Here is a 57,671-nt window from a genome sequence, read left to right as displayed (position 1 = left end):
GAATAAAAAGCAATATGACAATGTCCAAAAACTTCGTCAACGCTTTACAGATGATTGGTATGTGATTGACTGTGAAGATGAAACAGTTCGTGATCAGCAATTTGCACAGTATATTTTACATGCTTTAAAACAATTGCCGAAACACAAAACAACGGTACGTACTAAATGGCGACAAGCACCCGTTCCAGAGCAATTGTTAAATCCATCGACTGAACAAATGAGTAAAGAAGATTACCAAACTGAATTAAAAAAACTGACCAAGAAAGTATCCGATGCATTACGTAATGATTCACGCAATGTGATCATCACTTTCGAAGGTATGGATGCAGCAGGTAAAGGCGGAGCAATTAAGCGGATTGTGAAAAAGCTTGATCCTCGTGAATATGAAATTCACACCATTGCAGCACCTGAAAAGTACGAGTTACGGCGTCCTTATTTATGGCGGTTTTGGACTAAGCTGTCAGATCAAGGGGAAATCACGATTTTTGATCGCACTTGGTATGGGCGAGTTCTAGTGGAGCGGATTGAAGGTTTTGCTAAACCAATTGAATGGCAACGTGCTTATGATGAGATCAATCGTTTTGAAAAAGATTTAACGGATAATCAAACGGTAATTATCAAATTTTGGCTGGCGATTACGAAAGATGAGCAAGAGGCTCGTTTTAAAGCACGTGAAGAAACACCACATAAACGTTTTAAAATCACCCCTGATGATTGGCGAAATCGTGGACATTGGGATGATTATTTGAATGCTGCTGCAGATATGTTTGCACGGACCAATACTGCTTATGCGCCTTGGCATGTTATTGCGACCAATGATAAATATTCGGCACGTATTCAGGTTCTAAAAGCAATTCTAAAACAGTTAAAAGCGGATTAGTTTAGTTAAAACTCCCTCCTTTATCAAAGGAGGGTTGGGGAGTAATACCAGTCAGTTAAGAGTAATTCAGTAGTAACTCATCTAAGAATCTCCCCTAGCCCCTCTTTAAAAAAGAGGGGAACTACTGAGAATTTAAAATAATTTTAGATTCCTTGCGCAGCAGTGCTGCTCATCCCTCCTTTCTCTAGGAGGGTTGGGGAGGATTTGTACTTTATAGTCCTCTTTTTTTCAAAAGAGGGGGTAAAAACCCTCAAATATGTAAATCAAGCAGATTTCACCACACTGGCGTGTTGTTTCTGCTGAATGCTCTTGGCAAGTTTGTAGCAGTCTTCTACATGAGCTTCGGCAACTTTTTTCATCACTATATAGCCTAAGCTGGCAGCAATGATCGAGCCACCTAAAGGAATAAACTTAGTCACTTGTTTGGTGATAACTTTGGCTGCAATATTATTTAAAGATGATTTTACCGCAGTCCGTGCAACCACTAAGCCTGAAAACTCAAAGCCGCGTTTACGCAATTCATTCCAGTGGATTTTTTTGGTTTCAGGGTCATAAACACTGATTTGATCAGGTGCTAAACCAAAACGTGTGTTAATTTCTGGAATCAAAAAAGACAGCATTCCGACATCAATCACGACATCAAAGAAAGGCACAGGAACCACCGCTGCACCTGCTGACACATAAGAACGTTTTTTGACCAGTTCTAAACATTCTTCTCGAATTTTTTCTAGGTTTAAATTTGGGTCGATCGAGTCTGGAATTTTATCAATTTTCATAAAACAATTACCTTTGATTCAAGCTTATTATCATATTTCTAGGGAAGCTACTTTTAAGCTTGAAATTGTGAAGTTATTTCCAAATAATGCTCAAAAATGCCATAGTACAATCTAGATGTATAGTGGCGAATGTTTATGTTTTTGTGCACTTATACAAATCATTGTATATAAACAGTTGAGGGATTATGGCAATTCATGTGATTCAAAGTCAAAGCATTGAGGTATTGGTGCAAGGTCTATTGCAAAATACAGTCAAGCCTTCGAAGAATCCTTTTGCTGTACTCCAAACACAACATTTTATTGTTCCAAGTCCTGCGGTGCAGGAATGGTTAACACAAAAAATTGCAGAACAACAAGGGATTAGCGCCAATAGCTTTTTTCATCAACGTATTCGTGGGTTTCAATGGTTTACTTATCAACAGGTTTTAGAGGATAAGGACAAAGTCCGTAAAGCCAATATTCCACGTTTGATTATGAAATGGCGAATTTATCAAACTTTAAAAAGCTTTATTGAAACAGATGAAAATACAGTTACAGAAGATCACCCGCTTCATTCAATTATCCAGCGTATTTATGATTCTGCTTCACAGCTTGAAAATGGTTTAGATAAGCAACTGAAAAAACAAAACATGCTGTACTGGGTGTCTGAACAAGTCTCGAAATTGTTCAATCATTATATGCAATATCGTGGGGATTGTTTACGGGGTTGTGAACAGAATTATGCTGAAATATGTACATGTCCAAGCAATTGGTTAGGACAATGGGGGCGAGGTCAAGAACTTGATTTAGAAAAACAATTTTTTCAGACCAATCAACAAATTTCAGCTTTTACATTCAATCAGGCGCAGCAATTAGAACGTTGGCAGCGATGGTTGTGGCAACATACTTTTCATGAAGATTTCACCGAAATGCAAAGTATTGACGCCGATTTTTGGCAAGTGATGGATGATCCTGAACGTCGTCACAACGCATTGAAAAAATTACCGAGTCGATTGATTGTTTTTACTTTGTTAGATTTACCCCCTAGCCAATTACAATTTTTAAGACGTTTGGGGCAATATTTAGATGTGGTGATTTTACATTACAACCCATCGCAAGAATATTGGGCGGACAGTGTCGATCCAAACTGGAAAAAGCAATACGATTTAAGGGTCAAAGAGCGCTTTATTTCGAAGCATCCAAAAGCAACCGATGAAGATATTCAAAAATTCTTTGATGAATTTACTTTAAATTTTAATGCTGAAATTCGTGAATCACGTCATCCGCTATTAACACGTTTTGGTAAGCAAGCCCGTGACCATTTCTCTATTTTATCCAATCTTTCATCAGGTGAAGAAGGGCAATGGGTCGATGCTTTTGTTGATGAAGAACCGACGCATTTATTGTCCAAGTTACAGTCCGATATTTTGTACTTGGTTGAACCAGAAGCACATGCATATCGCTTAGCAAAACAGGATGATTCAATCCAAATTCATGTGTGTCATTCCTCACTTCGGCAACTTGAAGTCTTGAAAGATCAATTGATTCACTGGTTAGCGCAAAGCAGTGTCGAACATCCACGTCGGCCAAGTGATGTATTGGTTTTAGTCCCTGATTTAAAACAGATTGAACCACTGGTTCGTAGCGTATTTCCACATGTTCCCAATCAAGAGGGGGTTTATCTACCTGTTAAAATTGCAGGGGTAACGCAACTGGATGCCGTCAATGCATGGCGTGCTGTTTTAGGACGAATTGAGTTGGTAGAAGGTCGTTTTACCATTGAAGATTTTGCAGATTGGTTGAATTTAAATGCAACGCAATTACGTTATGCGCTGAATATTCAAAATACTGAACGTATAATTGCTCTATTGATCAGTGCAGGGTTTAAGCGTGGTTTGGATGATGCACATTTGCAACGTGGTTTAAGTCCAGAAGATGAAGATTACCGTTTTAGTTTTAAGTTTGCTTTAGATCGTTTGGTTTTGGGGGTTGCCATTCCTGAACATGCGATGTTTGAAAATACACTCAGCTATGCTCAAGTTTTACCGAGTGATTTTGAGCTGATCAGTACATTAATTACAATCTATCAAGATTTTGCAGAACGCCGCTATTGGATGACTGCACATGAGCTAGGAACACAATCTGGCTTAAAATCCGATGCAGAAACATGGCTAAAAATGTTGATGCAAGATATTCTCGAATTTGAACAAGCGGGTGTTGAGGCTTTAAAAACCGTTCGTGAAATTGTCAAAAAACAAGAACGTATGCTGACGCTAGCCAGTTTTTATGATGAGCAAGAAAATCCTATTCTTAAAAATATTCATTTACCATTACCGTATTTGCTCGCTGAAATTCAAAATATTTTAGAAGGTCAAATTGATCAGGCTCTACCGACAGGTCAGATTACTTTCAGTCAAATAGGGCTGATTCGTCCATTGCCTTATCAATTGATTGTGATGATGAATTTAGACAGTGGGAAATTTCCAAATCGAAGTATGCATTTACCTTTTGATTTAATGGAAATTCTTAGACCTCAATTGGGTGATCGCTCACGTTTGGAAGATGACCAAGGCGCATTTTTAGATGCGCTGTGCTTAGCGCAGGAAAATTTGTGGTTATTTTATAATGGTTTTGATGTGAGTGATGGTGAAGTTCGTGATCCATCCAGTGTGTTGCAAGAGTTGATTCAGCATATTGCTTTTATTAGTCAATCTGACTCATCGGAGCAAACAAATACGATCATTGAAAAGCATGGTATTGAAATTCCTGAACACATTCAGTCGCTATATCACATTCATAGTTTACAACCCTTTGATCCAAGTGGTTTTGAAACAGCAGAAAATATTCGTTACCAAGATCAATGGTACCAAGTGGCACAACAAATTCGTCAAGCCGACAACTTATCGCATAGAGATGCTTGGGTAAATACGGCATATCCCGTTACTCAAGACAGTCTCACTGTTTTAGATACGGGACAGTGGATTCAGGATGTGATCTTCCCCGCACGCTTATATTTAAAAACCTTAGGGGTTGAAAATTTGAGTGCGGAAGACATTCCTGCACAAACTGAACCTTTGGTTTTAGACGGCTTAGCGCGTTATCAGATTCGAGACTTCTTACAAAAGCAGGAATTAAGCAAAGACGTTCTAGCTGATCAATCGGTCATTCATGGGGGTGAGCAACTACAAAATCAGCTACAAGATCAATTGCCAATCGGTAAAGTTCAGCACAGTGCTTGGCAAATCAGTTTGGCTGAACAAGAAGCTTTGAATGCTCGTTTAAAACGTTATGTCACAGAAGTCACCCGAACCACGCAACGTCAATGGCGCATTGAGGATCAACTGGTCATTAACATGACTGTACCTGTGCAGGCGGTCAAGGATTGGGTCAGTTTAGATGCCTCCAGTGGACGTGCCAAGCGTCGTGCAAAAGTATGGTTAGAGTATTTATTGTGGCTCAGTTATTTAGATTTAGAGGATGCTCAATCCCAAGATCTGCGACGTATTGCTTTGTTTAGTGATATCACCGTGATCAGTACGGGGATCACCTCCAAACAGGCCAAAGCATATCTACTCGCATGGTTTAAAGCCTATGCTTATGCGCAGTCGCAACCTTTGGTTTTACCTGCGGCATTGTTACTTAAACTGGCTGAAAAAAATAAAGCACTAGAATGGTTTGAAAATGAATCAGGACAAATGATCATTGATAATTTGGGCGATCTACTCAAAGAATGGAATGCGGATGGTGCACGGTTTAGTTCTTTTTCTGTTGAAGATAATGAGGCGACCAGATTCCATCGAGATTGGCAATTTATTTTGCAAGAACAGGATGCGGCAGCATTGTTAAAACATGCATGTGAGCAATTTGCATATGATTTGTATCAGCCGATTTATCAGCATCAATGTGTGGAGGAAGAATGATGAGTAATACGATTTCTCCGCAAACAACTGTTGAAACATCAGCCATAGCAAACATGAAAAAAGTGTCTATTCAGCCGATTGCGGATATGCAATTTACAGGTTTGCACTGGATTGAGGCTTCAGCAGGTACAGGAAAAACCTATACTTTATCCAGTTTAATGGTACGGATATTTTTAGAAAAATATTTACCCAAACAAGTGATTGCAACCACCTTTACGCGTAAAGCTGCGGCTGAATTAAAAAGTCGTATTCGATCACGATTGCAAGAAACCTATCATTATTTTGAGTCTTGTCGTGAATTAACTGAACAAGAGGTTTTAGCCAAAGCGCAACAAGAGTCTGATCCATTATTTTCCAAGACATTGGAAATATTTGCCTCACGAATCGCCTACGCTTGTGAGCGTTTAAAATTGGTGATTGATCAATTAGATGAGTTATTTGTTGGAACTTTAGACAGTTTTAGCCAAAAGCTATTACGTGAATTTGCTTTTGAAAGTGGCAAAATTGAACGTGCTGAAATTACCGATGATGCGAAAAGTTATAGCCATCAACTGATCCATGATGTACTTCGTGAATGGATTCAAAAACAACCTCAACCTATCATTGACAGTTTAGTATTTGCAGGTGAATTGCATGGGGTGGATGACTACGTCGCAACCGTTGAACAGAGTTTAAATTTTGCTTCGGCAAACTTTGTTGAACCGCAATTTTCGACTGTTGATTTTGAGAAATTTCAAAGTGCAGTTGAACAACTTAAACACATTCCACTAGATCAATTGCAGTCTTTGGCAGCCTATTACTTATTGGATGGCGAACATTACAAACAGATTAATGGCACCAAGTTTAGAAATGGACGCTTTCATCGTATTTTTGCTAAAAGCTTGCCACAGATTATCCAAACATTGCAGCGCTCTGATGCAAAACATTATTTAAGCCAAACGCTTTCTGATGCTAAATCTGACTTCGCTATCTTGGTTAAAGTATTGCGAGAACAGCAGATTTTTAAAAAAGCGACTATGGAAAATGTGCAGACGGCATTTTATCAGCATCAAATTATTCAACAATTATTGAAAATTTATCAAGAGATTGAAACATTTGAAGCGCAATTGGCTGGAACAGATACATTTTTAAAATATTATCTCGCTCAACAAGTGAAAAAGCGGTTACCCCAAGTTTTACAGCAGAAGGGTGAAACGACATTTTCGCAACAGATTCGAACGCTTGCCGAAGCACTACAAGGTGAGCAAGGGCAACGGTTTGCGACGTTTGTACATGCGGCTTATCCTTTGATTTTGGTCGATGAATTTCAAGATACCAATCAAGATCAAGATGATATGTTAGCGCAAATTTGGCGTCATCCAAGTCGTGTAAAAAACGGATGTATGATTATGGTCGGAGATCGTAAACAAGCGATTTATGGTTTCCGCGGTGGTGACATGCTGACTTTTTTAAAAGCACATCAGGATGTTTTTGGTAAAGAAGGGCATGAGTACAATTTGGTTTATAACCATCGTTCAGTCAAACCCTTGGTTGAGGTGGTTGATGCGTTATTTCAACGACAAATCGATTTTGGTGAGCAGGTTGTTTATACCCCAGTTCAAGCAGGGACAAGACCGCATCTCGATTTAATAGATCACGGTGCGATCAATCCACACCCGTTACGATGGCTACAATTGGAAGATAAAAATAAAGAAGCAGAACAAGTGGCTTGGAAAATTCGTGATTTACTCAACCAAGCTATTCAGGGCAATTTATATTTTGCAGAAAAATCAGGTCATCGAGCACTCGATGAAAATGATATTGCGATTTTGTCGAAAAACCATGATGGTTTAGACAAAGCACAATCGGCGTTAGAATTTTTAGGTATTCGCACCAATCGTCCTTCGAAAAAAAGTGTTTTTGAAAGTCAGATTGCCAAAGATGTGGGTGCTGTACTTGCAGCGATTATGCATCCTTATGATGAAGCCAAAATAAAACGTGCTTTGCTTAGTCGCTTAATGGGCTTTCAACTGACACAATTAATTGAATTAGAACAACATGCAGATGGCTTAAGTCATTATATAGAACAGTTCGATCAGATTCGTGAGATGTGGTTGAATCAAGGATTTTTAACCGCTTGGCAATACGCACTGACGCAATTTCAGGTGTGGACAAAACTGGTTGAGAAACAAAGCCGTGATAATGAACGTGTGGTGGTGAATTTACGCCATTTAACCGAATTATTAAGTCAGCATAGTGAGCAATATCAAGGAGCACAAAATCTTTATCATTGGTATTTAAAACAACTGACTATGCCAATGGAGCGTGAGTGGGAAATGGAGCGCAAATTGTCGAATGAGGCAGGCGTTCAATTGATGACCATTCACCAATCTAAAGGATTGGAATTTAAATTCGTGTTTTTATTGGGTGCAGACAAAGATTTTAAGGAAATGCACAAAACACTGAACTTTTCGACCATGGAACAACTCAATCCTACAACTGGCAAAGTTGAAGTACAACGTGTGGTTGCTGTAAATGACACGAATACACTTAAAGATGAAGATATTGCACAACACGATGAGCGTGCATTGGCCGAGCATCATCGTTTATGGTACGTAGCATTGACCCGTGCCAGTTATCGTGTTTATGCCATGATGCAGGACAATGTTGGAAAATCGACAACAGGATTGGCTTTCTGGCGTGGACATCCTGTCACAGCATTTCAACACGCAGGGAGTATTCAGGAAAATTTACTGATTGAACGGCCTGTGCGTTTGGAAGCGCCAAAAACTGAAATACAAGTTCCTTTTATTGCAGAAAAATTTCCGACGCAACGTTTTTATGCACGAGGCAAAACCAGTTTTAGTGCCTTAGCGCAGCATTTAACACGACAGCAGATTCAAGATACTTTGGCCGTTGCTGAACAAGTTATAGGAAGTGCCGAAGATGAAGTGCAACAAGTCATTGTTGAACCGATAGTTGCTGAAATATCACAACAACCCATCGCTTGGATTAAAGCCAATTTTCCGAAAGGTGCAGTGGCGGGTAATTTCTTACATGAAATCTTTGAACATATTGATTTTAAAGACCGACAGTATTGGCAACTTGAAATTCATCGCCGTTTTAAAAATGATTATTCATTATTATGGGCTGAATTAATTGGGCAATATCAATTGGCTTTTCCGCAGCAGAATTCAGCAGACAATCAAGACGTTGAAGACACTTTATTGCAATGGGTTTCGGATTGGTTAGCGGATGTATTAAACACAGCTATTTTGAATCATTTTCAATTGGGGCAGCTTGAAAGGCATGAGTATTTGTCTGAATTTCCTTTCTATTTAGCATTGTCTGATCGGATATTGGCAACCAAGCGGATTCAGCAACTCTTTGATGAATATGATATTCATATGCCTGAGTTTAAAGAATCGAATGCAGCTCGTTATTTAAATGGTTCAATTGATTTGGTGTTTTTTGATGGTCAGCAATATCACATTGCCGATTATAAAAGTAATTTCTTAGGTTTAGACCAACACAACTATACCACACAAGCCATACAGCAAAGCATGTCACATGCCAGTTATTGGCTACAAGCATCGTTGTATTTGGTGGCTTTGCATCGTTATTTGACCGTACAACTTGAAAATTATCAAATCGAGCGTGATTTAGGTGGTGCAACCTATCTTTATTTACGTGGTATGAATGGGCAAGCTGAGCAAGGCTATCACTATTGGCGACCAAGTTCGGAGTTTATTCTCAGGCTGGATGCTATTTTGGGATATTTTGCTGAGGATAAAATACTGAAAAATGCTGGATAAATAGCTTTATTTCTTTATTAATATATAGTTATCATGTGGATAACTATGTTTAAAACCTTGTAGATAACTCTGAGGATAACTGTGTGGAAAATAAACAAGATTTGGACACTCAAACACCGCAATGGATAGCGGCGTGGAGTCAGTATCTGTTACAGCAGTTTTCCACAGATCAACTACAAATCGATCAAGCAAAGTTACTCATTGAAGAAATTTTAGATGCAAATATGCACGGTGATAGCTGTATTGTTCGGCATGGTCAGAATTTACAATGTTTAGGACATTTAGTTGTGTCGGAACAGGTTGCACAAAATCAGGTTGTACCTTTTGTTTATGATGAGCAATATCTTTATTTGTATCGTTATTGGAAATTAGAACAACGCTTAGCTACGCAAGTTCTTCGTTTACAACAACAGCAGATACAACCTATCGATGTTACCCCTTTTGATGATCTTTTGGTGGATATACATCAAAAGGCTGCTTTAAATAGCGTTGCACATCATGCTTTTAATATAATTACGGGCGGGCCAGGGACAGGTAAAACCTATACTTTGGCACGTATTATTGCGGTATTACATCATGCGATTCCCAATATTCGCATTGCTATGGCAGCACCGACGGGTAAAGCTGCTCAACGGATGGGCGAAGCCTTACAAAAGTCGTTATTAGATCCTAAATTACAAAAGTTTGGACTACGTTTAGAACAATTCAATCCGATTACGATCCATCGTTTATTGGGTTTAGGCAATCAACAGCTGCCACGTTTTAATCAACGACAACCCTTACCTTATGATGTGATTGTGATTGATGAAGCATCGATGTTAGATCTAAATCTAGCGACTTTATTGTTCGAAGCAGTGCCAGAGCATTGCCGGTTGATTTTATTGGGTGATGCCAATCAGCTTGCTTCAGTGGATGTCGGTTCAGTTTTGGCAGATTTGCAACAAGTTCCCACACTACAAGACCATAGAAGCCATTTGCTGACCAGTCAGCGCTTTAAAGGTGATGCTTTGATTGGGAAAATGGCACAATTTATTCAGTCGCAGAAACAAGTCGATCTAGAGCAAAGCACTTTACTGAATGACTTTGAGAATCAAGTGGTACATGCTTCAACACTCAAACCGATTCCTTTGCAAAAAGACATGCAAGATATCATTCAACTGGAATATTTGCCTGAAGAGATTCCTCTAGCTGATTTAGCTTTGTATTATCAAAAACTCAGTTGGGGATTCCAAAGTTATTTTCAAAGTATAAAACAATATTTAAATGCTGAAAATTCAATTGATTATATAGATATAGTCACACAAACATTTGACCAATATCGAATACTAACCGCCGTGCGACACGGTATGTTTGGACTGAACATTTTAAATTTGGAGATGGAAAAAGCGTTATTTGATGTCATTCCAAATTTAAACCGACAAGGTGATTGGTATGTCGGACGCCCTGTGATGATGACCTATAACGATTATCAATTGGGACTTTCCAATGGTGATATCGGTATCTGCTTTAAGCATCGGCAGCAGCAAGGACAATTTGAGGTTTATTTCCCTAGTTTAAATAAATGGATTTCTGCAACCCGACTTCCAAAAGTCATTCAAACTGCTTTTGTTTTGACGATTCATAAATCGCAAGGTTCAGAATTTACCCATACTGCTGTTGTTTTAGATCAGGCCGCGACGAAACTTTTAAGCCAAGAGCTGATTTATACAGCAATAACCCGTGCAAAATCTGTCGTAAGTTTACTGGTTGATAAAAATGCTTTTAGCCAATCATTACGGATTGGTACCCTTAGAAGGAGTGGATTGGTTAATAAAATTAATAAAAATAACCCATTGTTAATGAAATATAATAAATAAGTGTTATGTACGAAATTGCTTACATGAATTCGAGATATTAGCGCATAGAGCTTCATATGGCTTTCTGAGATGATGAAGCCCATAAAGAGCTCAGCAAGGATCGTTGAGTAAAATCGCATAATAAGAACGAGTTAAAGTCGGGAGACTGCGAACTTACATGAAGTAAGTGATAAGAGGAAACTTACAGCCGCTAAGCCTTGTAGTTTTGGGAGAGACTACAAGGCTTTTTTATCATCAAAAATTTTCTTTTAGTGACCCAATATCAATAAATTTTTTGTGTTTACTCAATGTGGGATATTTCGTACATAAGAAAGAGAGAAATGCGACTTTTGTTGGAAAAAATATCTGTCACAATACAATACATAAGGAAATGTAAAAGATTAAGAACATGGACCGTATTCATAAAACGTGAGTAAACACGAAAATAAAAACAATAAATTAAACAACAAGCAGAATAAGAAACTACAGCGCCAAAGGAAAAGCCCTAAGATTCGTCTTAGGGCTTTTTCATTAAAGTCATCTTGATGTCTCAAATAAAGTCATCTTAAAAACGATAATTGAAAATAAACTAGATTTTCAATTGAGCCTTGCTGAAGTGAAACTAGACCAAATCCATTGTGGTACGGTCTGTACTAAACAAAGCACGACGTTGTTGTTTTGGAATTTTTGGGCATTGGGTAGAAATCTGTAACAGCACATTGGCTAAAGCAGGAAGGTGTGTACCGACAACAGATTTTCCTGTATTTAAAATACTCACACTAATATCACGTTCAGGATCTGCCCAACAAAGAATATTAGAAAAACCCAAATGACCAAAAGCTTGTCCTGTATGTGGGCCAAAAATCCCAACAGGATTATTGCCGAGCATAGGGCCTAGTGCATAGCGCATAGGTGCTAAAAGGGTACGGTCTATACTGGTTGCTGATGTTGGTAGAGTGGCCCGAAATACCGTTTGTGGCGTCATAATTTGAGTACCATTATAACTTCCACCATTGAGTAACATTTCAAAGAAACGATTGGCCTGTTCAGCACTGGTATAAATATTACCTGCAGGACAAATGGTATCCATAAAACGATGGTCATTGGTCACATCAACGGCAAGTTCTAGTCCTCCACCCAAAACATGATCTAAATAATAGTCAGTGCCTAATTTGGGATGGATACCTGTTGCCGTACTTTGTGCAACTTGATCACGAAACTCAGGCTTTAAGCCGTAATTGAAATAGTCCATCCCCATTGGTTTTTCAATACGTTCATGTAGGAACTGGCGAATATCTTGACCTGTAACACGCTCAATAAGCTCTCCTAATACGTATCCTGCGGTCACGGCATGATAAGCAAGGTGTGTGCCTGCAGGTAACAGCGGTTTTGCAGCAAAGAGATGGCGTAAAATCTGTTCACGATCAAACAATAATTCGGGAGTGACTTCCATTTCAATACGTGGAATTCCACCACGATGAGACAATAGATGAAAAATCGTTGCACGGTTTTTACCATTTTGCGCATATTCAGGGATGTAATGACTAATCGGATCAAGTAAGTTGATTTCACCTGTTTCATCTAACATATGAATCAGCATTGCTGTGACAATTTTAGAGGCTGAAAATAAACAAACTGGAGAGTCAGGAGTGGCAACTACGGCATTTTTAGCAAGTCCCTTGGCACTGTTGCCTTGAGCATAGCCTATACTGCGATTCAAGACGATTTGCCCTTTACGTCGGATACAAACACTAATCAGTGGGTGATTCCCCGTTTTGTATAAAGACTCAATGCTGTGCCAAATTTTTTGCACTTGTGGATGAGTCATCCCTCCAAGTTCCGCATCAACTTCATTTTTGGACTGTGTAATCGTGCTTAAATCCCTAGGCACATAACAGGTATTGGTTGAAAATATTTTCACATTGTATTCCATCGTTTTTTTTATGAATGTCAGTCTGCCTTTAGAAAATTTTATTGTCAGTGTCCTAACTGCCCAAGCTTAGTTATAAATTTGCAAGTATGATTTTTAGGCGGCCTTGAGCAAATCATTCAATTGCTTTGTATTTTCCGATCTTCTAACAATTCTACACAGCTAAAGTAATCCATTATCACTAAACAATCATGACAAGTATTTAAGATAAGCGACAAATACCACTACGATAATTTTGCAATCTCGAGGTAGTTCCTTTAAAATAGATCACTGCTGTAGTGATGCACGGCAATCAAATTTAATGAATTACATTAAATTGATTTTTATCATATATTTATAAGCATCTCGGAGAAATCGAATGGCTTTAACAAACGCAGATCGCGCAGAGATCATTGCAAAATTCGCTCGTGCTGAAAATGACACGGGTTCACCAGAAGTACAAGTTGCTTTATTGACTGGTCAAATCAATGATTTACAAGGTCACTTTAAAGAACATAAACACGATCATCATAGCCGTCGTGGTTTGATTCGTATGGTTAACCAACGTCGTAAGCTTCTTGACTACCTTAAAGGTAAAGATGCTACGCGTTATAGCGATTTGATTGCTGCTTTAGGTTTACGTCGTTAATTCGATTTAAACTTTTATTTTCGGATTATTGCATGCTGAATGCTGTATTGATGAAAACTAAAGTCGATCTAGCTTTTGACTAGATCTTTGGAAGGGGCGAATGTTTCGCTCCTTCTTTGTGTTTAAAATTAGTGTTTATTCTCTAGTGAAGTCGGCTTCTAAGCTTTGTCATTTATGTCGTTAAAGTGAATGTCAAACCTTAGGGGTCTCCACTAGAATAACTGTTCAAAAGAACTAGGAAATAAAAATACATGTCAATGTTTAATGTTATTCGTAAAGAATTTCAGTATGGTCAACATCAAGTTGTACTAGAAACGGGTCGTGTTGCACGTCAAGCAAATACAGTTTTAGTGACTATGGGTGGCGTAACTGTTTTAGTTGCAGTTGTTGCACAGCCTAAAGCAAAAGCGGGTCAAGACTTCTTCCCATTAACAGTGAACTACCAAGAAAAGCAATATGCTGCAGGTCGTATCCCAGGTGGTTATGGCAAGCGTGAAGGCCGTGCGTCTGAAGCTGAAACTTTGATTTCACGTTTAATTGACCGTCCAATTCGCCCATTGTTCCCAGAAGGTTACTTCAACGAAATCCAAGTAACAGCAACCGTTGTTTCTTCTGATAAAACCATGGAAGCTGATATTGCAGCAATGTTAGGTACATCTGCAGCATTGTCGATTGCTGGTACACCTTTCCGTGGCCCAATTGGTGGTGCACGTGTTGGTTTAATCAACGGTGAATATGTTCTAAACCCGAACAACGAACAGTTGAAAGAAAGTGATCTTGACCTTGTTGTTGCAGGTACAGAATCTGCTGTATTGATGGTTGAATCTGAAGCGAAAGAACTTTCAGAAGATCAAATGTTAGGTGCTGTACTTTTCGGTCATGACGAAATGCAAATCGCGATTCAAGCGATTAAAGAATTTGCAGCAGCTGCGGGTGCAGTTGAGTCGACTTGGGTTGCGCCAAGCAAAAACGAAGCACTTTTAGCGCAATTGAAAGATGCTTTTGAAGCAAAAATTTCTGAAGCTTATACGATTGCTGTAAAGCAAGATCGTTATGCAGCACTTGATGCACTTTATGCAGAAGCAGTTGCACAGTTCGTTCCTGAAAATGACGAAACAGGTATTGCTGACGAAGTAAACGAACTCTTTGAAGATCTGAAATATCGTACTGTACGTGACAATATCTTGTCTGGTAAGCCACGTATCGATGGTCGTGACACGAAAACTGTTCGTGCAATCGACGTACAAGTGGGTGTATTAGATCGTGCACACGGTTCTGCATTGTTTACTCGTGGTGAAACTCAGGCGTTGGTAACAACAACTTTGGGTAATACACGTGATGCATTGATGGTTGATACACTTTCAGGCACAAAAACTGACAACTTCATGCTTCACTACAACTTCCCTGCATATTCAGTCGGTGAAACGGGTCGTGAATCTGGTCCTAAGCGTCGTGAAATCGGTCACGGTCGTTTAGCGCGTCGTGGTGTTCAAGCTGTTCTGCCTGCTGCTGACCGCTTCCCGTACGTGATTCGTATTGTATCTGACATTACTGAATCTAATGGTTCATCTTCTATGGCTTCTGTATGTGGTGCTTCATTATCACTTATGGATGCGGGTGTTCCACTTAAAGCACCAGTTGCAGGTATTGCAATGGGTCTAGTTAAAGAAGGCGAGCGTTTCGCAGTTCTTTCTGACATCTTAGGTGATGAAGATCATCTTGGTGATATGGACTTTAAAGTTGCAGGTTCTGCAAACGGTATTACTGCACTTCAAATGGATATCAAGATTGAAGGTATCACTGAAGAAATTATGGAAGTTGCATTGAATCAAGCTTATGCAGGTCGTATGCATATCTTGAACGAAATGAACCAAGTGATTTCACGTGCACGCCCTGAAATTTCAATGCATGCACCTACATTCCAAGTGATCAATATCAACCCTGATAAGATCCGTGATGTAATTGGTAAAGGTGGTGCGACAATTCGTGCGATCACTGAAGAAACCAAAGCTGCGATTGATATCGAAGACAATGGTACAGTGCGCGTGTTTGGTGAAACGAAAGCGGCTGCTCAAGCTGCAATTGCTAAAATCCAAGCATTAACTGCTGAAGTTGAACCAGGCAAAATCTATATCGGTAAAGTGATTCGTATCGTTGAATTCGGTGCGTTTGTAAACATTATGCCAGGTACAGATGGTCTACTTCATATCTCTCAAATTTCGAATGAGCGTGTTGCAAATGTCTCTGATGTATTGGCTGAAGGTCAAGACGTTAAAGTACAAGTTGCGGATGTAGATAATCGTGGTCGTATTAAATTAACCATGAAAGATGTAGAACAGCATAATCTTTGAAATATTCACATGGGGCCACTCATGTGAATAAGACTGATTAAAAAAGCCCGCCTTGTGCATGGTCAAAGTCATAACTTTGGCTTGCTCAAGGCTTTTTTTATGGCATGATGTGAACAAGTAAACACAACTATAATTGCGATTTATGCAAACATTTTATTTTTTTCAACATCAAGATGAACACCATACCTGCGTGCAGCGAGACAATAATGCACAAGCGGAACAGCAATTCATGTGGATTGATTGTACCCGTGAAGATGTGGTCAATCGTGCAGAACAATGGCAAAAAGAGATTCTAGATGCCACGGGTATTCAGTTGAATGAATACCATGTTCGCGATATTTTAAATATTGATCATCCTTGCGCATTTGATGCGATGGAGGAATATGATTTACTCATTTTTCGTAAGTTAATCACACCTGATGATCAAATTGATAAAGGTGAAATCGCAATGGACAAGTATGAAAGTGTCTATGGATTGGCGACCTCACCGATCAGTTTTATTATTACATCTCAAGTGTTAATAACCATCCATGAAAAAGGTAATCATACATTTGAGAGTTATTTGTCTCGTATTCTCAATATCACCAATAAAAGTTTAGATGAGCAAAATAAGCCACGTAAACTACCGATTACGCCACTCGATTTAGCGCTGCGGCTTTTAAATATCATGATTGATGGTTATTTAGATCTGCGAGGCCCGCTATCAAAACGTGTTGAATTTTGGCAGCAAGAATTATTGCAAGGCAATCGTCGATTTGCCAAGTGGCATCAGCTTTTTCAAGAGAATTTGGGCTTTCAGCAAATTGAAAATTTATGTGAGGAACAAATTGATGCGCTACAAGAATTGAGAGATGAAATTGTAGAAAATTATTCTCATTTAAAAGGAAAGAAAAAAGCAGAAAAACAAGACATTATGCTCGTTCGCGTGGATGATCTTGTCAGCCATGTGGAACGTATTCAAAAATATACAGTGCGTTTAAGTAATGCAATACAATCCGCAATTGATCTACATTTCTCTGCAATCGCCAATCAAACCAATGAGAATATGCGAATACTTGCGATTATTACTGCTGTATTTGCACCATTAACCTTGTTAACGGGTGTTTATGGGATGAATTTTGAATTTATTCCTGGACTCAAAAATCCAATTGGTTTTTGGATGATGTTAATGGTGATGTTGATGTGTACTGTGATCCTCATCGTTTATTTTTATCGCAGACATTTGGTCGGGCGAGGGGAAAGGAGTGTTATTGATATGTTAGCTCAACAACACAAAAATCAACGTGTGGATTTGCTTTGGTTCTTAAACTATGAGCCGATTAAACAGACCATGAAAGAAGTCGAAAAAATCACAAAACTGAAATAATATGCGGTTATTCTGTTTCAGGATTAATTTGAGCTGTCTTTTGTAGAATAAGATAAAGTTGGTCTTTTAATTTTAATTTTTTGCGTTTGAGTAGCTCAATGTCTGTATGAATATGATTGAGAGGATCAAGTTCAAGTTGACTAATTTCACGATCCAATTCATCGTGATCTGTCAAAAGTTTAGCAAAATGCGGGTTTTCTTGTTTTAATGTACACATCAGTTCTCTGTGTTCAGGAAACATGTGTTTAAGTTTTTTATTCATCACCTTTGAATTCATAGTAGCACGTCACCTCTTGTAAAAGATTTTAATCGATTAACAAAACAACTTCGCAAAACATTCAGAATAGGCTACAGATCATGACAGGTTAAATATTAACCTGTCACTAGCTATTAACAATTTGAAATGAATTAGTGTGATTCAAAGTGAAAATGTTTGACTTGTTTGCGTAATTGTTGAACTTCGTCAATTAAATCCATCATCATTGCAACAGCCGAAAGACTGGCTTCAAAGTCACGTTGAAGACGGTAGGCACGTCGAGCACGTGAAATATCCTCACCAAAAAATTGATGGATTCTTTCTTCAGGACGGGCAGGTAATATCTCGTATTCGAGCAGTTGTAAAATCCACTCAGGACTTTGACCACATGCTTGAGCAAAATGTTTCAGATCTAAATTTAAGTTTTCGTCAACGATTTCTGCATCCTGATAACCGTCATAAACAATCTCACGATATTGAATAGTTGTCATGATTGCTCTCCTTTGGCAGCGTTAATGTGCATACAAGCCTATGAACGAGGGTTAAAATGAGAAAAAGCATCCGCAAAGTCTTGATAGGCTTTTTGCTGTGTTTCTGTTTCAGCTTTCGGATACACAATATTAATCACTAAATACAGATGTCCAGGTGTTTTATTGGGGATTCCTTTATCTTTTAAACGTAACTGTTGATTGTTTCTGGCATTTTTAGGAACAGTAACTTTGACTTTTCCTGCTGGTGTATTGACTTCAATACTTTGTCCTAACGCTGCTTCCCAAGGGGTAACATCAACAGTGTAATACACATCAGCGCCTTCAACACGGATGCGGTCTGTATTTTGATATTGGATTTCAATGTATAAATCGCCATTTTCACCGCCATTGATTCCTGCTTGACCTTGTTTGGAAAGACGAATTTGTTGTCCTTCTTTCATTCCTTTTGGAATTTTAACTTGTAAGGTTTTACGTTGAACCTCAGGCTCACCATAAGCGTTATAGGTTGGGATTTGCAGGGTAATACTTTGTGTTACACCCTCGTAAGCAACATCAATCGGAACTTCTATACTGGCGTGTTGGTCTTCACCTTTATAGCTTCTTTGCTGTCTAGAATTGCGTTGACCAAAGTCATGTTGTTGACCGCCACCAAAACCGCCACCAAAGCGGCCAAATAAATCCTCAAAGCCACTAAAATCTTGCGCATTCCCTTGACTACTTTGATGATAATACTGTCCATCTCCAAAACCACCTGTGCCTTGGCCTTGCCCAAATCCAGCAAAACCTTGAGGGTGTTCTAGTTCAAAGTCATATTGTTTTTTCTTTTCTTCATTACTGAGCGTGTCGTAAGCCACATTAATAGCCTGCATTTTTTCTTCAGCATTGGCTTCTTTACTCACGTCAGGGTGGTATTTTCTTGCTAATTTGCGGTAAGCCTTTTTAATTTCGTCAGGTGTTGCTGTTTTAGCGACACCTAGTTCTTCATAGAAGTTTTTTGCCATATTTAAAGTCATTATTTGTTTAGCTTTATTCTATTTTTATGCTTTTTTTAAGGCAGATGGAAGAGGGACTTAGTGTGCTTATTGTTTCAAAAGTTATCTATCAAGAGAAAATACATGAAAGAGTAGAGTCTAGAGATTTTTCGGATCTTTTATACAGCAAAATAGCATAAATATTTTCAATACTTGGCTCTGAAATAAGCTACTTTAAGTTTCACTTATTTCAGGGCCAAACGATTGATTAGCTTAAATGCTCACCAAAAAGATCCAGAGCCTCTTTTGCTGTAAATTGGTATTTCTTATTACAGAATTGGCAATCCATTTCGATTGGGTTCTGGAACTCGAGCGTTTCTTTAACAGCATCTAAACCAATTTGAATTAAAGCATTTTTGCATTTATCACGTGAACATGTGCAATTAAACTGCAACTGCTCAACTTCAGGTAAACGAACTTCTTCTTCGTTATATAAACGGTATAGAATTTCTTGTGCACTTAAATCTGTTAATTCTTCAGTTTTCAGTGTTTCAGTAAGCATGGTTAAACGAGGCCACAAGTCTTCGTCTACACGTTGTTGTTCTTCTTCATTATTACGTGGTAATAATTGAATCAGTAGGCCACCTGAACGCTGTGCAGAACTGGCTAAAACAATGCGTGTCGGAATTTGTGCAGATAAATCATAATATTGCATCAAGCAACCAGCCAAAGTAGGTTGATCTAAAGCAACAATCCCTTGATAACGTTCACCAAACTCAGGTTCGATATTGATAAATAAAATTGGTTTGACCAGAGATGATAAGACCGTTCGACTGTCTTCGCCTTGCATAAAACGAGGATCTTCTTCATAGTCTGCTAAAGCACGAACATCACCTAAGTGGTTACATTCAGCCATTGCCCATTTAAATGTACCTTCAGCTTGAATTTGTAAGCTGATACGTCCCTTAATTTTTAATGTACTGGCTAATAATGCAGTTGCACTGAGCATTTCACCTAAAAGGATTTGTACAGCAGGTGCATAGTTACGTTGTGCCAAAATCGTTTGTAGTGCTTGTTCCAAATGCACAACTTCACCACGCACAGGACTATCTTCAATATAAAAACGTTGACGTAAATCAGACATAAAATTCTCCAAATTCCTGCTTAGATGGTGACGATATTTTAAATCACAAGTTTCATCTCATTTAAAAAATCATTTTATAAGAAACAACTGATTTCTTATCAGGATGAATTGTCGTTATCACGTGTGACATTGATTCGATCCTGATCGTTATGTGACACTTGGACACGTTCAAGTCCAGATTCATCTTGATGAGGATCATCTTTAAATTTGCTTGGATCTTGTGTCGATGCTTGGCTGTCACTTTCAAATAAGTGTTCCAGTTCTGATAAGAAACTCTTATAACTTTCAAACACTTTTTGTTCATCTGCATAAATATGTTGCTGTCGAGATAAAAGCGCCTCATCGTAGTTTCTAAATAACTCAATACTGTCATAAGCATCCGTTTTAGAAACCCCTAATTCACATAGCATTCGATAGCCCATACCGAGAGAGGTTAGATAGGTTTCACGCCAAATATGTTTAACACCTAAATCACGTAATAAGTGGGTATGGTGTCGATCACGTGCACGGGCCAATAATGTCAGATTGGGATAATTCAAACGAATATGCCGTGCGACATTCATCGAATCTTCAACATCATCGATGGCTAAAACAAAAACTTTAGCATGCTCAATGCCTGCCGAACGCAATAGATCAGGCAAAGTCACATCACCATAATATAATGTTCCACCATAACGGCGAACAAAATCGATTCTTTGTAAATTATTATCAATCGCCGTGAATTTAAAATGTTGTACACGTGCTAAACGTGCAACAATTTGCCCAACACGACCAAAACCTGCAATGATTAATGCAGGATGTTGATTGGGAATATCATCGTATTCAGGTTCAATTCCTTTATTCAGCAAGGGAACAATTTTGTTATTCACCAACCAAAAGAAGATCGGTGTCATCACCATAGAAAGTGTGACGACCAAAGTAAGCGGTTCAATGATGGCTTGAGTGAGGACTTTTTCACTTTTCGCAACGTTGAGTACTACAAATGCAAACTCACCACCTTGGGCCAAACACACAGCAACCATAAAACTATTTGACCAACTCATCTTTTTCAGGCGTGCGATGATCAACATGACCAGTGCTTTGATTAAGATCAAAGCAAGTGCTCCGCCGATAATCAGTACAGGCATGTCGATCAATAATGATAACTGTGTGGTCATGCCTACAGTCATAAAAAATAGACCGAGTAATAAGCCTTTAAATGGCGCAATGCTGGCTTCCAATTCGTGGCGGAACTCTGAATCTGCTAATAAAACGCCTGTGAGAAATGCGCCAAGTGTGGTGCTGATTCCAATAAAACCCATCAATAAAACGACACCGAGGACGATAAAAAGTCCAACAGCAGTAATTAACTCGGTTGCACCACTTTTTGCGACAAAGCGAAAAAAAGGACGCATTACATAACGGCTGAATAAGAATAAGCCTGTGAATGTTGCAATAATCGCTGCAAAGTAAGCAATGCCGTGGTGGGTAGAATCACCACCTGCCAGTAGCGGAATGACTGCCAGTAAGGGAATCGCTGCAATATCTTGAAACAATAATATTGAGAAAGACTGTTGACCATGCGTGGTATTGAGTTGTTGTTTTTCTGCGAGTAATTGTAAAACAAAAGCCGTTGAAGAAAGGGCGAGGGCAAATCCAATCACGAAGCTCGAGGAAAGTGATTGTTGAAGAAGCAGATAAACTGTTCCCATCAGTACCAAGCCTGTTGCTACGACTTGTAATGTTCCCATCACAAAAATGGATTGACGCATTTCCCAAAGTCGTTGAGGGCGAAGCTCTAAACCAATCAAGAACATCAGTAGAATGACGCCAAACTCGGCAAGATGCATGATCTCTTCAGGATCATTGGCGATATTAAATACGCTAGGTCCAAGGATGATTCCCGTAAATAAATAACCAAGTACTGTGGCAATCCCGAGTTTTTTACCTAATGGAACCAGCAATAGCGCTGCACCAAGGAAAATGGTGATTTGTAATAACAGTGACATCCATACGCCTTTTGTTTTTCTCTTCTATCGAAATTGTAACTTGGTTTTGTGAGCGATTTTGAGCTATTTATGTGGTCATTTTCTTTTAAATCCAGTTGTGATCACTATCTTTTGAAAAGGCTTCTAAACCCTTCTTATATAAAAGCGATGTTCATAAAAGTAATGTGTTAAGTTGCTAACTCAATTCTTGTGGGTCAACATCAATGGTCACTTTTAGACTGGATGGTTTGCTATGTAAAAGATTTTGCCACCATTGTCGAATATAGAAATGCATTTTAGCGCGATCTTGAGACAACAATACAACATGTGCTTGGTAGCGACCTGCTTTACGCTCCATTGGTGCGGGAATTGGTCCCCAAATATCAATCAAATTCTCTTCAGATGTTTGCCTGAGTAACTGTGTCATTTCGGTGAGAAAGTTTAGATTTTCATCCTGATTTTTAGACTCACAGCGAATCAAAATCGCATAACGACATGGAGGTAATAATGCGGCTTGTCGGTCTTTTAGGGTTTGTTTGGCAAAGGCACGATAATCTTTTTCAATCAACGTATTTAACAATGGATGATCGGGGCGTAGTGTTTGCAGATAAACTTCGCCTTTCTTTTCACCTCGTCCTGCACGTCCTGCAACTTGAATAATCAATTGTGCTGTACGCTCTATCGCACGGAAATCGACGCTCAATAAACCTGCATCTATATCTAAAATAGCCACCAAAGTTACATAAGGAAAATGATGCCCTTTGGCAAGCATTTGTGTTCCCAGTAAAATAGTGGGCTCACTCTTTTGGATTTGATCATAAAGTCGTTGCCAACTGCCTACTCGGCTGGTCGAATCACGGTCGACTCTGAGTACAGGGAAGTTTGGGAAGAGTTCGTGGAGTGTTTCTTCCACCTTGGCTGTACCCATGCCAATCGGTTTGAGTTGGGTTTGATTACACTGAGGACATGCATCAGGTAAGCGATTAATCGTACCACAATGATGGCAATGTAAATGCTGATATGGCTTCAGGTGTAGGGTGAAATGAGCATCACAATGTGGGCAATTGGCTTGCCAACCACAACTTTCACAGATGAGAACAGGTGCATAACCACGACGATTTAAGAAAATTAAAACTTGTTCTTTTTTCTCTAAACGTTTTCTAATTTCAGTGATTAAGCTATCACTTAAACCATTTTGTTTTTTAGCAACTTTTAAATCAATGATATGCATTTTAGGCATGACCGCTGTACCTGCACGCTGATTTAACTCAATACGGGTCAGCTTTTCTTGACGTGCAAGATAATAACTATCAATACTTGGTGTTGCAGAACCTAAAATAATCGGGCAGTTTTCAAGATGCGCACGATACATCGCAACATCACGTGCGTGATAACGAAATCCTTCTTGCTGCTTAAATGAAAGATCATGTTCTTCATCTAAAATAATTAAGCCCAAATTAGGTAAGGGTGTATAAATTGCAGAACGTGTCCCAAGAATAATCGAAGCTTTTCCAGTTTGCGCATGCTGCCAAGCTTGTAAGCGTTTAGTGTCGTTTAAACCTGAATGGAGTAGCGCAATATTGCAGTGAAAGCGTGATTGAAAACGGCTAATGGTTTGTGGGGTTAATCCAATTTCTGGTACTAAAACAAGAACTTGCTTGCCTTGTTTAAGCACTTCGTGCATGACTTGTAAATAGACTTCTGTTTTACCACTGCCCGTTAAACCATCCAATAAAAAAGCTTGGTATTTATTCTGTGCTTTTAAAATGGTTTGAATGGCTTTCTTTTGATCTTCATTGGCTGTTAATGGCATTTGCGCCAGTTGTACAGGTTCAGGTTTTACATTTTGTTCTTCTAAATCACAACGAACAATTTGTTTTTTCTCAAGTGCTTTTAAGGTTGCTGTTTCAACGCCACTTAAATTAAGAATATTTTCATGCGTTCCTTGAGGATGTAATTTAAGTATTTTATAGGCTTCTTGTTGCTTCTCAGAACGTTTTATCTTTTCTTCAGCATTTAACTCTAAGACTTTCCAGGTACGCGCCAACAGATTATAGGGTTTACCTTGACGTAATAATGTCGGTAAAGCCGTTTGAATCACTTCACCGATTGGAAATTGATAATATTGCGCAGACCATGTCAATAAACTTAAAACTTTACTGTCTAAAATCGCTTGTTCATCTAATAACTCAGTAATGAATTTGAGTTTGAAATGTGAGTCAATGGGTTCATCAGGTGCTATTTTTTTGACAATAATGCCAATCAGACTTTGCCTACCAAAAGAAACGGCAACACGTGCTCCAATTTCTGCTTGAGCATATTGTTCAGCACTGACTTGATAGTCAAAACAGTCGTTCAAATAGACAGGAACAGCAACCTGAATACGGTGAATGTGTTGTGGCGTATCAATTGTGTTCGGCATAGAGAATATTCAATGGCTCAATGATGAAATGGTATCGTGTACAGATTCGGCTTATGTTAGAGTGTAATCGTCATTTATAGACATCAATATGAATGATTTATAGGGTTTGACGCAACAGCGTAATCAAAAAATTTTGGAAAACTAGAGCATAATAATGCCAGCATATCAGTTTACTGCGATAGACACTTCCGGAAAACAGCAAAAAGGTGTGTTAGAGGGAGATTCAGCACGCCAAATTCGTCAACAATTACGGGATAAAGAACTTATTCCTGTAACGGTAGATGCTGTTGAGCAAAAAGACAAAAACAAAACATCAGGACTATTTCAGCGTAAATTCTCTGCCTATGATTTAGCCCTCATGACACGTCAGCTTTCTGTGTTGGTTGCTGCTGCTATTCCATTAGAAGAAGCATTACGTGCTGTAGCGAAGCAAAGTGAAAAGGTACATGTACAAAACCTATTACTGTCTGCACGGTCTAAAGTTTTAGAAGGACACTCTTTGGCTCAAGCCATGCAGCAAACGGGACGCTTCCCGGACTTATATATTGCAACAGTGGCAGCAGGTGAGCGATCAGGGCATTTAGATTTAATTCTCGATCAATTATCAGACTACACCGAAAATCGTTTTGCGATGCAGAAGAAAATTCAGGGTGCAATGATTTACCCAATCATTCTTATGCTGATGTCTTTTGCGATCGTGATGGGCTTAATGACCTATGTGGTGCCCGATATCGTCAAAACATTTGATCAGAGCAAGCAAGCTTTGCCGTGGATTACTGTGGCGTTAATGAAAGCCAGTGAGCTGATCCGCCAAGCTTGGCCATTTATGCTCGTTGCCAGTGTGGTTGGCATATTTTTATTGATACGTTTTCTACGCACCTCAGCAGGGCATTATGCTTTTGATCGTTTAACACTCAGATTGCCATTATTCGGTAAATTATCACGTGGTATAAATGCGGCACGATTTGCGAGTACTTTATCAATCCTCACGCAATCTGGTGTGCCTTTGGTGGATGCATTGAAAATTGGTGCAGCAGTCAGTAGCAATTGGGTGATTCGTGATGCTGTAAATATTGCAGCAGAGAAAGTTACAGAAGGTGGAAACCTAGCAACGCAATTGGAACGTTGTGGTTACTTTCCCCCAATGATGGTACAAATGATCAAAAGTGGTGAAGCTTCTGGTGAATTAGATCGAATGTTGAGTCGGGCATCGGATATGCAAGATCGTGAAGTATCTTCATTTATTTCAACCTTATTGGCATTATTAGAGCCTTTAATGTTGGTTTTCATGGCGGGTATTGTTTTGGTTATTGTCATTGCAGTGATGTTGCCAATCGTCAATATGAACAATATGATCTAAACAGATGATATTTGATTATTTTTATAACGAAATTTGAGAGAGATTTTGGATGCAACGCATGTTAAATAAAAGCAAGCAATCAGGTTTTACATTAATCGAAGTCATGGTTGTGATTGTCATTTTGGGTGTTCTTGCTGCTTTGATCGTACCCAACGTGATGGGACGTGGTGAAAAAGCCAAAGTAGATACCACAAAAATTACCTTGAAGGGCGTTGCGGGTGCTCTAGACCAATATAAGTTGGACAATGGACATTATCCAAATGCACAAGAAGGTGGTTTGGATGCATTGGTCAATCAGCCTGCAACCGCTAAGAATTGGTTACCGGGTGGTTATGTTAAAGGTGGCTATCCGAAAGACAGTTGGGAAAATGATATTCAGTATGTGATTCCAGGTTCTGAAGGACGTAAGTTTGATTTATATTCTTTTGGTGCTGATGGTAAAGAAGGCGGTGAAGGAAATGATGCAGATGTTTATTATCAGCCATAATTAACGATGATTTAGAATTGTTTTTATAGTATTAATCACTTCGCTTGATCGGGTGAATAAATGTTGAGCGAAGTGATAATCTTTCTTATTTAATAAAAATATTTAAATGATTGAATTTATTTTATTTTTTATAAAAATTTTATTTGAGAGTTATAATAAGAATTATTCCCATATTTAATAGTTACAAGAAAGTTAAATGATGGATAAAAATAGACTTTTTATTTAATAGAAAGCTTGCATAATAGTTTCTAAGGTAATCTGAATTACCAAGGAGGATATGATGAAAGCATTATTATTATCAGATGAAATCAGCCAGTTTCATTGGATGATGCTGAAATCTGTTCTTTTAATTTTGAGCCTATTACCGATTAGCCAATTTTTTATTGATATTTGGCAAGGTGCAGATGCCAATAGCCAAATTATGATTGGTTTTATGGCAATCAGTGTATTCAGTGCGCTCACTATTGTAAGTTTTTATAGTGCATTAAATCTGTCGGTTGTGCATTTAAAAACTGAATTTTCATCGTTATTCGAACAATATTTAGTGAAGATTTACCGTTATGTTCCTATGCTGTCGTTAGCATCTATGTTGTCATATTTAGTGACACAGATTTAAGCGATTGCTGATTTAGAAAAACCGAGGATGTCCTCGGTTTTTTTGCATTTTTTGCGTTGAAATGGATTGTATATATACAGCATTGTATTTAGAACGATGCTAAGGTTTATAAATTAAGTGATTAGAACGACATATTAAGTTAAACAAATATTGTCCTTTTAGCATGATCTTTTGTCCATTCTATGTGAAGTTGCTGTTATAAAATTTATTTAGAATAAAGATTAATTCTAGTTAAAAAAATGAATGGTGAAAGATGCAACAGATCGAATGGAATGATTTTTTAAAAGTAGAATTACGTATTGGAAAAATTATTCAAGCTGAAGTTTTTGAGAAAGCACGAAACCCTGCTTATATTTTACATGTTGATTTTGGTGAAGAGCTCGGTATTAAAAAATCCAGTGCTCAAATTACTCATCTTTATCAACCAGAAGATTTGATGGGGAAACTTGTGGTGGCAGTGGTAAATTTTCCGAAAAAACAAATTGGCCCGATCCAGTCTGAGTGTTTAGTCACAGGTTTTCATAACAAGGATGGACATGTAGCGTTGTGTGTACCTGATTTGGATGTGCCTTTGGGGACGAAATTACTTTAGTTTTTTCTAATTTATTTTCAATTTTCAATCAATCCTCTCGCCTTTTCAAAAGGAGAGAGGATTGATGTGAATTAGCGTCTAGATTTAAAGCTAATATCAACTTTTTTAGGACGATAAATCCAGCCTAAAATCAGTAACAATAATGAGAAGCCTAGAATTGGCCAATCACTTAAACGGGTATATAACGTTTCACCTTGCATCGCAGGTAATTCGCCGCGAAGTACTGCTTTTTTATCTATAGGCGCTTGTTTAACGATATGACCATGATGGTCAATAAATGCTGTCACACCTGTATTGGTTGCTCGAATAAACCAACGACCGTTTTCTTTGGCACGCATTTGAACCATTTGAAGATGTTGCAAAGGGCCTGCTGTACCCGTAAACCACGCATCATTAGAAACAGTCACCAAAAAGTCACTATTGATCGCATTACGACGTGTAAGATTCGGATAGGCAACTTCATAACAAATCGCTGCAGCAAGATGATGTCCTTTGATATTAAAGGGTTTTTGATCACTTGCACCACGTGAAAAACCACTCATTGATGGATCATTTTGTAAGGCAGGAAGTACCCAGCTTAAAAGACCTGATAATGGAATATATTCACCAAAGGGCACGAGGCGTTGTTTCTTATATAAACCCGATGAATCAGCACCTGAAGCCATCATGCTGTTGTAATACATTGGATAGCCATTTTGTTGAGACTCTTTTAAGTCCCAATACGGGATACCTGTGACCCATGCTGTTCCTGAATCTTTGGCTTGCTGATCCATAAGTTGCAAAAACTGTTCAATATCTGTTTGAAACAACGGTATGGACGATTCTGGCCAAACAATCAGATCACGACCCCACTCGGTACGGCTGAGGTTGATATAGATCTCGAGGGTTTTTACTTGGTATTCAGTCAACCATTTTAAATCTTGTGGAATGTTGCCTTGAATGAGTGAAACTGAAAGGGGTTTTTCCGCTTTGGGTTGCACAAAAGTGATATAAGAAGCTCCCCATGCACCCAGTAATAATAAGGCTGATGGAACAATCCAAAATACTTTTTTATTCAGGATTTCAACCAGTGCGCTGGCAAGTAGAATGACCACAAAGGAAACGGCAAATACTCCAAAAAGAGGAGCGTAGCCATCTAAGAAACGTTCTGTAAACGCATAACCTGCAAACAACCATGGAAAACCTGTGAAGACCCATGTTTTAGACCATTCAAATAACACCCAAAGTGGCGTAAATGTAAGAGGTGTTTCAGGAAAAAATCGTCGATATACCCAAGTTTGGATTGCAGTAAAAAGCCCCATTAAAATGGCCATGATCGCAATCATTAAGACGCTTAATACAGCATTGGTATCGCCATAAACATGTATGGATGTGTAGAGCCAAAAAGCACCGACAAACCATAAGCCAAAACCATAACTCCAACCAATTGCAAAGGCTTGCTTTGGTGATCTTCCTTTTAAACATGCGTAAAGCAATGCAGGTGATAAAATTGCTAACCACCACCAATAGTATGGTGCAAGTGCTAGGCTAAATACTGCGCCTGAAATCAATGAGATCAGCAACGGAAAAATAAAAGGTAGCTGTGCTTTTTGTTGTGATGGATTTAATAGTTTGTCGAAATACGCTCTCATTTATGTACAGCTCGAATCAGATGAATTGTGCGGGCATCTGCTTCAATAATGGTGAATTGCCAATCATCAAGCTCAATCACTTGACCTTGTAGATCGCTCACTAAACCAATTTCTTGAAGCAATAATCCGCCAACAGTTTCTACTTCATCATCAGAAAAATCAGCATCTAAAACATTGTTAAAATGTTCAATTGGTGTAAGCGCTTGCACAATCCATGTGTTAGGTGTGCTATGTGATTTGTCTGGAATAATAAATTGAGCTTCTTCATCGACATTGTCATGCTCATCCTCAATTTCACCGACAATCTCTTCTAGAATATCTTCTAGAGTGACCAGTCCAGCGGTTGAACCATATTCGTCAATCACAATTGCAATGTGCGTTTGTGTATTCTTCAACATTCTCAAGACTTGGTCTGAACGAGCGCTTTCTGGAACAAATAAGGGTTGGCGCATTAAAGAATGTACATCTACCACAGATGAACGATCTGTTAAAAAGGGTAAAAGATCTTTGGCGAGTAAAATACCCACTACATTTTCAGGTTGATCTGCCGAGAAAACAGGGAAACGTGAATGTGCAGATTCAATGAGAACATGCAAAATATCTAATAATTGGTCATCTTCTTGTAAGCTGACCATCGCGGTTCGTGGCGTCATGACTTCACGAATCTTGGTTGCTGGAAGGTCTAATACGCCTTCTAACATGGCTACGGTGTCAGGTTCTAAAAAACGACGTGAATCTTGTACTAATTTTAACAGTTCATCACGGGTTTCGGGTGCAGTACCTAACCATTTGCGTAAGCCTCGCATTCCCCATGATGGGCCTGATTCCTCGTGCATGATCTTTCCTAAAGATGCTGAATATTGAATAAATGAATTTTTATCATACCGAAGAAAATACAGATGTCTATCTCTTAAAGTGATGAATCTATGCACCATATGGTAATGAATCTTCAAGTCTTATCGATTATTTGAGTTTGTGCTAAAATTTACGCTCTATTTTTCCCGTTTTGAGAGCCTAGCATGTCTGAACAGTTGCCTACACCGAGCATTCAGTTAAATACTTGTGGTTTGCGTTGTCCTGAACCTGTGATGATGTTGCATCAAGCAATCCGTAAATCTAAGTCAGGTGATGTCGTAGAGGTATTTGCAACAGATAACTCAACATCATGGGATATTCCTAAATTTTGTATGCATCTCGGACATGAATTGATTTTACAAGAAGAAGTTTTAGATGATGCTGGAAATAAAGAGTTTCATTATTTGGTGAAGAAGGGTTAGCGAACCAATTGCGAAGGTGATTGGAGATGCGACAATAGTAATTTAGAAAAAATATTAATCGTAAGCTGTACTAAAAATAATACGATTCAGATTCTTGTTGATGCTCAAAGTTTTAATGTTTTAGTCAATAAAAAATCCCCTCATTATGAAGGGATTTTTTTACTACAAATAGATTACATATTCGGATAGTTTGGACCACCGCCACCTTCTGGTGTTACCCAAATGATGTTTTGTGAAGGATCTTTAATATCACACGTTTTACAATGTACACAGTTCGCTGCATTGATTTGGAAACGCTTAGAACCATCATCATTTTCCATGATTTCATAAACACCAGCAGGGCAATAGCGCTGAGCAGGCTCATCCCATTTTGGCAAGTTAACACGAACTGGAATCGTCGGATCAATCAACTTCAAATGTGCTGGCTGATTTTCTTCATGCACTGTATTGGATACAAATACTGAAGATAAACGGTCAAAAGTCAATTTACCATCTGGTTTTGGATAGTTCGGTTTGAATGTAGCCACATCTACAGTTTTCAATAAACTGAAATCAGGTGCTAAATCATGCAAGGTAAATGGTACTTTAAAGACATTTTGATCGATAAAGTTAAATGCACCACCCATCCATAAACCAAATTTATGCATCGCTGGGCCAAAGTTACGAGAGCGATATAGCTCTTCTTTTAACCAGCTGTTTTCAAATTTGTCAGTATAAGCTGTCAATTCTTTAGCGAAGAAATCTTCACCTTCAGTCACACGTGCAACGGCTAAATCACCACCTTTACCGACACCTGCTTGAATCGCTTCAAATACAGCTTCACCACACAACATACCTGACTTCATGGCAGTGTGAGAGCCTTTGATTTTGGCAAAGTTCAAGAAGCCTGCGTCATCACCAATTAAACAACCGCCTGGGAAGGTCAATTTAGGTAAAGAGTTTAAGCCACCTTTAACAACAGCACGCGCACCATAAGAAATACGCTTACCACCTTCAAGATACTGCTTAATCAGTGGGTGTGTTTTCCAACGTTGCATTTCAGCAAATGGATACATGTGTGGGTTTTCGTAAGATAAATCAACGATCATCCCCAAAGTCACTTGGTTATTTTCTGCGTGATATAACCACCAACCACCAGAAGAACCAGTTTCAGCTAAAGGCCAACCTGAACCATGCATCACTAAACCTGGTTTATGTTTTGCAGGATCGATTTCCCAAAGTTCTTTAATCCCAATCCCGTAATGTTGTGGATCAGCTTTTTCATCAAGATTGTATTTTGCAATGAGGCGCTTACCTAAATGACCACGGCATCCTTCTGCAAAGATCGTGTATTTAGCATGTAATTCATAACCCGGTGTAAAGTTATGCGTTGGTTCGCCATCTTTACCAATACCCATATCACCTGTTTGGATGCCTTTCACCGTACCATCTTCATGGTACAGAATTTCGGCAGCAGCGAAACCAGGGAAGATAGAGACTTCTAGCTCTTCCGCTTTGGTTCCTAACCAACGAACGACATTCCCCAAAGAAATAACGTAATTGCCGTCATTGTGCATGGTTTTAGGCACCATCCAATGCGGGGCTTCTTGAGACTTTTCAGCAGACATTAAAAAGTAAGTTTTGTCTTCTGTCACAGGAACATTTAAAGGTGCGCCTTCTTCTTTCCAGTTCGGGAAAAGTTCATTCATTGCGCGAGGTTCAAGTACAGCACCAGAAAGGATATGCGCACCAACTTCAGAGCCTTTTTCAACCACACAAACAGAAAGGTCTGGAAGGTTGTTTTCAATCGCTAATTGACGAATTTTAATCGCAGTAGAAAGACCAGCAGGGCCTGCACCTACGATGACTACGTCAAACTCCATCGATTCACGTTCGATGTGTTCCATGTAGGACTCCTCATATTTCAAAGGGTGGCAACCGTATACATTTATTGAAAATAATAAAGCGGTGCTGCCGTGAGTGTTCTAAAAATTCCGTGATACGAATTAACGCTCGTATCGATAATATATTTTGCGTTAGTATAGTTTCAAACCTTGATCTAGCCAATTGGCTGAGTCGTCTTATTTTTTAGTCAGCAGGGTATAAACCATGGTAAATCAAAATAATTCAACATCAGAGGTTCAAAATCAGTCGAGTGATGATAATAAAAACTTAATGAGTATTGCACAATACTTAAAAGATGCACACTCGAGTCACAAAAGGTCAATTCCACCTTTAGAGCAGTGGCATCCAAAGCATTGTGGCAAAATGGATTTGAGGGTAAAAGCCAATGGAGAATGGTGGCACGAAGGTCAATTGATTAAGCGTCAAGCGCTTTTAGACCTGTTTAGTAAAGTATTGTGGAAAGAGGCGGGTAAGTTCTACCTAAAAACCCCTGTTGAACAGATTGAAATTGAGGTTGAAGATGAACCTTTGTTGGTCAATCAGGTCGATCAAATTGATATTGACGGGCAGTTTTATTTACAACTGATCACAATCAACCAAGACGTGGTGATTGTGGATCAAGAACATCCTATTTTCATGCGTGATTTTCAAGGCGAAATGCGTCCTTATGTGCATGTGCGGTTTGGAATTAATGCACTGATTCAAAGACAAGCTTTTTTTCACTTGATTGAATATGGCGAATTGCTTGAAAATGAACAAGGCGATACCATTTTATCTCTACAAAGTGGCGATTTTCACTTGCAATTGGGCACTTGAAGTTTAAGCTTATTAATTATTTTTGACTCATACAAAGAGTGGATCAAATGAGTGCCATTCTCCCTTTATATCCCTTAGAAAATCCAATGCCAAAAGCTTCGGCAGATGCCCCTATTGGTATTTTTGACTCAGGAATAGGTGGTTTATCGATTGCGCAAGAAATTGCGAATTATTTACCGAATGAACATTTTGTCTATTATGCAGATACAGCTCATGTGCCTTATGGACCACGTTCAGATCAAAATATTCGTGAGTTAACGGCCAATGCAATTGAATGGCTATACCGCAGAGGGTGTAAAGTTGCAGTGGTAGCATGCAATACGGCCTCTGCATTTAGCTTGGACTATTTACGGGAGCATTATGGCGAAAACTTTCCGATTATTGGCTTAGTTCCTGCTTTAAAGCCTGCGGTGTTACAAAGTAAAAGTAAAGTGGTTGCTGTCTTAGCGACACCTGCTACATTTAGAGGGCAACTAATTAAGGATGTAATTCAGCGTTTTGCAGAACCGTCTCAAGTTGAAGTTTTAAATGTAACCTGCTTAGATCTGGTGCCGTATGTGGAAGATGGTTTGCACAATAGTCCAGAATGCAAAGAAAGTTTAAAGCGAGTTCTAGATCCGATTGTCGATAAAAATGCAGATCATTTGGTTTTAGGCTGCACACATTACCCATTTTTAAAATCAGCAATTCAATCTTTATATGAAAATCAATTGACTCTGGTAGATTCTGGTTCCGCAGTGGCACGACAAACGGCACGTATTTTACTTAAAAATGAGTTAATATCGAAAACGATCGCTAAGGATAAGACACGATTAAGATGTTTTGTCAGCGGGCAAAATGCAAAAGAGTTAGAAATTGTTTTAAAACATTTAATTCAACCAGAAATTACATGGTCAATAGAAAATATTGTTGATAAACTCATCTAATTCTTTCAATATTGAATAGATTTTTAAATTTTTTAATAAGTGTAGGGCATATTACTCCGATAATAATTCACGGAAGAATTAAACGAGTGATATGACAAGAATGGGTTGACCTATGCTCGATAAACGTTATCAAGTTTTTATTACGACATCTGGCAAAGATATGCAGCCAGAACGGATGGTTGTTTCACAGACACTCATTGGTATGGGGTTCTTTTCGTGGGGATTAGAACAACGTACGCCATTGAGTACTGCCTTTGCTCGCCGTCAGATTGATGATTGTGATTATGTTTTATTGCTTCTCGGTAGCCAGTATGGTGAGCAGTCTGTTTCTGGTGTGAGTTATATGCATTTGGAATATATTTATGCAGTGACCAAGCAAAAGCCGATTATTGTGTTTATGCATGAGAACCCAGATGCGCGTGAAGCTCATTTACAAGATGAAGCGCATATTTTAAAAGAAAAGTTTAAAGATTTTAGACACCAACTTCAAAAAGAAGTTGAACAGGTGGTCACCTATCGGACATTACGTGATTTAGAGTTAGCCGTGCGTTCTTATATGCCGCAAATGCTAGAGCGTTATCCTGTTGTGGGGTGGGTAAGACCGCAAAATATTCAGGTTTTACAAGATGAAATTGATCGTTTAAAAGCTAAATTGGCGCAAGTCACTATTGAGCAAGGCAAGAATGAGTCTGATCCATTTTTAACCTTACCTAAAGTTTCTTTGCATGAAGCGTTTAGCTTTGACTATCGAATGCATGCTTATCAGGATGGTAATTTCAAAGAATTGTCTCCTGTTCGTGAAATGACGTGGGCAGAATTATTGAAAATTTTATCGATTGAATTCCGACGCCCGACGCCCGAAGATTTCTTTTCTAAGGTATTGAATGAATATTTAAATAATACAGGCTTAACGGATGCTCAAGTGGTTATGCCAAGAGCACATGCTGTGTCTAGAGCTCAAATCAATATTCGTTCATTACATACCATTAAACAGCAGATGCGCCAAAATGATTGGATTACTCCAGTTGGTCGTGATGATCGTCAACGCATGTTATGGCAGATGACTGAAAAATGCATCAAGCTATTGGAAAGTTATCAGCGAATAGGTCAGCGTTCGTCAATCTTTTAATTGAGTAAACAAAGATATTTGGTCCTAGAGATCAACTAGAATTTTGTTTAGTAGCATAGAAGACTCTGCTAAGCTAAGGCCTAGATTTTGATCTTGTTCAAATTGAGTAGAAATGTCTATATCTAAACCTAAAGTTTTGATTATTTTAGCAAATCTTGGAACCCCAGATGCGCCAACCGTACCTGCGGTACGTGCTTTCTTAAAGCAGTTTTTATCTGATCAACGGGTTATTGAAATTCCTAAACTGCTTTGGGCATTGATTCTTCATGCTTTTGTTTTGCCCTTTCGCCCGAAACGTGTTGCGGAAGCTTATGCACAAGTTTGGTCAAATGATTCCCCTATGCGAGAAATCTTATTTGAGCAAGTGGCGTTGTTACAAAAAAGCTTACTGAGCCGCAATAGTGATTTAGATTTAGATATTGTTCCAGCCATGACTTATGGTCAGCCCGGAATCGATACTGTACTGAAAGATGCTTCGCACAAATTGTATGATCACATTATTCTTTTGCCTTTATTTCCACAGTATTCTGCGACATCAACAGCACCGTTATATGATGCTGTTGCGCAATGGTTATTGAAACAGCGAAATATACCGGGTTTAAGTTTTATTCGTGATTATTATCAACATCCGCTTTATATTCAATCGCTTGCCAATAGTGTACGAGATTACCAACAGCAACATGGGCAAGCTAAAAAACTCTTGATGTCCTTTCATGGTATTCCTCAACCTTATGCAGATAAGGGCGATCCGTATGCGGATCGTTGCCGAGTCACAGCATTTAAAGTTGCACAAGCATTAGGTTTGGCTGATGATGAATGGGCGATCAGCTTTCAATCTCGCTTTGGTAAACAAGAATGGGTCAAGCCGTATACTGACCAATTATTGGTCGAGTGGGCTGAGTCTGGTGTTGATTCTGTACAAGTACTTAGTCCTGCATTTTCTGCGGATTGTTTAGAAACATTAGAAGAGCTTGCCATTCAAAATGCTGAATTATTCTTAAGCAAAGGTGGTCAATCTTATGCTTATATTCCTGCTTTAAATGGTCGCCCTGATCATATTCAATTATTTGAAAGTCTTCTCCAAGCGCAATTAGATACAGTACGTTCTAATTTGGCGGTTTGATATTTTCAGAACTTTCTTGAGGAAATTATTATGTTGCAAGTCAAAATTGTCCCAGTTACTGCATTTGCACAAAATTGTTCGATCGTTTGGGACTCTGAAACTAAAGAAGCCGTATTGATTGATGCAGGTGGTGAGCCTGAAAAGTTGAAACAAGAAGTTGAAGCATTGGGTTTAACGGTTAAAGCATTGTGGTTAACGCATGGTCATTTGGATCATGCAGGGGCGGTGGGTGCATTGGTGAAGGAATGGAATGTTCCGGTGATTGGACCACATAAAGAAGATTTGTTTTGGTTGGATATGATCCAAGAAGTCTCCGCTCGTTATGGTTTTCCAGTTCCAGAACCTGTGCACGTAGATCAATGGCTTGAAGGTGGTGAAAAGTTAACTTTAGGTGCTGAAGAGTTCGAAGTACGCTTTGCACCAGGCCATACCCCAGGTCATGTCATGTTCTATAATTCCAAATATGGCGTGCTTTGGACAGGTGATGTATTGTTCAAAGGGTCGATAGGGCGTACTGATTTTCCGAAAGGTAATCATCAACAACTTTTAGATTCAATTCAACGTGAATGTTTTAGCTTACCTGATGAAACACAGTTTATTTCTGGACATGGACCGATGAGTACCATCGGCTTTGAAAAACAGCACAATCCATTTGTTGCGAGTAAAGCGGGCTAAGTATTTCATGGCTATTTAGGGATTATTGAGTTGAAATAACCCCACATAAAAAATGGTTCTAAACTGTTTTCAGTATTAGAACCATTTTTTATGTGAAGAGCGAAATAGTGGAACTTGTTTGTTAAATATCGGTGAAGCCATATCTACACCATCATTATTGTTGCTATGTGATTGGAATTTCAAGCAAAAGGGTCAAATAAATGATCTTTCATTTCCAATCTCAAGATAAAACTTGCGATTGCGAATAAACCAGCAATTGAAATTAAAGCAGCATCTAAGTTATACAGTCCTAGCAAAAGAAACACTGCACCCATAACCATAAATACACTCATTATTGTTTTAAAAGTTATGTATAGTTTCACTTTTAATACTCTCTTTTGATAAATAATTAACATTTTTATCTTTAAGTGAGTGATTATACATAAGTTAAATTTTTAAAACAATTACGTTAAGTCAAATTAAAGTATCAAAATTTTAATGTCCTTTGAAAGGATTGCTTACTTTATGCTTTGTTTCTAGCGTAATTAACACAATAGCAATAGCGAATAAAACCCCTATAAAGATAAGTGATAAATCAAGTGCATAAATGCCTATGAAAGTGAAAAATATGCACAATAAAGATAAAAGAATACTCAATATTTTGACACCGATATACATTTTATAACTCCTACCTACGCTTAAGTTTAATGATGAATTGCTATAATTAGCTTTATACTAAAAATGTGATAACAGTTTATCATTATTACATTTTTTCCATCTCTATAAAGTAGCTATTTATTATGAATAGTATATGAATTATGTGTTTAATGACGCCACAAAGTGGGCTCAGTCTAGTTTATGTCATGATAAACTTATCTTTAAAAATTGTAAGGAGATGATAAAAAACGATCAAAAATTATAAATCTTCCTCCTGCGGGGCATCTTCTGTAGGCAATTTATAATCTTCGTTTGCCCATGCACCCAAATCAATCAATTTACAACGTTCTGAGCAAAAAGGTCTAAATTCATTATTCTCCCATGTGGTTGGCGTTCCGCATCTTGGGCATGGGAATGATTTAGTCATGTTGAAATCCTCATTTTAAAAAGCAAAATGTGTGAAGAGTTGTTAAACTTGCACTGATTTTTCTTAGTTTGATCTGATTATGTCGATTCGTCAATTTCAAGCACAGCGTATGCATGCTCCTCGTGATTTTCAATCCATTGAAAATAGTCCAGTTTGTGTGGAAATTGGTGCTGGAAAAGGCAAACATGCATTGCTTTTTTCAAGACAACATCCGCATTTGAAATTGATTGCAGTTGAAAGAACACGTGAGAAATTCATTGCGATGCAAAAGCAACATCAACTTGAAGGTCTGCCTAATTTAAAGCCATTGCATGCAGATGCAATCCCTTGGGTGGTACATGCTTTATATCCAAATCAAGTGCAGCAGTTTTTCATTTTGTACCCAAACCCAGAACCACATAATCCTGCACAACGTTGGCTGAACATGCCATTCTTTGAGTTTTTAATCTCAAGATTACACAGCAATGGTACGGTGACATTGGCCAGTAATATTCCTGAATATATTGATGAAGCAGAACAACAGTTGCAAAATATTTGGAAATTACCTTATGAAAAACAGGTGATTGCTCAAGATTCTGCACGAACACATTTTGAGATTAAATATTTGGAACGTGGAGAATTATGCCAACAGTTGATTATTCAAAAACCTGAGAATTATTTGACACGTTTTGATGAGTTTCAGCCTTTACAGGGCAAAAATATGCAAACTTCGATTGAGAAGTCTGATGTTGAGTAAGAGAATTGCGATCGTTGGTGCGGGCCCAGCGGGTTTGATGGCAGCAGAAATGTTGAGTCAATTTTCTGATCAAAACTATGAAATACATGTTTTTGAGCAAAAGCCTTCAGCAGCACGTAAGTTTTTAATGGCAGGGAAAACAGGTTTGAATATTTCCCATGCCGAAGCGATCGAACAATTTATTCAACGTTATGACCATACAGCATGGTTGAAACCGTGGGTTGAACAATGGGACGCTCAATGGATCCAAAATTGGATGAAGGGTCTAGGGATTGACTCTTACATTGGCAGTTCAGGGCGAATTTTTCCTGTAGAGATGAAAGCTGCGCCGTTGTTAAGAGCATGGTTAAAACGTTTGGCTGAGCAAAAAGTACAATTTTATTATCGTCATCAAATTTTAAATTTAAAAAAACAAACATTAGAAATTCAAAATTTAAAAGATCAATGCGTTTTTACACAAGCGTTTGATGCGATTATCCTCGCTTGTGGTGCAGTTTCATGGGCACGTTTAGGTAGTGATGGTGCATGGCAACAATGGTTAAATACTTCTGAAATTGAACCTTTTCAAGCCAGTAATGCAGGGGTTGTTAGAACATGGTCTAAGTTTATGCAACCTGTATTTGGGCAGCCGTTAAAGCGTGTTGAAGCGTGGGTTGATCATGCTGAGAAAAACCAAGGCGATATCGTGATTAGCCATTATGGTTTGGAAAGTGGCCTTATTTATAAGCAAGGCCGTGCTTTGCGTCTTTTGCAAAAGAATACTCAGCGATTACAAATCAACTTGGATCTCTTGCCAGATCAAAGCTCAGAACAAGTGATTCAAAAGTTACAGCCATCTAAAAAGCAATCCACCAATAATATTTGGCGCAAGGCGGGGTTAGATGCGGCAAAATCAAATTTAATTCGAGAGTTGGTGGATAAATCGCTTTGGAATAATCCTGAAAAATTAGCTCAACACATTAAACACTTAAAAATAGAGCTTGAGGGTTTTCGCCCAATCGATGAAGCGATTAGTTGTGCAGGTGGAATTAAACAGCAAGGCTTAACTGAACATTTACAGCTTAAATCAAATCCTTATGTATTTTGCTGTGGAGAAATGTTGGATTGGGATGCACCTACGGGTGGTTATTTACTCACGGCATGTTTTGCAACTGGGCGTGCAGCAGGGCAAGGCGTACATCATTTCCTTAATGTTGAATCTATACAAAAAGCCTAGATATAAGTCTCGATTCAAATGAGAAATTTATGCTAGTTTGATGATATTTTCAAACAAGAGAAGAACATATGACTGCTGAAAAATTATATACAGGAAGTTGTTTGTGCGACGGAATTCACTATGAAATTCATGGGGAAATTGGAGAGATTATTGAATGCCATTGTCAGCGTTGCCGTAAAGCCAACGGTACTGCTTTTGCAACCAATGCACTGATTCAAAGAGCTGATTTTAAAATTGTAAAAGGTGAACAATTATTAAAGAAATTTGCATCGACATCGACAACACAGCGTTGTTTTTGTGGGGAATGCGGTTCACCAATTATCAGTATTAAATCAGAATTACCAGATCATTACCGTTTGAGAATTGGTACTTTGGATACGTCACTTGAACATAAGCCAACAATGCATATTTTTGTCGCTTATAAAGCCGAGTGGGATAGCATTTGTGATGGCTTGCCGCAATATGATGAACGCCCTTAACCGCATAAAATCATGACCAAAATCTGTAAGCAAAAAGGGATCATTTTGATCCCTTTTCATTTATTTTAGAATGAGATAGTTCATTCTAAATGCTTTATTTGGCAGCTAAAGCTTGTCCTTCGAATTGAACACCATCCCAACCATTTTGCATAAATTGGCGAATGTTTTGATGGTCAGTTGCCTCAGGTGTTGCCAATACCGCTGCATAGTGTTCAGCAAATAAGTTTAAAGTTTGCTGTTGATCGAGATCGTTGATTTGGGCAAAAGAAAATACTTTAGCACTGCCTTGGTTTTCAGTTGCAGCATTGTGTTGTTGTCCATTTTGGAATGCTGTTGGTGTATGCGTATAACGAGCTTCGATAAAAGCAATCACATCTGCAAATTTTGCATCGCCTGCTTGAAGTTGTGCTAATAATTGTTGAACCATGATGTATTCCCAAAATTTTCTAGAATCAAATGCGAGTCCATCATAGCGAAAATTTGCCTCATCCACATCACCTATAAGCCAGAATGATACTTACTTGTTTGCCTTTGAGAGAATGTATTACTAAGATCTAGTCTTCTAATTCAATATAAAATTATGATTTCTATGCTAATAAAAATTCAATATGTAAGTGAGTGATAGTTTTTGACATATTAGGATTTTTTGTGATAAATAATAGAAGATTGGTTAAAAAGTATCATAATGAAAATATATGTCATCAATGAAACTTAATAAGAAACACATTCTAGCTTGAATACATCAAAGTTTTATTGAAAGCATTTGAGGTTATTCCAAATACAGTGAATTGCATGAGGGGTTTTATGAATAAAAATCTATTTTTTGTATTTTATGGGCTCGGTTTCTTTTCTCTATTGTTGTTTAGCTCAGACAAACCGCAGCTTTTTACAATTCCTTTTGTAATGTTTCTTATGTGTTCATTTTTTGCAGGTCTTTATTGTAAAGGCAAAGTGATGAAGAGCCAAAAAGATACGCCTAAACTTCAATCGATTTTCTATAAAATGTCACCGATCGTATTTCCATCTGTATTGCTCATGGTTAAGGTTGTCGCAAATTAATTTTTATCTATATTCTCTACTTCTTAAATTGATTTTGCTCAATCACTGAAAATAATATTTTTGTGGTTGTGATAGGACGTTACAGATGAGTCGCCATACTTATAAAAATCAGCGAAGTGGTTGGATCGAAAAAGGTATTGCGTTCATTGTTCATCTTGGGTTTTTACTCAATTTGCGCCGCATTGTGATGCGGTTTTTGCCTTTTTTAAAGCTACAAAGCCGTGTTAAAAATATCGTGTATTTATCGTGGTTGGTCGACATAGACCACGTGCGTTCACGTTATCCTCAATCTGTGACCTTATGGGAAAAACAAGGTAAAACTATTTTTACAATATTGACCTATCAGAATGAGCATTTTGGTTTTTCATTTTTAGGATGGTTTAGAAAATGCATGCCTTCTCCGAAGCAAAGTAATTGGCGATTTTATATTGATCCTGTTCAGCAAGAAAAAACCATAATTTTTGAACAAGTGATCGTTGATCAAATGCTTTATGTGTTGAGTGGACGATTGGCCAGTGATGCAATGCCTGCCCAGTATGCGAAAGCATTTGAACATTTATCTGAAGATCAAAAAATTCATACGATGTTCAGTATTGATCAACAATACCAATTGCATAGCGTTGTGAAAATAGGCACTGAAAAGTACTTACCTGAAGCATGGCGACCGTTATTTTCTTGTTGGGATGGAGCTGTACGAAGTCTAGTTGATCAAGATCACGCTTGGGTAGAGTGGGTAGATCAACCGACAAAATTATCGCAAGGTGATATTGAAATGCCTTTTGATTTTAGTCAAATTCAAGCTGCGCAAGCTCTCAACATTCACTGTCCGCTGTTAAAAGAATGGGGTGTCAATGAGCAAGATGTTTTTGCTTTTGTTGTACCTGAATTGGACTTTTATGTGCAAAATGAATATCCATTGAAATAGATTCTCCATGACTCACATGCTAATCTGTGGATAAGTTTGTATTTATACACATTAAATTTAGGGAGAGTTGTGGAAATGAGTTGGCTTCTTGTCGCATGTGGTGGTGCTATAGGTGCAAGTTTACGCTATGGAGCAGGATTCATTATTTCAAAACCACATAGCTTATTCCCATGGACGACATGGTCTGTCAACGTATTGGGATGTTTTTTGGCAGGGGTATTTTTTGCCTTTACTCAAAAATATCCTGTACTACAAAATGAAACCCGGTTGTTTTTAATGGTTGGAATCTTAGGTGGCTTTACGACATTTTCCAGTTTTGGTTTAGAAACTTTTCAATTGATTCGTCAAGGCCAATTGCCTATCGCTTTGGCTTATAGCATTTCAAGTGTATTGGTTGGTGTCATTGGATTGGCTGTTGGTTTTTATATTTTCCAAATGATTTTATCTACAAAATAATAAAGCTTTTGCATAAAAAAGAAGTCTAAGCAAGAGGAGGATATTGCTTAGACTTCAAATACAGTTCAAATATAAAAGTACATGCTTAAATCAAGATTAACAATCTTTGATTAACGTTTAAAACGAGCAAAACGTTTATTAAAGCTTGCCACACGTCCTTCATTACTGGCTTGGCGAACTTCACCTGTGTAAAAAGGATGTGATGCACTTGATATATCAAGTGTTACATAGGGGTATGTTTTCCCTTGGTATTCTTTAGTTTGTTTGGTCTGTATGGTACTACCAATAAGGAAGTAAGCATCTGCATTGGTATCGTGGAATAAAACTTCCTGATATTGAGGATGGATATTTGCTCTCATTTCATATTCCTAAATAATTATGTAATGTTATAATATTACATTTAGAGCGTACTCATGTCAAATCGACATTTTCAATATCTTTAAAGGGCATGTTGAATGATCAAAAAATTTTCTCAACAACTCTCTGAATAAGTATTGCTAATCAATAGATGGAACGAGTTCTTCAAATAGATCGTTTAAATTGTCACTCACTTTTAAATGAATTAGGTTCCAATATTGTCCTGAAATGGTTCGATTAACCATTAGAGTATCTGGAGAAGGTTTAAATACGTCCCAATATTTAAGTGATTTTTTCACCAATTTCATGCCGTCATGGTGTGCCGAATTTTCAGCAAAATCATAGTGAGTGGTTAGTGGACGTAATAAAATTTCGAGCCAGTCCTTATAAAGCTCTTCTGGGAACTTATTTTTTTCTGCAAGTGCATCTAAATCTGTCAGATGATTTTCAATCGTTACGATATCTTGCTGACGTGCAGCACGAACTAAACTTTTAAAGTGGCTAATAATGTCATTGGATAAAGTTTTCACTCCGCCAAAGTCATAAATGATTACGCTGCCATCCTCACGGAATGCGAAATTGCCTGGATGAGGATCACAATGAAAACGCTTCAAGAAAAAGATTTCTTGCCCTAAAGCTCGAATCAGTCGACGACCGATATCATTGCGTACAGCTAGATCCCACGTGCTTGCAGTTTCAATGCTTTCACCTTTTTCAAGGCTGAGCGTTAAAATCCGACGACTTGAATATTCTGTGTAGACTTTTGGAATAATAATTTTGCTATCTAAAGCTTGATGGAAAGTTTTAAATACTTGTAAATTCTGCGCCTCAATTTCGTAATTGAGTTCTTCATGTAAGCTGTCTTGGATTTCTTTAAACAATCGATCTTGAAGTTTTTTATCTACTTTTAAGACGCCCATGAGACGTAAAGCTAAACGAACTTGTTTGAGGTCACTTTCACAAGCTTCGTCGACACCCGGATATTGGACTTTAACCACAACTGCTGTGCCATTCGGTAAAGTTGCCTGATGTACTTGTCCAATCGAAGCAGCAGCAAAAGGTTGTTCATCAAAATGTCTAAAAATTTGTTCTAGTGGTTTGCCCAGTTCTTTTTCTACTTGCTGTTTGATCTCTGCAAAAGGCATTGCAGGTGCTTGGCGTTGTAGTTTTGCAATTGCTCGGGCGACTTCTGGTGGGAAAATATCTTTGTACTGTGATGCAATTTGCCCAACTTTCATCACAGCGCCTTTCATTTCACCTAAAGTGTCGGCAATTTGAACACCAATATCTTGAAAGAGTTTGCTACGTGCTTCATTTTTCTGTTCTTCATCTGCATTAAAGTTACGAATTGAATTAGATACCGTTTTTGTCGCAATACTTGCTGTCATACTGGCAAGCTTCATAAAGCGGCGACCGGGTGTACTGGTATTTTTAGACATTCGTGAGCATCCTTTTATTTGGATCATGCATGTGATTGATTTTGATCATAGGCGACAATTCTTAAACTGCCTACTTTAAATTGTTAAATGTTTGTTTCTGTTTGGCTATTGTTATGGTGTTAGTTTTGACTGGGCTTTTATTCATTGATTGGCATCATTTTGATTTAGAATACGTCAAATATCTTAATTTGTTTGTTTTTATGAAAGTTTATCGTTATTTAACAGGTAAAGATGATGTACATTTTTGTGCAAGAGTGAGTAAAGCTTTAAATGAAGGCTATGCTTTGTACGGCGGACCAACCATGACATTTAATGGAACAGATGTAATCGTCGGGCAAGCGATTGTCAAAGAGGCTGTTGAAGAGTCGGAATTATCAGAACAGTTTCAGCGTGCTTATCAACTTCAATTTGAGAAAAATTAGCGGTGTATTTGTAAACTCAGCAATATCAAAGTATTTAAGAAGTATTCTATAAATGTACAGGTGATAGATTCACATACTGAAAAAATAATGCTGTCATCAACAGCATTATTTTTGAATATTACAGATTAAGCCTGACTCAAGCGCTTATTATTCATATATAAACGTATCAGCAATAAAACGCAGGCAATACTTAATCCTACAATTAAACCGACCCAAACACCTGCTGCGCCCATGTCTGTATAACGTGCAAGATAAATCCCGACAGGGAAAGCGATGACCCAATACGCAATCATGGTGATCCACATTGGGCCTTTGGTGTCTTGCATACCCCGTAAGCATCCTGCAGCACTGACTTGCCATGCATCCATCAGTTGGTAGGCAATCGCAAATAAAATCAGATAGATTGCAACTTGTGAAACATCGTAATCACTGGTGTATGCAGATACGATCAATGGACGTAATAACCACATCAATAGCATGGTGACCAGTGCAAATAATGTCCCCGTGATCAGTCCAATTTTTTGCACTTTACGCATTGCAATCCAATTCTTTTCACCATAATAGGTTCCTGTGCGAATGGTCAGTGCAAGTGCCAAAGACATCGGAATCATAAATAATTGCGATGTTACGGAAATTGCAATTTGGTGCGCAGCAACCGTTACCTCACCAAGCGGGCTGAGAATGATTGCACCCGTGCTAAAAATACTCACTTCAAAGAAAATAGCCAAACCAATTGGAAGTCCAAGTTTTAGAATCCGTTTGATTAATGCGCTGTCCATCTTCTCAAAAACCTTTAAAGGTTGAGTCGCTTGATAACGTTTGGCTTTGAAGATATATAAACTCAGGGTGAGGAACATGATCCATTGCAAAATTGCTGTTGCAAACCCACAGCCAGCACTACCCAAGTGTGGAATTGGCCCTAGACCATACATGAAAATAAAATTCAGAGGAATTTGTACAAGCAGTGCCAATAAGCTAATCAGTGTAATTGGGCGAGGATAGCCTAAAGCCTCGGAATAGCCACGTAAGGTTGAATACATCGTGTACGCAGGCATACCAAAAGCAATGGCATGTAGAAATAAACTGGCTTTAGGCAATAAAGACTCAGGTACACCCAGTAAAGGCAACAGCAACGGCATAGTTTGTAAAATAAGCATGGCGATAATGCCAAGCAATAACGCGACCCATAAAGACTGGCGAACGATAGACGGAATTTTTTCAGGGCTACGTGCGCCGTTCGCTTCGGCAACCAAAGGTGTGGTTGCAATCATAATGCCACTAAAAAGGAGTAACACTGGGATCCATAAACCTACACCAACAGCAATTGCAGCCAAGTCTTCTGCGGACATGTGGCCTGCCATGATGGTATCAATTAATCCGAAACCCGCTGCAGCAAATTGTGTAATCAGGATCGGGAACATCAAATGAAAGAGTTGCTTTAATTCAAAGCGGGTAGTTGTGACAGCAGTATTCGACACAAAATTTACTCGTTTTAAATGTGCTTAGATAAAAAATGGTTAGCGTTGTAGAGTGAGAAGCACACCAAAAAAAATCACCACGCTACCGAAAAGGCGTTGCCAGTTGATTGGTGTTTTTTCTACGCCTAATAATCCAAACTGATCCATCACCATTGACATGGAAATTTGACCAAAGATAATTAACCCAGACAGTGTTAAAAATCCAAGTTTTGGTGCAGCGTAAATGCTGATACTAATCGCATAGACGCCCAAACAGCCACCTAGCCATAAATACCATGGAATTTGGGCGAACTGCGTAAGTGATGGTTTAGGCTGAGATTGAAAAAACACAAATACGGCGAGCACTATTGTACCAACTAAAAAGGATAAAAGGGCAGCTTGTAAGGGAGAGTGAAGATATTCACGTAATTGCGCATTGATTGCAGTTTGAAAAGTCATGGCAATACCAATTCCCAAAGCCAAAGGTAAAAGCAGTAACAGTTGGCTCGACAGTTTTATCATTTTATTCACCTTAATTTTCCACCTTAGTAATCTACTCTAAAGTAAATTGATGGCTTGTTCGTATGCTCAGCTTCAACTCATGTTAAAATCGTTTATTCTTCCTCATTGCTTTGAGCTTGTTCCTTGGCTGATTTAAATCCTCACGACGTTCCTTTGTCTCTCTATATTCACATGCCTTGGTGCGTGCGCAAATGCCCTTATTGTGACTTTAACTCACATGCCGTACCTGATGGAAAATTATCACTAGATTTAGAGCAAGAATATTTACAGGCTTTGGTTGAAGACTTTAAAACTCAAATTGATTTTGCGCAAGGTCGTAAAATTCATAGTGTTTTTATTGGAGGAGGAACCCCTTCGCTGATCTCTGCTCAAGGTTATGAATGGTTATTTACCCAGTTAAAAAGCCTTTTAGCTTTTGAAGAGGGTTGTGAGATTACTTTAGAGGCCAATCCTGGAACAGTTGAACATGATCCATTCGCAGGTTATTTAAATGCAGGAATAAATCGCTTATCGATAGGCGTACAAAGTTTTAATACAAATCATTTACAAAAATTAGGACGTATTCATTCAAATAATGATGCGATTTCTGCGATTCAACTTGCCAAAGAAGCAGGCTTTCAGCGGATTAATGTTGACTTGATGCATGGGCTGCCTGAACAGACTTTAGAGCAAGCTTTATTGGATTTAAAATTGGCTGTGGAAAATGGCGCTACGCATATCTCGTGGTATCAATTGACCATTGAACCGAACACAGTATTTTTCCGCACTCAACCAATTTTACCTGTTGATGACGTACTTGAAACGATTCAAGAACAAGGTGAAGCTTATTTACAAGCCAACGGTTTTATCAATTATGAAGTGTCTGCATGGCGTAAAGAAAAACCATCTGCACATAATTTAAATTATTGGCAATTTGGTGATTATTTGGCGATTGGGGCAGGGGCACATGGCAAGGTAACGCAGCCAGATGGTGTTTATCGGTTCCAAAAAACACGCTTACCGAAAGATTATTTAGCCAAGGTTCCCGCTGAGCATGTGCAGTATCATCGGATTGAAAATGATGAGATGCCTTTTGAATTTATGATGAATGCTTTGCGTTTAAATGAGGGTGTACACGCTGATATTTATCAACAACGGACAGGTTTAGAGCTTAGTACTTTGGATCAAGCTTTGAATGCATTGCGTGCACGTAAGCTGATGGTCGATGATCAAAATCGTTTGGCATGTACTGAGCAAGGGCATGTATTTCTAAATTCAGTATTAGAAGCGTTTATTTAGTATTGAGAGTATTGAGGGAAATGTAATCGTGAATTGCATGAGCTATTTGTGATTTGTCTTGCAGTATTTTTGTAGGGTCTAGGGCTTTAAAAAGTGGTCAATAAAATTTAAAGTCGTCATTTTTATAAAGCAATATTGATATATCTTCCTCAGTTTTTCTACTCAAAAAAATTAAAACCAAACAAAAAGAGCGCCTAAGCGCTCTTTCATCACATCAAAAGTTTAATACTTATTAGTAGTCAAAGCTAAAATGATCTGCTTCTAAAGACATCATGGTTTTCGATGGATTTACCATAGATTCAGCATGACCTTGTGAACGAGGCAATAATTGTTCAAAGTAGAAATCAGCAACTTTGATTTTAGCTTTATAGAACTCAGGAACTTCAGCACCTTCACCAGAAGCAAGTTTTTCTGATGCTACAGCCGCTTGTTGAGCCCAGTAATACGCCATCATTGCATAACCAGAGAACATCAAGAAATCTACAGAAGCAGAAGAAACGATGTCACGGTCTTTACGTGCTGCAAGCATGATACGAACAGTTAACGCATTCCACTGTGCACAGATTTTAGTAAGATCCCATGCAAAACGACGCATATACTTGTTACGTGCATGCTGACCACAGAATCTCAAGATTTCAGCCGTGTATTCACGAACTACTTTACCTTTAGAAGATAGTAAAACTTTACGACCAATTAAATCCAATGCTTGTACGCCAGTTGTACCTTCGTACAAGGTTGAAATACGAGCATCACGTGCGATTTGTTCCATACCATGTTCTTTGATATAGCCATGACCACCAAAGACCTGCATACCATTATTGGCAGCTTCCAAGCCCATTTCAGTTAAGAAACCTTTGAGGATTGGTGTATAGAAACCTAATTTGTCATCATATTCATCAAATTTAGCTTGGTCGCCTTGAGCAAGTGCATCAGCCATTTTGTCTGCAAGTTGAGCAGCATGATAAATCATTGAACGACCGCCTTCAGCAATCGCTTTTTGAGTCAATAACATACGACGGACATCTGCGTGATGAATGATCGCATCTGCAACACGCTCTGGATCTTTCTTACCAGAAAGCGCACGCATAGACATACGCTCTTTTGCATAAGGTAAGGCACCTTGGAATGACAATTCAGCATGTGCAAGACCTTGAACAGCAGTACCAATACGTGCAGTGTTCATAAATGTGAACATTGCGTGTAAGCCTTTATTCACTTCACCGATGAGGTAACCTGTTGCAGCGTCAAAGTTGAGTACTGCAGTTGCATTGGCATGGATCCCCATTTTGTGTTCGATCGAACCACAAGTTACAGGGTTACGTTCACCGACACCGCCATCTGCAGTTGGAATGAACTTAGGAACGATGAATAAAGAAATACCACGGGTACCTGCAGGTGCATCTGGAAGACGAGCAAGTACGATGTGAATGATGTTTTCAGTTAAGTCATGCTCACCCGCAGAGATAAAGATTTTAGTCCCTGTGATTGCATAGGTACCATCTTGTTTTGGTTCTGCCTTAGTTTTAACTTGACCTAAGTCTGTACCACATTGTGGTTCAGTTAAACACATGGTGCCTGACCAAGTACCCGCAGTCAGGTGAGGCATATAAGTATTTTTTTGCTCGTCTGTACCAAACTGCATGATGGTGTTCATACAACCCATACTTAAACCAGGATACATGGTGAAAGACCAGTTTGCAGTCCCCATCATTTCAGACTTCACCAAATTTAAAGACATTGGTAAGCCTTGACCACCAAACTCTTCTGGGTAAGAAAGACCTTGCCATCCACCTTGAATGAACTGGTCATAAGCTTCTTTAAAACCTTTAGGTGTAGTCACTTCGCCATCTTTAAAATGACAACCTTCCTGATCACCTGATTGGTTCAAAGGAGAAAGCACATTTTCACAAAAATCTGCTGCACTTTCGATAATCATATCCACTGTATCTGCATCGGCATTTTCGCCAATAGATAATGTTTTATAATGTGCAGGATAGTCAAAAACTTCGTTCATTAAAAAACGAATATCTCGGATGGGAGCTTTATATGCTGGCATGAGGTTTAATCCTAATTTAGAAATATTTTTTGATTTTTCGATCGATGATTTCATTATTCATAATCAAACTCAGAATACATTGATAAGACATTCTAAAAAAATTGTCAGAAAGGCTAATTTGTAAGAAAAGATACAGGTAAGTTTGCTTATTTTTTGATAATGTTGGGAGTTTGTTTTAAATGTTTTATATTCATTTTATATTGTCATTATAAATATTAGGGTGAAAAGTAATCTTATGCAATTATCAAAATTAAGTTTATGTCTTTTGGGGTTGAGTTTATCTGCTTGTTCTACTCATGTTGTAAAAAATAATACAAATCAGGATGTTGCTCAGCGTGCCGTACAAGGTATAAATGCGTTATATGAATACCCAAGTTTTGATTATCGTGGGCAAGTTCGAGTTCAATTGAATAAAACCCATCAAGAGCAGCGTAATTCGAAAGATGCTGCTACACCTCAACTTGATCCAACGGTTGAAAAAAAGTTGGAACAATATTTAAAACAGCAAAAAATTCAATTGACGCCTGTTCAGAAAAAAGAGTTATATCAGACGCTCGCTCAACAAAATTCGAGTAACTTTAATAGCTTTGTGGGTATGGGTGCTGACGTCGTACAAAGTATCTTAAATGATATGCAAATTCAGTATGATGGGACGGTGAATTATCGTCAGAAAATGGCCTCTTTTAATATAGAAACCATATATAAAAAGCCTAATTTATCTGTTGAAATGCGTATTCCCACAGTGATCGATTTCAATGAATATAAGTTTTATGCGCAAATTTTCTCGCTCATTCCATATTTAGCTCGTCCAGAAGATCAGCATAAATATGCCTATTATGATTTTTCAAAATTTAAGAATGAAATTTCGAGAGTCGATACCAAAGCTTTTGTCGAATTTTTAAAACAGTCTGGTGCGACATCTTATATTTTATCGCCAACTGAGCAAATTGAAACGCTTAAGCTAGGAGCGGCTGAAAAACAACTCGGCGGTGTTGAGAAAATTCGTTTAAATACCTCATTGGAAGAATTACTTTTACAAGCCAATTTGTATTCATCAATCAATCGTGAATATTTTGTAAATTCAGTATTGGGATTGAATCCTTCGACATTGGAAAAAATTTCTGGGGAATATGAAACAGGTGCCAAGAAACCTTTAAATGAAAGCACTGCTGAAGATACGCATGTAAATAGTGCAGAAGAGGCTTCTGATGCCATGTATAAGCTTTATGATGCTGTCAATAAAACAGCTTATGCCATTCATAAAGAGAATGACACTCAACCAGAAGAATCTGAAAAAGACGCTATAGATTATGCAAATACTGCGACTGAGATTGCGCAAGCAGATCAATATGAAGATGAAGAAGAAAGTGCGGAAGCAGACGATGAATATGATAATGGTGATGTAGATGATGAATCAGAAGATGTAGAAAAAATATTGACTGAACAGCAATGCCAAGACTTGGCAAAAACCAAGCTCAATACTCGTTTTGGTGATGTGGAATATTGCGACTATCATTACGAGATTGATGTATTAAGTACCCAACCAGAAAAAAGTTCGCTGTTTGATAAAGAATACATCAAAAAGAATGCTGAGATCAGTGCTAAATTTGCGACTTTTGGCAACAAAGACCACTTGGTTGATGCCAATGCATTTAAGCAGTTGTGGATACAGCATCAGGCGGATATCGATGCAAGCTTACCACCGAAAAGCCAAAGAAACCCAATGCTTGTTGACCTTGTATTGGATGGAAAAGGTCGTGCTGTGAAAGTGGATTATGATATCGGGATGGATTTAGGTGAGCTTAATCGCAAATTAAATGTAAAGTTTGATATGCAATTTTTGAATTATGGCAATGCCAGCAAAGTAGATAGTCAAGCATTAAAAGAAGCTAAATCATTTGCAGAAATTTTTAACGGCAGTCTTATTGGTGCAGCGGTGGGTGGTTTTACCAAACGTCTACCTGATTCATCAGGACAAACTTATGTCAGTCTAAATGAGCGTTTAGATCGTTTGGCTGAACAGGTTTTTCTACAAACCAATGCTTATGATCAAACCTACAAAGCGGTCTTTATTGCTGAATTAACTGCTAAAAAACCAGATTTAGTCAAACGCTATTCTGCTCAAGATTTACAAGAAATTGCTACAGTTTATGCGTACTCTTACTCGGATGAAGCGGTTTATAATCCGAAAGGAGCAGCTTTAAAGCAGATTGAGGCTTTAAAGAAAAAGCATCATTTAGAAGATGATCATCAATATGATGATACGCTTGGTAATCGTGTGAATGGTATTGTGACTGATGCGATGAAATCGAAACAAAATGTTTTAGATATTCAAAAGTTGCAGAAACAATATAAGACCACAGAGGCTATTTTTGCTCAATATTATATGCAGCAATTTGAAGCCGAGAATACGGTTGAAAAAGAGCAACGGGCTGAGTTCTTAAAAACTGTTAATGTTTTATCGAAAACTTATACGGCGTTTAAGAAAAACAAATTTAATGATCAATTGGTTGCAGGTCTAAATGAAGATTCTGTTGAATTTATTGATTACGATTTGTTTAAAAAAGTCTATCAAGCCTTAAGTGATGCACAATTGAAGTAAAGAGGTTTTGTCGATTTTAGTAGGGGCGATTTTGATGTGAACGAAAGAACCTCGAATGAGGTTCTTTTGATTTTTTTGTTCTGTCTTGGTTAGAATTTAAATTAGATAAAATCTTTTAAATCTGGACGTATACCATTCCAAATATAAAAAGCTTCAATCGCTTGTCCAACCAGCATGCCAAATCCCTCAGATGTGGGTACACCACGTGCTTTGGCTTGATCGAGAAAACTTGATGGTTTGCCGTAAGCCATTTCATAAGCATGCTTAAAATGTAACTGCTCAGGAAGAATCAGTGCATCGCCAGTTAAACTGGCAGATGTTGCATTAATCACGATATCAAATTGTCCTTCTAGTGCATCTAAACCACATACAGCCAATTCAGCCTCGGGAACAGCGGTTTTTAAGTCATTCAGCAATTGTTCAGCACGTGCTAATGTACGATTGGCAATGACAATCTTTTCTGCACCTGCTTTGACTAGAGGGTATATAACACCGCGTGTTGCACCGCCTGCACCGATAATTAAAATTTTACTTTGTTTTAAGTCCCAATCTAAGGCTTTGATCGCATCTACGAGACCTTGACCATCGGTGTTATCGCCATGAAGTACACCATTTTCCATCCATAGTGTGTTGACTGCCTTGGCTATTTTGGCACGTTCTGTAAGTTGTTGACATAGGGCAAAAGCTTGCTCTTTGAAAGGAACAGTAACGTTCATACCCAGACCATTTTGCTCAAAAAATGCTTTTACACTGCTTTCAAAGCCATCTAAAGGGGCAAGACGTTTGACATAATTGAGATCAACCCCCGTTTTGGCTGCAAAGGCATGGTGTAATTCAGGTGAACGAGAATGCTCAATTGGGTTGCCAATAACTGCGAATTGTTTGCTCATGCCACATGTCCATGTATTGATCTAGCTAGAATGTGGCAACAATATACGTGAAAATGACGGGCTCAACAAAAAAAACTGAGTAAAGTTTTATCGTATTTTTATCCGTTTTATTTTAGGTATTTTAATTTATTCAGGCGGTTCTTTGATCAAGGGTTGCAAATGGATTCTAAAAAGTCTAAGAAAATCATTGCAAAAATTACGAGGAAGCCGATAGAAAGTATGATACTTGAGGTAATTGAAATACTGTCAGAAAGGTTGTCATTGGATATGATCGTCACAGTAATTGAGCAGATTAATAAAAAAAGCACAGTTAATGATACTATAACTTTATGATTCTCTAGTAAATTTTTCATTACTCAACCTCGAGTATAAGGTGGGAAATCAATTAAATAATTTATAAGATAGAAACTAAAATAAAATAGAAACTAAATAAAAAATTAAGAAAATTTTAAGTTTCGTATAGTAAACAAATTTAAGTTAAAACAAAATTAAAAAGCAGACTAATTGTGATTTATTCTCATTATTAATTGTGAGTAAATCTTTCTAAAAATAGGAAAATAAGAAAAAGCTAAACTTATTAAAAGCTTAGCTTTGAGATAAAATTGAGCGTGAATAGTGCGAAAATTTGATCATTCGCAATAAATAGCATGTTTTTGACTTAGGATAGTTCAGCAAGCCAATTGTGAGGTTTGAGATAATATTCGACTAAACGCTTTTCAGGGCTATTTTCATCCCATTCAGGACGGTATGACCATGCTGCAAGCGGTGGCATACTCACCAGAATCGATTCGATACGACCACCTGTTTGTAGACCAAATAACGTACCACGGTCATACACTAAATTGTATTCGACATAGCGACCACGGCGATACAACTGGAAGTCACGTTGAGCTTGAGTATGTGGTTTATTTTGATTTTTTTGAAAGATTGGGGTGATGGCTTTTAAATAACCATTTCCCACCGCTTGCATATATTCAAAACATTTTTCAAAGTCCCATTGATTTAGGTCATCAAAAAATAATCCACCTACACCACGCTGTTCATCACGATGTTTTAAATAGAAATAATCATCACACCATTGTTTATGTTTTGCATAAATATCTTCACCAAATGGGGCGCAAAGCTCAGCAGCTGTTTGATGCCATGCCAAAACATCCTCATCATTTGGGTAAAAAGGCGTGAGGTCAAAACCACCACCAAACCACCAAATTGGATCTTGCCCTTCAGGTTCAGCAACAAATAAACGAACATTGGCATGCGAGGTTGGAACATTGGGATTGCGCGGGTGAATAACCAGTGAAACCCCCATAGCTTGCGCTTTCGCTCCAGCAATATTGGGATGACGTTCAGTCGCCGAGGCAGGTAATTTAGAAATGTTAATGTGAGAAAACATCACGCCACCTTTTTCGATCACTGTGCCATTTTGTAAGACACGTGAGCGACCACCACCACCTTCAGGACGTTGCCAGTCATCGACTTCAAAAGTTGCTGTACCACCACCTAATTTTTCTTGTTGTTCTAAGGCTGAACAAATACGTGCTTGTAAATCGATAAGAAATTCACGGACGCGTTGAATATCTGCTGAAGTCGGGTTCTGCATGACAGTCCTCTAAATAGGGGGCAGGGAAGGCTATATACATCAAAACATAAATTGGTCAAAAAATTAAGTAGATTGCTGAAAAGTGGTGGTATTGGTGACAACTCATTGAAAATCTATTCTAAATTTTGAAAATGCTGTTGGAATTCCGATCATTTCGCTAGGTTGAATTCAAACGATAAGCTCAGCACAATAGGTTGCGTAAGAAATCATTGATTTGATTACTGAAGAAAAATTGATGTTAGTTGAGCCTTAAGTCATGAATATGAGTTGTTCCCTCATACAGAAATACAATGTTGCTGGTCCTCGTTATACCAGTTATCCAACAGTTCCTTATTGGGATGAAGCCTCATTTTCGGTACAACAATGGAAACAAAGCTTAAAGCGTTCATTTGATGAGTCAAATACAACAGAAGGTATTAGCTTATATATCCATTTACCTTTTTGTGAAAGTTTATGTACTTTTTGTGGCTGTCATAAAAAAGTAACGAAACGCCATGAGGTTGAACAACCTTATATTCAGGCCGTATTAAAAGAATGGGAATTATATTGTCAGTTATTGGGTGATACTCCGCAAATTAAAGAAATACATTTGGGCGGTGGGACACCGACATTTTTTTCAGTTGAACATTTGCAGCAACTGATTCAGGGTATTTTAGCCAAAGCAAGCATAGCGGAAGGACATGAATTCAGTTTTGAAGGTCATCCAAATAATACCACCAAAGCACATTTACAAGCCTTATATGAATTAGGATTTCGCCGTGTCAGTTATGGTGTGCAGGATTATAATGAGAATGTGCAGAAAGCGATTCACCGTATTCAACCATTTGAACATGTAGCAAATGTCACAAAGTGGGCAAAAGAAATGGGGTATCAATCCATTTCCCATGATTTGGTTTTTGGCTTACCATTTCAAAGCTTGGAAGATGTATTAAAAACCATTGATTTAACCAACAGTTTATTGCCTGATCGTTTGGCTTTTTATAGCTATGCGCACGTGCCTTGGATTAAGGGCAATGGTCAACGTGGTTTTAAAGATTATGATGTTCCAAAAGATGATCTGAAACGTACTTTGTATGAGGAAGGAAAGAAAAAACTGTTGGCGCATGGTTATCATGAAATTGGCATGGATCATTTTGCTTTAGAGCATGATGGGATGTATCAGTCATTTAAAACGGGTAGTTTACATCGTAATTTTATGGGTTATACCTCGTCTAAAACCCAAGTGATGATTGGTTTGGGGGTATCTTCGATTAGTGATAGTTGGTATAGCTTTGCTCAAAATGAAAAGGTCTTAGAAGACTATTATGCTCGCCTTGAAAATAATGAAATTCCTGTTTTTAAAGGGCATGTTTTAGATGCAGAAGATTTAAAAATCCGTAAGCATATTTTAAACTTGATGTGTACTTTTGAAACCTCTTGGTCAGAACAAGCGATGGATTTTCCTGAGCGTGCAGAAGTGATTCAGCAGTTAGTCGAGATGCAACAAGATGGTTTATTGCAGATTGAAAAAGATCGTATTGTGATTGCCGAACAAGGAAAGCCTTTTGTTCGTAATATTTGTATGGCCTTTGATTTACGCTTAAAGCGTAGAAAACCTGAAACACAGATTTTCTCGATGACGGTTTGATTCTATTTTTGACTGTAGTGAATTCAATTTACTCTGTTGAAGCCCCCTCCTTTAGAAAAGGAGGGTTGGGGGAGGATTTAATATTTTTAGATCATGTATTTTAAAACTATATCGCTTTTTTTATTCTCAAAAATCATCTTTTTCATACATATGCGACATACGCTCATGTTTGGTTTTCAAATAATCTTCATTAAATTTATTTAAACCGACAGTCAAAGGAACACGATCAACAACATCAATCCCTAAATCAGTTAACGCTTT

At 38.2% G+C, this 57,671-nt stretch carries 48 protein-coding genes (2 of these 48 running past the window's edge); 26 read left to right on the top strand and 22 right to left on the bottom strand.

Annotation, left to right across the window (positions count from 1 at the left end; all coding sequences use genetic code 11):
* Nucleotides 1–880, top strand: the 3' portion of a protein-coding gene (gene pap, locus D7V20_RS01935) for a polyphosphate:AMP phosphotransferase (protein WP_120382661.1). The gene continues 539 nt to the left of window position 1, outside the view; only the last 880 of its 1,419 coding nucleotides appear in the window; the start codon falls outside the window, past its left edge; the stop codon is at nt 878–880.
* A 263-nt stretch (nt 881–1,143) separates the two neighbouring features.
* Here pap and D7V20_RS01930 read toward each other — a convergent pair whose 3' ends face one another.
* Nucleotides 1,144–1,656 (bottom strand): hypothetical protein, encoded by a 513-nt coding sequence (locus tag D7V20_RS01930; protein WP_120382660.1) that lies wholly within the window; start codon nt 1,654–1,656, stop codon nt 1,144–1,146.
* A gap of 185 nt (nt 1,657–1,841) precedes the next feature.
* On the opposite strand from D7V20_RS01930, the gene D7V20_RS01925 reads away from it, so the two are divergent.
* From D7V20_RS01925 to recD, 3 genes are all read left to right on the top strand, one after another.
* Nucleotides 1,842–5,555, top strand: a complete 3,714-nt coding sequence (locus D7V20_RS01925) for an exodeoxyribonuclease V subunit gamma (RefSeq protein WP_120382659.1) — start codon at nt 1,842–1,844, stop codon at nt 5,553–5,555.
* On the top strand, nt 5,555–9,349 hold the full coding sequence (locus tag D7V20_RS01920) for a UvrD-helicase domain-containing protein (protein WP_407923915.1): 3,795 nt from the start codon (nt 5,555–5,557) through the stop codon (nt 9,347–9,349). The genes D7V20_RS01925 and D7V20_RS01920 overlap by 1 nt, the downstream gene beginning before the upstream one ends.
* A gap of 83 nt (nt 9,350–9,432) precedes the next feature.
* Complete coding sequence (recD, locus tag D7V20_RS01915) at nt 9,433–11,205, top strand: exodeoxyribonuclease V subunit alpha (RefSeq protein WP_120382657.1); 1,773 nt, start codon at nt 9,433–9,435, stop codon at nt 11,203–11,205.
* A 601-nt stretch (nt 11,206–11,806) separates the two neighbouring features.
* Here the strand turns inward: recD and D7V20_RS01910 are convergent.
* Complete coding sequence (locus tag D7V20_RS01910; RefSeq protein WP_120382656.1) at nt 11,807–13,105, bottom strand: serine hydrolase domain-containing protein; 1,299 nt, start codon at nt 13,103–13,105, stop codon at nt 11,807–11,809.
* A gap of 367 nt (nt 13,106–13,472) precedes the next feature.
* Between D7V20_RS01910 and rpsO the strand changes: the two genes are divergently transcribed.
* From rpsO to D7V20_RS01895, 3 genes are all read left to right on the top strand, one after another.
* Nucleotides 13,473–13,742 carry a 30S ribosomal protein S15 gene (gene rpsO, locus D7V20_RS01905; RefSeq protein WP_111858039.1) on the top strand — a complete coding sequence of 90 codons (270 nt, stop codon included), beginning with the start codon at nt 13,473–13,475 and terminating at the stop codon, nt 13,740–13,742.
* Nucleotides 13,743–13,999: 257 nt separating this feature from the next.
* Nucleotides 14,000–16,093, top strand: coding sequence for a polyribonucleotide nucleotidyltransferase (gene pnp / locus D7V20_RS01900; protein ID WP_171407735.1), 2,094 nt, complete (start codon nt 14,000–14,002; stop codon nt 16,091–16,093).
* 142 nt (nt 16,094–16,235) lie between these two features.
* Entirely contained in the window at nt 16,236–17,459 is a 1,224-nt protein-coding gene (locus D7V20_RS01895; RefSeq protein ID WP_120382654.1) for a magnesium transporter CorA family protein, read from the top strand.
* 7 nt (nt 17,460–17,466) lie between these two features.
* Here the strand turns inward: D7V20_RS01895 and D7V20_RS01890 are convergent, their stop codons facing one another.
* The 6 genes from D7V20_RS01890 to D7V20_RS01865 form a co-directional block, all read right to left on the bottom strand.
* Nucleotides 17,467–17,736, bottom strand: coding sequence for a YdcH family protein (locus D7V20_RS01890; RefSeq protein WP_120382653.1), 270 nt, complete (start codon nt 17,734–17,736; stop codon nt 17,467–17,469).
* A 131-nt stretch (nt 17,737–17,867) separates the two neighbouring features.
* Nucleotides 17,868–18,206 (bottom strand): chaperone modulator CbpM, encoded by a 339-nt coding sequence (locus tag D7V20_RS01885; protein ID WP_120382652.1) that lies wholly within the window; start codon nt 18,204–18,206, stop codon nt 17,868–17,870.
* 38 nt (nt 18,207–18,244) lie between these two features.
* On the bottom strand, nt 18,245–19,207 hold the full coding sequence (locus tag D7V20_RS01880) for a DnaJ C-terminal domain-containing protein (RefSeq protein WP_120382651.1): 963 nt from the start codon (nt 19,205–19,207) through the stop codon (nt 18,245–18,247).
* Nucleotides 19,208–19,445: 238 nt separating this feature from the next.
* Nucleotides 19,446–20,321, bottom strand: a complete 876-nt coding sequence (hslO, locus tag D7V20_RS01875) for an Hsp33 family molecular chaperone HslO (protein WP_120382650.1) — start codon at nt 20,319–20,321, stop codon at nt 19,446–19,448.
* Between the two features lie 98 nt (nt 20,322–20,419).
* On the bottom strand, nt 20,420–22,309 hold the full coding sequence (locus D7V20_RS01870; RefSeq protein ID WP_120382649.1) for a monovalent cation:proton antiporter-2 (CPA2) family protein: 1,890 nt from the start codon (nt 22,307–22,309) through the stop codon (nt 20,420–20,422).
* Nucleotides 22,310–22,484: 175 nt separating this feature from the next.
* The gene (locus tag D7V20_RS01865; protein WP_120382648.1) at nt 22,485–24,710 is read right to left on the bottom strand and encodes a primosomal protein N'; all 2,226 of its coding nucleotides are present in this window, start codon (nt 24,708–24,710) and stop codon (nt 22,485–22,487) included.
* A gap of 154 nt (nt 24,711–24,864) precedes the next feature.
* Between D7V20_RS01865 and gspF the strand changes: the two genes are divergently transcribed.
* From gspF to D7V20_RS01845, 4 genes are all read left to right on the top strand, one after another.
* A complete protein-coding gene (gspF, locus tag D7V20_RS01860) occupies nt 24,865–26,070 on the top strand; it encodes a type II secretion system inner membrane protein GspF (protein ID WP_120382647.1) in 1,206 nt (401 codons plus the stop codon).
* 58 nt (nt 26,071–26,128) lie between these two features.
* Complete coding sequence (gspG, locus tag D7V20_RS01855) at nt 26,129–26,557, top strand: type II secretion system major pseudopilin GspG (RefSeq protein WP_407923914.1); 429 nt, start codon at nt 26,129–26,131, stop codon at nt 26,555–26,557.
* 280 nt (nt 26,558–26,837) lie between these two features.
* Nucleotides 26,838–27,173: a hypothetical protein gene (locus D7V20_RS01850; RefSeq protein ID WP_120382645.1), complete on the top strand. Its 336-nt coding sequence runs from the start codon at nt 26,838–26,840 to the stop codon at nt 27,171–27,173.
* Nucleotides 27,174–27,426: 253 nt separating this feature from the next.
* Entirely contained in the window at nt 27,427–27,765 is a 339-nt protein-coding gene (locus D7V20_RS01845; RefSeq protein WP_120382644.1) for a tRNA-binding protein, read from the top strand.
* 71 nt (nt 27,766–27,836) lie between these two features.
* Here the strand turns inward: D7V20_RS01845 and lnt are convergent, their stop codons facing one another.
* Together lnt and D7V20_RS01835 are read right to left on the bottom strand one after the other, a co-directional pair.
* Nucleotides 27,837–29,396, bottom strand: a complete 1,560-nt coding sequence (gene lnt / locus D7V20_RS01840; RefSeq protein WP_120382643.1) for an apolipoprotein N-acyltransferase — start codon at nt 29,394–29,396, stop codon at nt 27,837–27,839.
* Complete coding sequence (locus D7V20_RS01835; protein WP_120382642.1) at nt 29,393–30,232, bottom strand: HlyC/CorC family transporter; 840 nt, start codon at nt 30,230–30,232, stop codon at nt 29,393–29,395. The genes lnt and D7V20_RS01835 overlap by 4 nt, the downstream gene beginning before the upstream one ends.
* Before the next feature lie 183 nt (nt 30,233–30,415).
* Here D7V20_RS01835 and tusA point away from each other — a divergent pair, with 183 nt between their 5' ends.
* On the top strand, nt 30,416–30,673 hold the full coding sequence (gene tusA, locus D7V20_RS01830) for a sulfurtransferase TusA (RefSeq protein ID WP_120382641.1): 258 nt from the start codon (nt 30,416–30,418) through the stop codon (nt 30,671–30,673).
* A gap of 173 nt (nt 30,674–30,846) precedes the next feature.
* Here the strand turns inward: tusA and D7V20_RS01825 are convergent, their stop codons facing one another.
* A complete protein-coding gene (locus D7V20_RS01825; protein WP_120382640.1) occupies nt 30,847–32,559 on the bottom strand; it encodes an electron transfer flavoprotein-ubiquinone oxidoreductase in 1,713 nt (570 codons plus the stop codon).
* A 202-nt stretch (nt 32,560–32,761) separates the two neighbouring features.
* Here D7V20_RS01825 and D7V20_RS01820 point away from each other — a divergent pair, with 202 nt between their 5' ends.
* The 5 genes from D7V20_RS01820 (at nt 32,762) to D7V20_RS01800 (ending at nt 37,226) form a co-directional block, all read left to right on the top strand.
* Nucleotides 32,762–33,373 carry a DUF1285 domain-containing protein gene (locus D7V20_RS01820; protein WP_120382639.1) on the top strand — a complete coding sequence of 204 codons (612 nt, stop codon included), beginning with the start codon at nt 32,762–32,764 and terminating at the stop codon, nt 33,371–33,373.
* Nucleotides 33,374–33,420: 47 nt separating this feature from the next.
* On the top strand, nt 33,421–34,299 hold the full coding sequence (gene murI, locus D7V20_RS01815; protein ID WP_120382638.1) for a glutamate racemase: 879 nt from the start codon (nt 33,421–33,423) through the stop codon (nt 34,297–34,299).
* Nucleotides 34,300–34,411: 112 nt separating this feature from the next.
* Entirely contained in the window at nt 34,412–35,428 is a 1,017-nt protein-coding gene (locus tag D7V20_RS01810; RefSeq protein ID WP_120382637.1) for a DUF4062 domain-containing protein, read from the top strand.
* Between the two features lie 112 nt (nt 35,429–35,540).
* On the top strand, nt 35,541–36,551 hold the full coding sequence (gene hemH / locus D7V20_RS01805; protein ID WP_120382636.1) for a ferrochelatase: 1,011 nt from the start codon (nt 35,541–35,543) through the stop codon (nt 36,549–36,551).
* A gap of 30 nt (nt 36,552–36,581) precedes the next feature.
* Complete coding sequence (locus D7V20_RS01800) at nt 36,582–37,226, top strand: MBL fold metallo-hydrolase (protein ID WP_120382635.1); 645 nt, start codon at nt 36,582–36,584, stop codon at nt 37,224–37,226.
* A gap of 179 nt (nt 37,227–37,405) precedes the next feature.
* Here D7V20_RS01800 and D7V20_RS19810 read toward each other — a convergent pair whose 3' ends face one another.
* Both D7V20_RS19810 and D7V20_RS01790 read right to left on the bottom strand, forming a co-directional pair.
* The gene (locus tag D7V20_RS19810) at nt 37,406–37,546 is read right to left on the bottom strand and encodes a hypothetical protein (RefSeq protein ID WP_171407726.1); all 141 of its coding nucleotides are present in this window, start codon (nt 37,544–37,546) and stop codon (nt 37,406–37,408) included.
* 575 nt (nt 37,547–38,121) lie between these two features.
* Nucleotides 38,122–38,289, bottom strand: coding sequence for a DNA gyrase inhibitor YacG (locus tag D7V20_RS01790; protein WP_010111830.1), 168 nt, complete (start codon nt 38,287–38,289; stop codon nt 38,122–38,124).
* A 73-nt stretch (nt 38,290–38,362) separates the two neighbouring features.
* Here D7V20_RS01790 and D7V20_RS01785 point away from each other — a divergent pair, with 73 nt between their 5' ends.
* The 3 genes from D7V20_RS01785 to D7V20_RS01775 all read left to right on the top strand — a co-directional run bounded on the left by D7V20_RS01785 (nt 38,363) and on the right by D7V20_RS01775 (nt 40,720).
* Nucleotides 38,363–39,025 (top strand): class I SAM-dependent methyltransferase, encoded by a 663-nt coding sequence (locus D7V20_RS01785; protein ID WP_171407733.1) that lies wholly within the window; start codon nt 38,363–38,365, stop codon nt 39,023–39,025.
* The gene (locus D7V20_RS01780) at nt 39,015–40,241 is read left to right on the top strand and encodes a TIGR03862 family flavoprotein (RefSeq protein WP_120382632.1); all 1,227 of its coding nucleotides are present in this window, start codon (nt 39,015–39,017) and stop codon (nt 40,239–40,241) included. Before D7V20_RS01785 ends, D7V20_RS01780 begins: the two co-directional genes overlap by 11 nt.
* A 68-nt stretch (nt 40,242–40,309) precedes the next feature.
* A complete protein-coding gene (locus tag D7V20_RS01775) occupies nt 40,310–40,720 on the top strand; it encodes a GFA family protein (RefSeq protein ID WP_120382631.1) in 411 nt (136 codons plus the stop codon).
* A 94-nt stretch (nt 40,721–40,814) separates the two neighbouring features.
* Here the strand turns inward: D7V20_RS01775 and D7V20_RS01770 are convergent, their stop codons facing one another.
* Entirely contained in the window at nt 40,815–41,147 is a 333-nt protein-coding gene (locus D7V20_RS01770) for a HopJ type III effector protein (RefSeq protein ID WP_120382630.1), read from the bottom strand.
* Between the two features lie 717 nt (nt 41,148–41,864).
* On the opposite strand from D7V20_RS01770, the gene D7V20_RS01760 reads away from it, so the two are divergent.
* Together D7V20_RS01760 and crcB are read left to right on the top strand one after the other, a co-directional pair.
* Entirely contained in the window at nt 41,865–42,704 is an 840-nt protein-coding gene (locus D7V20_RS01760) for a DUF2071 domain-containing protein (protein WP_120382628.1), read from the top strand.
* Nucleotides 42,705–42,779: 75 nt separating this feature from the next.
* The gene (gene crcB, locus D7V20_RS01755) at nt 42,780–43,160 is read left to right on the top strand and encodes a fluoride efflux transporter CrcB (RefSeq protein ID WP_120382627.1); all 381 of its coding nucleotides are present in this window, start codon (nt 42,780–42,782) and stop codon (nt 43,158–43,160) included.
* A gap of 110 nt (nt 43,161–43,270) precedes the next feature.
* Here the strand turns inward: crcB and D7V20_RS01750 are convergent, their stop codons facing one another.
* Nucleotides 43,271–43,519, bottom strand: a complete 249-nt coding sequence (locus D7V20_RS01750) for a type B 50S ribosomal protein L31 (protein ID WP_120382626.1) — start codon at nt 43,517–43,519, stop codon at nt 43,271–43,273.
* Nucleotides 43,520–43,657: 138 nt separating this feature from the next.
* Nucleotides 43,658–44,956, bottom strand: a complete 1,299-nt coding sequence (locus D7V20_RS01745) for an ABC1 kinase family protein (RefSeq protein ID WP_120382625.1) — start codon at nt 44,954–44,956, stop codon at nt 43,658–43,660.
* Between the two features lie 200 nt (nt 44,957–45,156).
* Between D7V20_RS01745 and D7V20_RS01740 the strand changes: the two genes are divergently transcribed.
* On the top strand, nt 45,157–45,378 hold the full coding sequence (locus tag D7V20_RS01740; RefSeq protein WP_120382768.1) for a DUF1737 domain-containing protein: 222 nt from the start codon (nt 45,157–45,159) through the stop codon (nt 45,376–45,378).
* Nucleotides 45,379–45,503: 125 nt separating this feature from the next.
* Here D7V20_RS01740 and D7V20_RS01735 read toward each other — a convergent pair whose 3' ends face one another.
* Together D7V20_RS01735 and D7V20_RS01730 are read right to left on the bottom strand one after the other, a co-directional pair.
* Nucleotides 45,504–46,799, bottom strand: a complete 1,296-nt coding sequence (locus D7V20_RS01735) for an MATE family efflux transporter (RefSeq protein ID WP_407923916.1) — start codon at nt 46,797–46,799, stop codon at nt 45,504–45,506.
* Between the two features lie 96 nt (nt 46,800–46,895).
* The gene (locus D7V20_RS01730) at nt 46,896–47,357 is read right to left on the bottom strand and encodes a DMT family transporter (RefSeq protein ID WP_120382623.1); all 462 of its coding nucleotides are present in this window, start codon (nt 47,355–47,357) and stop codon (nt 46,896–46,898) included.
* 123 nt (nt 47,358–47,480) lie between these two features.
* On the opposite strand from D7V20_RS01730, the gene hemW reads away from it, so the two are divergent.
* Entirely contained in the window at nt 47,481–48,635 is a 1,155-nt protein-coding gene (hemW, locus tag D7V20_RS01725; protein ID WP_120382622.1) for a radical SAM family heme chaperone HemW, read from the top strand.
* Between the two features lie 232 nt (nt 48,636–48,867).
* On the opposite strand, the gene D7V20_RS01720 is transcribed toward hemW, so the two are convergent.
* The gene (locus D7V20_RS01720) at nt 48,868–50,691 is read right to left on the bottom strand and encodes an acyl-CoA dehydrogenase C-terminal domain-containing protein (protein WP_120382767.1); all 1,824 of its coding nucleotides are present in this window, start codon (nt 50,689–50,691) and stop codon (nt 48,868–48,870) included.
* 235 nt (nt 50,692–50,926) lie between these two features.
* Between D7V20_RS01720 and D7V20_RS01715 the strand changes: the two genes are divergently transcribed.
* Entirely contained in the window at nt 50,927–53,293 is a 2,367-nt protein-coding gene (locus D7V20_RS01715) for a hypothetical protein (protein ID WP_120382621.1), read from the top strand.
* A 101-nt stretch (nt 53,294–53,394) separates the two neighbouring features.
* Here the strand turns inward: D7V20_RS01715 and aroE are convergent, their stop codons facing one another.
* Nucleotides 53,395–54,183, bottom strand: a complete 789-nt coding sequence (gene aroE / locus D7V20_RS01710) for a shikimate dehydrogenase (protein ID WP_120382620.1) — start codon at nt 54,181–54,183, stop codon at nt 53,395–53,397.
* Nucleotides 54,184–54,841: 658 nt separating this feature from the next.
* On the bottom strand, nt 54,842–55,783 hold the full coding sequence (gene hemF / locus D7V20_RS01700; RefSeq protein ID WP_120382618.1) for an oxygen-dependent coproporphyrinogen oxidase: 942 nt from the start codon (nt 55,781–55,783) through the stop codon (nt 54,842–54,844).
* A 262-nt stretch (nt 55,784–56,045) separates the two neighbouring features.
* On the opposite strand from hemF, the gene hemN reads away from it, so the two are divergent.
* The gene (gene hemN / locus D7V20_RS01695; protein WP_120382766.1) at nt 56,046–57,410 is read left to right on the top strand and encodes an oxygen-independent coproporphyrinogen III oxidase; all 1,365 of its coding nucleotides are present in this window, start codon (nt 56,046–56,048) and stop codon (nt 57,408–57,410) included.
* 126 nt (nt 57,411–57,536) lie between these two features.
* Here hemN and ribA read toward each other — a convergent pair whose 3' ends face one another.
* Nucleotides 57,537–57,671: the end of a GTP cyclohydrolase II gene (gene ribA, locus D7V20_RS01690; protein WP_120382617.1), read on the bottom strand. It continues 468 nt past the right edge of the window; the window shows 135 of its 603 coding nt (coding positions 469–603); its start codon lies off the right edge, out of view — the gene reads right to left on this strand; it ends in the stop codon at nt 57,537–57,539.

Origin of the sequence: Acinetobacter rongchengensis, assembly GCF_003611475.1 — a bacterium.
Classification (GTDB): Bacteria; Pseudomonadota; Gammaproteobacteria; order Pseudomonadales; family Moraxellaceae; genus Acinetobacter; species Acinetobacter rongchengensis.
Note: the sequence above shows the minus strand (reverse complement) of the source record. Positions and strands in the feature narration are given on the sequence as shown.

What these genes read in the sequence shown, in the direction of transcription:
- D7V20_RS01930 (WP_120382660.1), bottom strand. Translation starts at nt 1,656, where the DNA reads ATGAAAATTGATAAAATTCCAGACTCGATCGACCCAAATTTAAACCTA.
- D7V20_RS01925 (WP_120382659.1), top strand. Translation starts at nt 1,842, where the DNA reads ATGGCAATTCATGTGATTCAAAGTCAAAGCATTGAGGTATTGGTGCAA.
- D7V20_RS01920 (WP_407923915.1), top strand. Translation starts at nt 5,555, where the DNA reads ATGAGTAATACGATTTCTCCGCAAACAACTGTTGAAACATCAGCCATA.
- rpsO (WP_111858039.1), top strand. Translation starts at nt 13,473, where the DNA reads ATGGCTTTAACAAACGCAGATCGCGCAGAGATCATTGCAAAATTCGCT.
- pnp (WP_171407735.1), top strand. Translation starts at nt 14,000, where the DNA reads ATGTTTAATGTTATTCGTAAAGAATTTCAGTATGGTCAACATCAAGTT.
- D7V20_RS01895 (WP_120382654.1), top strand. Translation starts at nt 16,236, where the DNA reads ATGCAAACATTTTATTTTTTTCAACATCAAGATGAACACCATACCTGC.
- D7V20_RS01890 (WP_120382653.1), bottom strand. Translation starts at nt 17,736, where the DNA reads ATGAATTCAAAGGTGATGAATAAAAAACTTAAACACATGTTTCCTGAA.
- D7V20_RS01885 (WP_120382652.1), bottom strand. Translation starts at nt 18,206, where the DNA reads ATGACAACTATTCAATATCGTGAGATTGTTTATGACGGTTATCAGGAT.
- D7V20_RS01880 (WP_120382651.1), bottom strand. Translation starts at nt 19,207, where the DNA reads ATGGCAAAAAACTTCTATGAAGAACTAGGTGTCGCTAAAACAGCAACA.
- hslO (WP_120382650.1), bottom strand. Translation starts at nt 20,321, where the DNA reads ATGTCTGATTTACGTCAACGTTTTTATATTGAAGATAGTCCTGTGCGT.
- D7V20_RS01870 (WP_120382649.1), bottom strand. Translation starts at nt 22,309, where the DNA reads ATGTCACTGTTATTACAAATCACCATTTTCCTTGGTGCAGCGCTATTG.
- D7V20_RS01865 (WP_120382648.1), bottom strand. Translation starts at nt 24,710, where the DNA reads ATGCCGAACACAATTGATACGCCACAACACATTCACCGTATTCAGGTT.
- gspF (WP_120382647.1), top strand. Translation starts at nt 24,865, where the DNA reads ATGCCAGCATATCAGTTTACTGCGATAGACACTTCCGGAAAACAGCAA.
- gspG (WP_407923914.1), top strand. Translation starts at nt 26,129, where the DNA reads ATGTTAAATAAAAGCAAGCAATCAGGTTTTACATTAATCGAAGTCATG.
- D7V20_RS01850 (WP_120382645.1), top strand. Translation starts at nt 26,838, where the DNA reads ATGAAAGCATTATTATTATCAGATGAAATCAGCCAGTTTCATTGGATG.
- D7V20_RS01845 (WP_120382644.1), top strand. Translation starts at nt 27,427, where the DNA reads ATGCAACAGATCGAATGGAATGATTTTTTAAAAGTAGAATTACGTATT.
- lnt (WP_120382643.1), bottom strand. Translation starts at nt 29,396, where the DNA reads ATGAGAGCGTATTTCGACAAACTATTAAATCCATCACAACAAAAAGCA.
- D7V20_RS01835 (WP_120382642.1), bottom strand. Translation starts at nt 30,232, where the DNA reads ATGCACGAGGAATCAGGCCCATCATGGGGAATGCGAGGCTTACGCAAA.
- tusA (WP_120382641.1), top strand. Translation starts at nt 30,416, where the DNA reads ATGTCTGAACAGTTGCCTACACCGAGCATTCAGTTAAATACTTGTGGT.
- D7V20_RS01825 (WP_120382640.1), bottom strand. Translation starts at nt 32,559, where the DNA reads ATGGAACACATCGAACGTGAATCGATGGAGTTTGACGTAGTCATCGTA.
- D7V20_RS01820 (WP_120382639.1), top strand. Translation starts at nt 32,762, where the DNA reads ATGGTAAATCAAAATAATTCAACATCAGAGGTTCAAAATCAGTCGAGT.
- murI (WP_120382638.1), top strand. Translation starts at nt 33,421, where the DNA reads ATGAGTGCCATTCTCCCTTTATATCCCTTAGAAAATCCAATGCCAAAA.
- D7V20_RS01810 (WP_120382637.1), top strand. Translation starts at nt 34,412, where the DNA reads ATGCTCGATAAACGTTATCAAGTTTTTATTACGACATCTGGCAAAGAT.
- hemH (WP_120382636.1), top strand. Translation starts at nt 35,541, where the DNA reads ATGTCTATATCTAAACCTAAAGTTTTGATTATTTTAGCAAATCTTGGA.
- D7V20_RS01800 (WP_120382635.1), top strand. Translation starts at nt 36,582, where the DNA reads ATGTTGCAAGTCAAAATTGTCCCAGTTACTGCATTTGCACAAAATTGT.
- D7V20_RS19810 (WP_171407726.1), bottom strand. Translation starts at nt 37,546, where the DNA reads ATGGTTATGGGTGCAGTGTTTCTTTTGCTAGGACTGTATAACTTAGAT.
- D7V20_RS01790 (WP_010111830.1), bottom strand. Translation starts at nt 38,289, where the DNA reads ATGACTAAATCATTCCCATGCCCAAGATGCGGAACGCCAACCACATGG.
- D7V20_RS01780 (WP_120382632.1), top strand. Translation starts at nt 39,015, where the DNA reads ATGTTGAGTAAGAGAATTGCGATCGTTGGTGCGGGCCCAGCGGGTTTG.
- D7V20_RS01775 (WP_120382631.1), top strand. Translation starts at nt 40,310, where the DNA reads ATGACTGCTGAAAAATTATATACAGGAAGTTGTTTGTGCGACGGAATT.
- D7V20_RS01770 (WP_120382630.1), bottom strand. Translation starts at nt 41,147, where the DNA reads ATGGTTCAACAATTATTAGCACAACTTCAAGCAGGCGATGCAAAATTT.
- D7V20_RS01760 (WP_120382628.1), top strand. Translation starts at nt 41,865, where the DNA reads ATGAGTCGCCATACTTATAAAAATCAGCGAAGTGGTTGGATCGAAAAA.
- crcB (WP_120382627.1), top strand. Translation starts at nt 42,780, where the DNA reads ATGAGTTGGCTTCTTGTCGCATGTGGTGGTGCTATAGGTGCAAGTTTA.
- D7V20_RS01750 (WP_120382626.1), bottom strand. Translation starts at nt 43,519, where the DNA reads ATGAGAGCAAATATCCATCCTCAATATCAGGAAGTTTTATTCCACGAT.
- D7V20_RS01745 (WP_120382625.1), bottom strand. Translation starts at nt 44,956, where the DNA reads ATGTCTAAAAATACCAGTACACCCGGTCGCCGCTTTATGAAGCTTGCC.
- D7V20_RS01740 (WP_120382768.1), top strand. Translation starts at nt 45,157, where the DNA reads ATGAAAGTTTATCGTTATTTAACAGGTAAAGATGATGTACATTTTTGT.
- D7V20_RS01735 (WP_407923916.1), bottom strand. Translation starts at nt 46,799, where the DNA reads ATGTTCCCGATCCTGATTACACAATTTGCTGCAGCGGGTTTCGGATTA.
- D7V20_RS01730 (WP_120382623.1), bottom strand. Translation starts at nt 47,357, where the DNA reads ATGATAAAACTGTCGAGCCAACTGTTACTGCTTTTACCTTTGGCTTTG.
- D7V20_RS01720 (WP_120382767.1), bottom strand. Translation starts at nt 50,691, where the DNA reads ATGCCAGCATATAAAGCTCCCATCCGAGATATTCGTTTTTTAATGAAC.
- D7V20_RS01715 (WP_120382621.1), top strand. Translation starts at nt 50,927, where the DNA reads ATGCAATTATCAAAATTAAGTTTATGTCTTTTGGGGTTGAGTTTATCT.
- aroE (WP_120382620.1), bottom strand. Translation starts at nt 54,183, where the DNA reads ATGAGCAAACAATTCGCAGTTATTGGCAACCCAATTGAGCATTCTCGT.
- hemF (WP_120382618.1), bottom strand. Translation starts at nt 55,783, where the DNA reads ATGCAGAACCCGACTTCAGCAGATATTCAACGCGTCCGTGAATTTCTT.
- hemN (WP_120382766.1), top strand. Translation starts at nt 56,046, where the DNA reads ATGAGTTGTTCCCTCATACAGAAATACAATGTTGCTGGTCCTCGTTAT.